Origin of the sequence: Allocatenococcus thiocycli, from assembly GCF_921292965.1 — a bacterium.
In the GTDB taxonomy this organism is placed as follows: domain Bacteria; phylum Pseudomonadota; class Gammaproteobacteria; order Enterobacterales; family Vibrionaceae; genus Vibrio; species Vibrio natriegens.
Genome location: NZ_CAKLCK010000002.1, coordinates 115,344 through 158,737 on the forward strand (window position 1 = coordinate 115,344; position 43,394 = coordinate 158,737).

Genomic DNA, 43,394 nt, shown 5'->3' on the forward strand with positions numbered 1-43,394 from the left:
CACCATCTCCACCACGGTGGAAAGGTATTCATCGCCTTTACGTTCAATCTTCAATAGTTGTTGTTCCGTTTCACCTACAGGAATAACCATCCTACCACCGTCTTTCAACTGCGCCAGAAGTGCTTGGGGAATGACTTCTGCTGCTGCGGTGACAATAATGGCATCAAATGGACCTTTCGTTTCCCAACCAAGCCACCCATCTCCATGTTTAGTAGAGATATTGTAGATATCAAGTTGCTTGAGGCGACGCTTGGCTTCCCACTGTAAAGACTTAATGCGTTCAACGGAGTACACACGCTCAACAAGTTGCGCTAAAACCGCAGTTTGATAACCAGAGCCAGTGCCAATTTCCAAAACGTTACTTGAAGGCTCAAGTTCTAATAACTCCGTCATACGTGCAACAATGTAAGGCTGAGAAATAGTTTGCCCCTGACCAATCGGTAACGCATTGTTGTCATAGGCTTGGTGCATCATTGCTTGAGAAACAAACCGTTCTCTCGGCAGGTGATGTATCGCATCCAGAACACGTTGATCTTTAATGCCACTGGCGACGAGATATTCAATCAACCGGTCAGCATGTGGGTTACTCATTACTTCTCTTCCTTCAACCAACTATCCATAGCACGCAGTGATTCATGAGCCGTAAGATCAACTTGCAACGGGGTAATAGAAACCCGACCGCGCTCAATCGCATAAAAGTCAGTCCCCTCACCGGCATCTTGCTCTTTTCCTGGAGGACCTAACCAGTAAATATCATGCCCTCGTGGATCTTTCTGCTTTATCATGTTCTCTGCGTGATGACGTGCACCTAAGCGGGTGACTTCAATTTGGCCCAGTTGTTCCAAAGGAAGATCAGGGACATTAACGTTCAACAAGCGGTTGGTTGGAATTGGCATAGCGAGATGTTGTTGTACGAGCTTACGAGCAATTTTTGCCGCAGACTCAAAATGGCGCTTTCCAACCAATGAAAATGCAACAGACTGAACACCGAGAAAGTGCCCTTCCATTGCGGCAGCGACAGTCCCGGAATACAGGACGTCATCACCTAAATTTGCCCCATGATTGATACCAGTCAGAACAAGGTCTGGCAGGTCATCTTTCATTAACTCATTTAAAGCAAAATGAACACAATCCGTCGGTGTTCCCTGAACAGAATATGTGTTTGGTGCAATCTGTGTCACTCGAAGCGGCTGCTCTAAGGTCAGCGAGTTTGAAGCACCAGAACGGTTTCGGTCTGGCGCAACAATTGTCACTTCGGCAATGTCTCTTAATTCATCTGCAAGCGCATGAATTCCCTGAGCATAAACACCGTCGTCATTGCTAATCAGAATTCGCAGTGACTTAGCGTTTGGTGAATCTTGTTCCATTAGTATTCTCTTTCTACTTTTACCTCGTTGACTAACTCACGAACAATGGATGTAGCGAACGAGCCAGCATCTAATGAGAAAGTCAGCGTAATATTGTTACCTTCAACGCTCCAAGCAAGATCTTGCGGCTTTAGTGCAACATTACGGCGATCATGACGCATGCGATTACCACGGATAAGCGCCATCAAGTCAGGCTCTTCATCTAGGAACGGTTGCTCTAATGCCAAAGCATCGGCTTGGGTCGGTAATGCATTATCACCAGCAAGTGCAGCAGTAATAGCCGCGTCTCCGTCGATAAACTGAGCTTGCATCGCCGCTATATTGCTCGCATCAACCGTCACGTTACCTGCGGAGGTTTGTGCAACATCACCCTCGACAAACTTGTCGAACATGCCCTGCTCTAAACGCGCAGAAACGATGCGGTTAAAAATCCAAGATCGCGCGGCTGACAGGTACATACTGCGCTTATTTTGATTTCGAGTACGTACGTTTTCACGCCCCCAACGACGGGCTTCTTCCAGATTATTCCCATCATTGCCAAAGCGCTGAGCACCAAAGTAGTTCGGCACGCCAACTTGTTTTATTTTTTCAAGACGACGCTCTACGTCCGCGATGTCTGTCACTTCAGACAAAGTGACGACAAATCCGTTTCCAACCAAATCACCCGGACGTAACTTTTTGTTGTGACGATCCGTTGCCAGAATTTCGATATTAGGGTACTGAGCTAAAAACGCGGAAAAGTCCGGTGTGTCACCTTTTGGTAAATGAACGCTCAACCATTGTTCTGTCACCGCATGGCGGTCTTTTAAGCCAGCCCAGCTCACATCCTTAGATTTAACACCACACGCTTTAGCTAACTCGTTAGCAACGAAGCTGGTGTTTTCACCCGTTTTACGAATACGCACCATCAAATGCTCCCCTTCGCCAGTAAAGGCAAAGCCGAGATCTTCGCTAACCTGAAAATGTTCTGGTTGCGCTTTGATTTTTGCTGACGCGACAGGCTTACCCGTTAGGTATGCCAATGAAGATAAAATGTCTGACATGATTTAATTCCACTGCTCTTGCAGCATTAGGGAACAAGTTGACTATTGTTGCTTAAACAAAAGAACAACAGCTTCTGTAGCGATGCCTTCTTTACGTCCTGTAAAACCTAGGCGTTCTGTCGTGGTTGCCTTAACGTTTATGTTACTGATATCAGTTTCAAGATCTTGAGCAATGACCGCGCACATTGCTTCTATGTGCGGTGCCATTTTAGGCGCTTGTGCCATGATGGTAATGTCTGCATTACCTAATCGATAACCTTGTTCTTTTACTCTGCGGTAGACATCTTTCAGTAACTCACGGCTATCAGCACCTTTCCACTTGTCATCAGTATCTGGAAAGTGACGGCCAATATCACCAGCCGCGATTGCACCAAGCAACGCATCGCTCAACGCATGTAAGGCCACATCGCCATCTGAATGTGCGATAAGCCCTTGTTCATAAGGAACAGCGACTCCGCCAATAATAACTGGGCCTTCACCACCAAATTTGTGTACATCAAAACCGTGACCAATTCGAATCATTTTCTATCCTTACTTATTCGCCGCGCTCACGGCTTAAATAAAACTCAGCTAATGCGAGATCTTCTGGTTGAGTAATTTTTATATTGCTCGCATTGCCCTGAACTAAAGCGGGCGCTTCGCCCTTCCACTCCAAAGCGGAGGCTTCATCAGTAATGGCGATGCCTTGTTGTAAAGCGTCGCTCAGAGCATTTTTTAAGGGCTGAGTTTTAAACATTTGTGGGGTTAATGCATGCCACAATGCTTCTCTGTCGACAGTATGATCAATGTTTTGTACTGAATTAGCACGTTTCATCGTATCTCTCACTGGTGAAGCAAGAATGCCGCCAGTAGGATGATCAATACAAACATCAATCAAACGGTCTATATCTGTTAACGTTACGCACGGTCTTGCTGCGTCGTGAACCAACACCCACTCACTGGCGAGTTGCGTACTCACATAGTTTAGCCCTGAAAGTACAGAATCGGCTCTTTCTTTACCTCCATCCACACGTATCACGTCGGGATGATTTGCGATAGATAACTCAGGGTAATAAGGATCACCTGCGGTAACCGCCACCACCACTTTAGCGATTTTAGAATGGGAGAGAAGCTTCTCGACCGTATGCTCTAACACCGTCTTTCCATCAATCAACAAATACTGTTTGGGGCGATCGGCTTTCATTCTGCTACCGACACCAGCTGCAGGTACAATAGCGATATGAGATGGGACAGTATCCAACATCTTACTGGTTTTCCTCACCAACAATTCGGTAGAAAGTTTCACCATCTCGGACTAAGCCAAGCTCATGGCGTGCTCTTTCCTCAATGGCATCAATACCTTGTCTTAGGTCATCAATTTCAGCAAACATTTCATTATTGCGAGCTTGTAGCTTGCTGTTTACTTGTTGCTGTACTTCGATTTCATCTTCTACTGCATAGTAATCAGACACCCCGTTCTTACCGAACCATAGAGTGTATTGAAGTAAGCCAAACAGTAACGTAAGGGCTATAACAAAGATTCGCATATCGTTGCTAACATTCTGTACCGGAAGGAATTAGATAAGATGATATATATAGCATAAATGCGGGATTGCCTCTAGGGCATAAAGGAAGACTCACAGACTCCTCACATGAAAGAGTGTAAAGAAAAGCTTTTGGAACCGTATTCACATAAAGATTCTTCAGGCAAAAAAATACCCCGCCTAAGCGAGGTATTTAAAAGAACTATAAAGTTAAGCTAATAATTAAGCTTGGCCTTTAACTTCTTTAAGACCGTTGAAAGGAGCGCGCTCACCTAGAGCTTCCTCGATACGGATAAGTTGGTTGTACTTAGCAACACGGTCAGAACGGCTCATAGAACCAGTTTTGATTTGACCTGCAGCTGTACCTACCGCTAGGTCAGCGATAGTTGCATCTTCAGTTTCGCCAGAACGGTGAGAGATTACTGCTGTGTAACCTGCGTCTTTAGCCATCTTGATTGCAGCTAGAGTCTCAGTTAGAGAACCGATTTGGTTGAACTTGATAAGGATAGAGTTAGCTACGCCTTTCTCGATACCTTCAGCAAGGATCTTAGTGTTAGTAACGAATAGGTCGTCACCTACTAGTTGAAGCTTGTCACCTAGTAGTTCAGTTTGGTGCTTGAAGCCAGTCCAATCAGACTCGTCTAGACCATCTTCGATAGAAACGATTGGGAATTGGTTCGCTAGCTCAGCTAGGTAGTGGTTGAACTCTTCAGAAGTGAAAGTTTTACCTTCGCCTTTCATGTTGTAGATGCCAGCTTCTTTGTCGAAGAACTCAGATGCTGCACAGTCCATAGCTAGAGTAACGTCTTTACCTAGTTCGTAACCAGCAGCTGCAACAGCTTCTGCGATAACTTCTAGAGCTTCAGCGTTAGACTTAAGGTTAGGAGCGAAACCACCTTCGTCACCAACTGCAGTGCTGTAGCCTTTAGACTTAAGAACTTTAGCTAGGTTGTGGAATACTTCTGCACCGATACGTAGACCTTCTTTAAGAGTTTTAGCGCCAACTGGTTGGATCATGAACTCTTGGATGTCAACGTTGTTGTCTGCGTGCTCACCACCGTTGATGATGTTCATCATTGGTAGAGGCATTGAGAATTGACCAGGAGTGCCGTTTAGCTCAGCAATGTGCTCGTATAGAGGCATGCCTTTAGCTGCTGCTGCAGCTTTAGCGTTTGCTAGAGAAACAGCTAGGATAGCGTTAGCACCGAATTTAGATTTGTTTTCAGTACCATCTAGTTCGATCATTACTGCGTCGATTGCAGCTTGATCTTTAGCATCTTTGCCAACTAGAGCTTCAGCGATTGCGCCGTTTACAGCTTCAACAGCTTTAAGAACACCTTTACCTAGGAAACGTGCTTTGTCACCGTCACGTAGCTCAAGAGCTTCGCGAGAACCAGTAGATGCACCAGATGGAGCTGCTGCCATACCTACGAAACCGCCTTCTAGGTGAACTTCAGCTTCTACTGTTGGATTACCACGTGAGTCGATGATTTCACGACCTAGAACTTTAACGATCTTAGACATTAATGTTTCCTCTCGTTTCAAATATAAATGTCAATTTTAAAGGGCGGCAGCACAACCTTCGCCGCCGCCCGTATCCCTTACTTACTTCTCGAACTCGCCGCGTGAGAATTGACCCGCGGCCTTAACGAAACCTGCAAACAATGGGTGACCATCGCGAGGCGTCGATGTGAATTCTGGGTGGAATTGAGCAGCAACAAACCATGGGTGCTCTGGGTTCTCAATCATTTCCACCAGCTTCTTGTCCGCAGACAGGCCAGACACTTTCAGGCCAGCTTTCTCGATTTGCGGACGAAGCACGTTGTTCACTTCGTAACGGTGGCGGTGACGCTCATGGATCGTCGCGCTACCGTATAGTTCGTAAGCTTTTGTTCCTTTCTGTAGGTGACAAAGCTGTGAACCAAGACGCATAGTACCGCCTAGGTCAGACTTTTCAGTACGCTCTTCAACGTTACCTGATTCGTCTACCCATTCTGTGATCAAACCTACCACAGGGTACTTCGTTTCTTTGTTAAATTCTGTTGAATGTGCACCTTCCATACCCGCAACGTTACGCGCGTATTCGATTAGGGCAACTTGCATACCAAGACAAATGCCTAGGTAAGGAACCTTGTTCTCACGTGCGTATTGAGCTGCACGGATTTTTCCTTCAACGCCACGATCGCCGAAACCACCAGGAACTAGGATTGCGTCAAGCCCTTCTAAAAGCTCAACACCACGGGTTTCAATATCTTGAGAGTCAACGTACTTGATTGTCACGTTTAGACGGTTCTTCAAGCCTGCGTGTTTAAGCGCTTCGTTTACAGATTTGTAAGCATCTGGTAGTTCGATGTATTTACCTACCATACCAATGGTCACTTCACCAGTTGGGTTTGCTTCTTCGTAAATAACCTGTTCCCACTCAGACAGGTCAGCTTCTGGAGCTGTAATACCAAAGCGTGAGCATACAAGGTCATCTAAACCTTGAGCTTTAATTAGTTGAGGGATCTTGTAGATTGAATCCACATCCTTCATTGAGATAACTGCTTTTTCTGGAACATTACAGAATAGAGCAATCTTCTTACGTTCGTTCGCTGGGATCATGCGATCGCTACGACAAACTAGAATATCTGGCTGGATACCGATAGATAGCAGCTCTTTTACAGAGTGCTGAGTCGGCTTAGTTTTCACTTCACCCGCTGCGGCTAGGTAAGGAACAAGCGTCAGGTGCATGAACATTGCGTTTTCACGGCCAACTTCGATCGCTAGCTGACGGATCGCTTCCATGAAAGGCAGTGATTCGATATCACCAACAGTACCGCCAACTTCAACGATAGCCACATCGTGACCTTCAGAGCCAGCGATCACGCGATCTTTAATTGCGTTAGTGATATGAGGGATAACCTGAATTGTTGCGCCTAGGTAGTCACCACGACGTTCTTTACGAAGTACGTCGGCATAAACACGACCTGCAGTGAAGTTGTTACGCTTGGTCATCTTGGTGCGGATGAAACGCTCGTAGTGACCAAGGTCAAGGTCAGTCTCTGCGCCATCTTCCGTGACGAACACTTCACCGTGTTGAGTCGGGCTCATTGTGCCTGGATCAACGTTGATGTAAGGGTCAAGCTTCATCATAGTCACTTTAAGACCACGAGCTTCTAGAATAGCCGCAAGAGATGCTGCTGCAATACCTTTACCTAGAGAGGATACAACCCCGCCAGTAACAAAAATGTAATTTGTCGTCATGTTTAACCTGAAATTGGTTGAATGAGGGAAATGGAGTGCTTCTGGACGGGAGATAAATATACCAGAAGCTCCTTACCGCCACAACGTGAAATCTATCACACTGCTATTTTTTATTTTTTGCTTCAAATCAAAGTGAGCAAAGAGAAGACGGGTGCATATTTATCTTCTGAGTCAAACTTGTCTCAAAACCGCTTCCTGTCGATTGACACCCACTCTATTCTTCTTTTTTGACTTCATCCCAGAATTTATCAAGCTCAGTCAAAGAGCAATCTTTTAATCCCCTGCCCGATTGAGCCACCTTCACTTCTACCTGCTTAAAGCGTCGCGCAAACTTTAAATTCGCCTTACTTAATGCCACTTCTGGATCTTTACCAAGATGACGAGCCAGGTTAACCGTAGCAAAAAGCAAATCGCCCAGTTCGAGTTCTACTTTCTCATCGTCTGGGTCAACTTGAATCGCTTCTTCCATTACCTCATCGATTTCTTCCTGAACCTTTTCCACAACAGGCCCAAGCGAGTCCCAATCAAATCCATATTTCGCGCATTTTTTCTGAATCTTTGTAGCACGAGAAAGTGCAGGCAAAGAGTTTGGTATTGAGTCTAGAATACTTTCTTCTTGTTTGCCTACTTGTGCTTTTTCTTTCGCTTTTTCTGCTTCCCAATTGGCATTGATATCAGCATCGGATTCAAACTCCACATCGGAAAACACATGAGGATGACGACGAGTTAATTTTTCATTTACGGTTTCGACCACGTCTGAAAAATCAAACAGATCCTGCTCTTTTGCCAATTGGCTGTAAAAAATCACCTGAAACAGCAAATCACCCAGCTCTTCTTTTAAATTTGGCCAGTCTCGATTTTGAATCGCATCCACAACTTCATAGGTTTCTTCTATAGTGTGCGGAACAATGGTGTCAAAGCTCTGCTTCAGGTCCCAAGGACACCCTCCCTCCGGATCACGCAACTGCGCCATGATCTGCTCTAACTGCTCAATTGGATGACTCATATGTTTTTCCTCAATACAAAGAGTCCCTTAAACAAACTCTTCCTATAAACAAAAAGGCGAGCAGCATAACCACTCACCTCTATATGATTTTATTGTTAACTCTCTAAATAGTTGACGTTGTAGCTAGGCGACAAACAAACGAGACGCCTGAGCATGGTTCACCATGTGATGGCGCGAGTGCGTGCCGTCAACAACGCTACAGCGACAACTATGACGAGAGTTTTAGCCGAGACGTTTTACGGACATTACATCTCTAATCTGCTCAACACGTTTAGAAACACGCGACAACGCCTCGATATTGGTCACTTCGAGATCAAAGTCCATGATGGCTAGCTGACGACGGTAATCGACACGGCTCTTCATGCTGGTGACTTTGATTTTCTCATTCGCAAATAGAGTGGTGATGTCTTTCAGCAAACCACCACGCTCCATCGCCTCAACTCGAACGGTGAGAATGTACGAACCGACAAAACCACTGCCCCAGACGGTATCAATAATACGTTCTGGAGCGTGATGTCTTAGCTCTTCGAGCTGTTCACAGTCGCTACGGTGTACGGAAATGCCACGACCTTGCGTAATGTAGCCACAGATATCATCACCCGGGATTGGCTGACAACAACGCGCAAGGTGCGTCATCAGGTTATCAACCCCTTCCACTACCACCGCATCTTTCTTCGGTCGGCTTTGTGCTGGCGCTTTGTGCTCGGCTTCTTGCAGCTTTTCTAGGGCTTGTTGGTCTTCTTCTTCCGCGGTCGGCTTGTTGACCAATGCATTGATGTGGTTGATGATCTGGTTGATACGTAAGTCACCACTTCCCACACCGACGTAAAGCTCATCTGGCGTATTGACGTTGAATCGCTTCAGCGCGTAACGCTCTGCATCTTTCATGGTCGCGCCAATTTTCACCAGCTCGTGCTCTAGGATTTCACGACCTGCCTCTAGGTTCTTCTCGCGACTTTGCTTGCGGAACCAAGCATTGATCTTGGCGCGAGCTCGACCTGAATGAACGAAACCTAGTGAAGGATTTAGCCAGTCACGTGATGGGTTTGGCTCTTTCGAGGTGATGATCTCTACCTGATCGCCCATATGCAATTTATGCGTGAATGGTACGATTCGGCCTCCAACTTTAGCGCCAATACAGCGGTGCCCCACTTCGGAGTGAATATGATAAGCGAAGTCCAATGGTGTCGCGCCCATAGGTAAGTCGACAACATCACCACGAGGCGTAAAGGCATAGACGCGATCATCGAAGACCTGACTTCGTAGCTCGTCCAGCATTTCACCAGAATCGGACATCTCTTCTTGCCAATCCAGAAGTTTACGCAGCCAGGTGATTTTTTCATCGTACCCGCTACGTGCGCTCGCGCCTTCTTTGTACTTCCAGTGCGCGGCAACACCGAGCTCCGATTCCTCATGCATCTGCTTGGTTCGGATCTGGATCTCGATGGTCTTCCCTTCAGGGCCAAGAATCACGGTATGGATGGACTGATACCCGTTTGGTTTCGGGTTCGCGACGTAGTCATCAAACTCACTTGGTAAGTGCTTATATTTGGTGTGCACAACACCTAACGCGGCATAACAATCTTGCAGTTTATCGGCGATAATGCGCACCGCTCTGACGTCAAATAACTCATCAAATGCCAGACTCTTCTTCTGCATTTTTCGCCAGATACTGTAAATGTGCTTTGGTCGACCACTCACTTCGGCATTAATGCCACAAGCTTTCATCTCTTCTGTGAGGTCTTCAACAAAGTCTTTGATGTACTGCTCACGAACAATACGACGCTCAGATAACTGCTTCGCGATTTGTTTGTAGGTTTCTGGCTGCTGGTAGCGGAATGCGTAATCTTCGATTTCCCACTTGAGCTGACCGATACCAAGACGGTTCGCTAATGGCGCATAAATGTTGGCACACTCTTTTGCCGCAGCACGACGGACTTCGTCAGGCGCTTTCTTAACTTCAATCAGGTTACAGATGCGTTCTGCCAGCTTGATAACAACGCAGCGGAAATCATCCACCATGGCAAGCAGCATGCGACGCACGTTATCTACCTGAGAGGACGCAGCGCCCCCTTCCATGGTGACATTAAGTTGACCGATGGCGGCCATCTCTTCAACGCCATCTATCAGCTTTATGATTTCTTTACTGTATTTTTCTTCCAGCAGTTCTCTCTTGAAAGCACCACTTGAAACCAATGGGAACAGTTGTGCTGCCACTAAGGTAGCTTTATCCATAGACAAGGTGATCAGAATCTCGATCATTTCTCGTCCACGCCACAGCAATAATTCCGCTTGCTCGTGATCTGCCAAAATATTTTGGCAATCTCTGTACACTTCAATTAAGCGGGATGCTGTGTTTTTCTCTTGCCCCAGGCTAGCCACCCAATGCTCGAGTTCAAACTGTTCGTTTTGATTTAAATGCGCGCTTCTTACCGCAACCATCTCATCGTCCTAATTATTATATTCGTGTGGTTTGACTAACACCGTCCAGATTAGTTCTTTCGCCAGCATAGAGTGCTGACTTTTTGACCCCACCACAAGTAAAGGGCCAACGCCCTATTGCTAGGACTTTTCAAACAAGGCCATGGATTCTAAATGGCTGGTATGCGGGAACATGTCGAGCATACCTAGTTTGGTTAATTTGTAGCCTTGTTCAATTAAGCTCTGACTGTCCCTTGCAAGGGTAGCAGGATTACAAGAAACATAAACCACGCGCTGAGCCCCAAGAGCGGAAACTTGATCGATGATCCCGCTCGCTCCGGCACGCGCTGGATCAAGCAGTACTTTATCAAACTTCTCTGCCGCCCAAACCTGACCGTCAAAGTCCTGCTCTAGGTTAGCGTGATAAAATTGTGCGTTGTTGATTTGGTTCAAGGATGCATTATTTGTCGCTTTTTCTACCATTTCAGCGACCCCCTCTATACCCACAACGTGTTTCGCCAACTTAGCGATTGGCAAGCTAAAGTTACCCAGCCCACAGAACAAATCTAACACTCGATCGCTGTCTTGCGGGTCTAACCACTGGATGGCCTGAGCCACCATTTTTTGGTTTACCGCTTGGTTGACCTGAATAAAGTTATTTGGCGTGAAAGGTACCTTCACACCATTTTCCTGATAAAACGGTATCTCGCCTGAAATTAAATCAAGCTGATCAGTTTGCGGCATCAGGTACAGCGTGGCGTTATGACGCTCAGCAAGCCTAACCAAAGCCTCAACTTCCGGTTCAGTCAGATTACTCATGTGGCGCAGCGTAATACAAGGTCCGTTATCGCCTAAGACCAGCTCAACATGACCAAGTTGATCGGGCTTTTTAAATTGTTTTAGCTCTGCGTAAATTTCCGGAAGCAAAACGTTCAGCTGTGGAGCCAACACTGGACAATCGGTCACCTGAGCAATCTGTTTACTTTGTTTTTTGCGAAAACCAAAGTGCAGTTGGCGCGTTTTTTTGTCCACAAACAAGCTCACGCGTGCTCGACGTCGATAGCCTAGCTGCTCGCCTAACACTGGCGCATCAAGTTCGATATCACTGCCTGCAAATTTTCGCATTAGCTGACGCAGTGTCTGCTGTTTGTGCGTCAATTGTTGGTCATATTCCAAGTGCTGTAAATCACAGCCACCACACTCATGGTAATGCGGACAGAATGGTTCAGCACGAGTGTCACTTGGCTGCAAAATTTTGATCAGCTTACCGCGGGCAAACTTACTTTTCTCTTCCACCAGCTGTGTCACCACTTCCTCACCTGGCAGCGCTCCATCAATAAATAGCGGCTTTTTCTTTAGGTAAGCGATACCCGCGCCATGATGATCCAAACGTTCAACGTGCACCTGCTGGTGACGAGTGTTGAGTTGGGTTTTCTTTTTCGGTTGAAAGATGCGTGCCATGCTCTGTGCCTGATTTGTGTCTAATTGCCCTACGGCTTCACTATTCTTGATTGCAGCCGTTGTGTGATTCGAGTGACTTGATTATGCTTACCGTTTATTCGGTGACGTCACTTCTTTACTCAAGGCATTATCGTGCGCTTGAGAAATAATGCGTTATTTTCCCATATCCAGACTCCGATGTAATTAGATAACATGACCAGATATGGCTTACGAGCACGTGTAATTACACTGACTCTCGCTCCCACTCTCATTATTGGCTTATTGCTGAGCGGCTTTTTCTCATTTAACCGCTATCAGGATCTTGAGAAACAAGTTATCACCACAGGTAATAGCATCATCGAACCGCTAGCGATTGCCAGTGAATCTCACCTACTGACAGAAAGCCGTGAAGCAGTCCGACGCCTTATCAGCTACGCTCACCGCAAAAATTCGAAACTGGTTCGAAGCATTGCCGTCTTCGATGCGCATCATGAACTGTTTGTAACCTCAAACTTCCACCCTAATTTCGAAGCGTTGATGTTTCCGAAAGATAAGCCTATCCCACCGTTGGGAAATTCGGAAATCTACGATAATTACCTGATTTTGCGTGTGCCTATCTTATCTGAAGGGCATTACCTGACGGATCTGTCTAATAAAAGCCAAGCGACCAAAGCCATCGGCTACATTGCTGTGGAGCTGGATCTCTCGTCTCTGCGTCTTCAGCAATATCAGGAAGTCTTCTCAGCCTTTTTGGTACTGATTTTAGGACTCGGTCTTGCCAGCGTGTTCGCCTCTCGTTTAATGCATGATGTGACTCAGCCGATCACACACATGAAAAACGTTGTAGACCGTATTCGACGCGGCCACTTAGACGTTCGTATCGAAGGGAAAATGCATGGTGAGCTTGATCAGCTAAAAAATGGTATCAACGCTATGGCCGTCTCACTTTCGGAATACCACGTCGAGATGCAACACAGTATCGATCAGGCTACCTCTGACCTGCGTGAAACCTTAGAACAGCTGGAAATCCAGAACGTTGAGTTAGACATCGCGAAGAAGCGTGCTCAAGAAGCCGCACGTGTGAAATCAGAGTTCCTGGCCAATATGTCACACGAACTGCGTACCCCGCTGAACGGCGTGATTGGCTTTACGCGTCAGATGCTCAAAACGCAACTTTCTAATAGTCAGACGGATTACCTGCAAACGATCGAAAAATCGGCAAACAACCTGCTGAATATTATTAACGATATCCTCGACTTTTCTAAATTGGAAGCGGGTAAGCTAGCTCTGGAAAACATCCCGTTTGATTTCCGTGAAAGTCTGGAAGAAGTCGTCAACCTTCAAGCGACCAGTGCGCATGAGAAAGGGCTGGAAATTACGCTCAAAGTCGATCCTAAAATTCCACCAGGCTTGGTTGGTGACCCTCTGCGTATTCAGCAAATTCTTACTAACCTGGTTGGTAACTCGATCAAGTTTACTGAACGCGGCAACATTGATATCAGTGTTGAAATGCGCTCCCAGTCTGGCGATTCGGTCGAATTGCAATTTATGGTTCGCGATACCGGTATCGGTATTTCAGAACGTCAACAAGCGCAGCTCTTCCAGGCATTCAGCCAAGCCGATGCTAGCATCTCACGCCGTTATGGTGGTACAGGTCTTGGTCTGGTCATTACCCAGAAACTGGTTAGCCAGATGGGGGGAGAAATTAGCCTGACCAGCCGCTTGCACCAAGGCTCCACGTTCTGGTTTACCCTGCGCCTCAACTCGACAGAAATGCCTATGAGCGATCTGATCGAGATTGAACTGCTTACTGGCAAACAGCTGTTACTGGTGGAACCAAACATGCAGGCAGCATCGGTAACGCAGCAGATCCTAAGTCAGGAAGGCATCTTAGTCACTTATCGCTCCTCGTTGCCTGAAGCAAATGAACACTACGATTACGTGTTACTCAATTTGGCTGCAAACCAGACTTACGATGAGCAATCGGTTGAAGCCTGGATAGAACAAGCGAAGCAAATGGCACCAAGCGTGATCATGGGGACGCCAAGTACTGAGCTTGCGCTGGCAGACCAGATTATGAAGGAACATCAAATCCAGTGTTTGACCAAGCCTTTGTCCCGCCGTCGATTACTACAAAGTCTGATCAGCGAACATGTTGAATCGCCTCAGCCACTGAAAGCGCCGATTAAGACGGTAGAAGAAGAACGTTTACCACTGCACGTTCTCGCTGTTGACGATAACCCCGCCAACCTGAAGCTTATATCGGCCTTGCTGAAAGAGCGTGTTGAAACGGTAACCGCATGCAGTAACGGTCAACAAGCCGTGAATCTGGCGACCGAGAAAAAGTACGACATGATATTCATGGACATCCAAATGCCACATATGGATGGGGTGACCGCCTGTAAACATATCAAGCAGATTGAGCTCAACAAAGATACGCCAGTCATTGCGGTAACCGCACATGCGATGGCAGGCGAGCGTGACCGTCTACTCGCAGCGGGTATGGATGATTACCTCACCAAACCAATAGAAGAGCATGTGCTGCAACAGGTTTTGGTTCACTGGAACCCAAATGCTTGCGCGGAAAGCTTCAGAAAAGTCACACCTTCGTATGTTGATGAACAAGAAGGTGAAGCTCTAAATGCAACAGAAAAGGCTCACCAAGATGTCATTATCGATTGGCAAGCCGCGTTGAAACAGAGTGCGAATAAAGAAGATTTGGCCAAAGATATGCTGCGCATGTTAATCGACTTTATCCCAGAAGTGGATGATGTGGTTGCTCAAGCCCTAGAAGAAGAAAACTTTGCCCGTGAAGAGCTCATTCATGTCATTCACAAGCTGCACGGCAGTAGCTCGTATTGCGGCGTGCCAAGGTTAAAATCATTGTGTGCGACGCTGGAGCAAGCACTTCGCTCAGGCGCTGAACTTGACGACATTGAGCCGGAAATGTTTGAGCTACAGGATGAAATGATTAAGGTCACGACCACGGCTAAGCTCTATCTAGAGCAGTAAATATCCCCTGACTAAAACGACAAAGCCAGAGCAGATGCTCTGGCTTTTTGCTATTTGGTTTATTTACAAGAAATTCAGACGATTCAGGACTCTAAAATCACGGTCGCAACAGCGTAGTGTCTCTCGTCAGAGATCGAAAGATGAACATGGTTCACCCCCAATTTTTGAGCTATTTGCTGTGCCGTACCAGACAAGGAAATTACCGGCTTCCCCAGATCATCGTTAGTCACGCAAAAGTCGTGAAAGGTCACCCCTTTTGCAATGCCGGTTCCCAGCGCTTTCGATGCCGCTTCTTTGGCTGCAAAACGTTTGGCAAGATAACGCCCTTTTTGCTTTAGCTGTGAAAACTTCAGAATCTCTTCTTCACAAAGAATGCGCTGAGCAAATGACTCGCCAGTGCGATCCAGCGCTTTTTCAATGCGCTCAATTTCCGCGATGTCGGTGCCTAAACCTAAAATAGCCATTCGTGTGCCTGATTACTTGCGAGCTTCGATCATCAAAGCTTTCATATCAGCAACCGCTTTCTCTAAGCCATCGAAGACAGCGCGGCCAATGATCGAGTGACCAATGTTCAGTTCGTAGATTTCTGGTAACGCTGCAATAGGGGCAACGTTATGGTAAGTCAAACCATGGCCCGCATTAACGATGATACCCAAATCGTCAGCATAGCTTGCGCCAGCTGCAATTTTTTTCAGTTCCGCTTGCTGCTCTTCCTCAGTTGTCGCATCAGCATAGTGACCAGTGTGAAGTTCAATATAAGGCGCGCCACATTGTTTTGCAGCATCAATCTGTTGACGGTCTGCATCGATAAACAGAGAAACTTTAATACCCGCTTCGGTTAGTTTCTCCGTTGCCGCCTTCACTTTAGCCAGTTGACCAACCACATCCAGGCCACCTTCTGTCGTTAGTTCTTCACGCTTCTCTGGCACTAAACAAACGAATTCAGGTTTGGTTTTCAGAGCAATCTCAACCATTTCATCGGTTACAGCCATCTCTAGGTTCATGCGCGTCTGGATAGTTTCACGCAGAATACGTACATCACGGTCCAAAATATGTCGGCGGTCTTCACGCAAGTGAATCGTGATACCATCAGCACCCGCTCGTTCTGCAATTTCAGCAGCATGAACAGGATCCGGATATTTTGTACCACGTGCATTACGTAAAGTAGCAATATGATCGATATTAACGCCTAAATAGATTGAGCTCATTTTCCATTACTCCGTGCTCTGGGTGTGTGAATAAACAATTCACGACTTTTTAAAGGTTTGCCGCCAAGATACGGCTTTAAGGCTATACGTGTAAAGCGTTTTGCCGCTTTTAACTGCTCTTTAGTGACAAAGCGCCGCTCACTGATTGCAATCAATTCATTACCTAAAAATGTCAGGTTGTCTCGCCTCACGGAAGCAATAAATCCCTTCTGCTCACGATAACGGTAAGTCATGTTCGCTTCGACAGGTTCACCTGTCCCTGCACAGTGCATAAAGTCGACGCCATACCCCATCGTAGAAAGCAAGGCCAGTTCAAATCGTCGCAGTGCTGGCTCAGGATTATCGCACTGAGCAAGTTCGGTTAATGCATGCAGATAATCGTGAAACAAGGCTGGCATTGGCACTTCTGCCATCAATACACGTCCAATCAATTCATTAACGTACATAGCAGAGTAAAGGTTAATACCTGTTAAGGGTAAGCCAAGGCTGATAGGTTCAGCCTGTCTTAAGGTTTTCATTGACCCTTTGCCTGACCATTTTAGTAACAGTGGAGTGAATGGCTGTAGCGCCCCTTTCAGGTTCGAACGTTTACTACGCGCGCCTTTGGCCATCAATGTGATGCGGCCATACTCCTGACTGAACACATCAAGTATCAAGCTCGATTCACTGTAAGGTCTTCGGTGCAAAACAAAGCAGCGTTGTAAGCCTTCAGAGGACTGGTTACTCATCTATATCGGTGTGCCTAATCGTCTAATTACTGAGTAATAAAAAATAAGGAGCCAAGCGGCTCCTTATTCTAATCGATGTTGGAGCGAAGTGGCTTCGCTTCAAGTTTATAGATCGTCGATGTAACCCAGTGAGCGCAGCGCACGTTCGTCGTCAGCCCAACCAGATTTCACTTTAACCCAAGTTTCGAGATAAACCTTACGACCAAACAGCTCTTCCATATCCAGGCGAGCTTCACGGCCGATGGTTTTGATCTTCTCGCCACCTTTACCGATCACCATTTTCTTCTGGCCGCTACGTTCAACCAGAATCAGTGCATTGATATGGAAGCCATCGGTTTCCGGGTTGTAGTCAAAACGTTCAATTTCCACCGTCACTGAGTAAGGAAGCTCCTCACCCGTGAAACGCATCAGTTTCTCACGAACAATTTCAGATGCCATAAAGCGCTGTGAACGGTCTGTCACGTACTCTTCTGGGAAGTGATGCGTCGCTACTGGTAAGTGGTCGCGTACATGTTTACGCAGTACATCGATGTTCTTGCCTTGCTTCGCTGAGATTGGCACAACGTCGACAAAGTCCATTTTCTTAGACATGTCCGCCATGTGCATCATCACTTCATTGCGATCTTGTACGTTGTCGACTTTGTTTACACACAGCACAACAGGGAAGTTCGATTTCTGCAACTTCGTCAGTACCATCTCGTCGTCTTTAGTCCAATGGGTACCATCGACTAAGAAGAACACCAAGTTCACATCACTCAACGAAGAGTTTGCCGCGCGGTTCATCAAACGGTTGATCGCACGCTTTTCTTCAATATGAAGTCCAGGTGTATCGACGTAAATCGCCTGATAATCACCGTCAGTGTCCACACCCATAATACGGTGGCGTGTAGTTTGCGGCTTGCGAGAGGTAATCGAAATCTTCTGACCCAAGATTTTGTTTAAAAGGGTCGATTTACCTACATTTGGACGACCAACAATGGCGATAAAGCCGCAGTGCTGGTTTTCTGGTGAACTCGTTTCACCATGTGATGCAAAGTATGCATCGATATCGAATTCGTTATCAGCCATTAGTTAATTGCTCAAGTGCTGTTTCCGCTGCCGCCTGTTCTGCCTTGCGGCGGCTGGTGCCTTTACCGATTACAGGTTTATCCACACCTGCGACTTCACACTCAACCGTAAATTCTTGGTTGTGCGCTTCACCTTTAATATTAGTCACTGTGTACACAGGCAGTGGTTTTCTTCTGCCTTGCAGGAACTCTTGGAGGCGAGTTTTTGGGTCTTTTTGTGATACACCAGGCTTAATGGCTTCAAGGCGAGACTTGTACCAGCTCAGTACAATGCCACGAACTGCTTCAATATCACTATCTAGGTAAATTGCACCAATAATGGCTTCCACCGCATCGGCTAGAATAGAGTCACGGCGAAAGCCACCACTCTTCAATTCACCTGGACCTAATTTTAAATAATCTCCTAGATCGAATTCACGACCCAGTTCCGCCAATGTGTGTCCGCGAACCAAAGTAGCACGCATACGGCTCATGTCACCTTCGTTCACTTTAGGGAAACGATGGTACAGATCATCAGCGATGACAAAACTTAAAATTGAATCGCCCAGAAACTCAAGACGTTCGTTATGCTTACTGTTGGCGCTGCGGTGAGTCAGCGCCAAGTTGATAAGCTCGGCATCTTTAAACTGGTAGCCGAGCTTACGCTCTAGTTTATCAATTGGAGAATTCATACTCTCTCGACATTAATGTTTATTTCTCTATATAGTTGGAGTGGCAACTAAGCGACTTCAAATATAACGAGAAGTTAGTGAATACCACCGATGCGGTTAAAACGCACACCAGTTGGAATCCATGAAGGTAGAACGCTATCTGCGCCACGCTCAAACTCGAAGCTGATCCAAATGGCAACAGCTTTGCCGACTAGGTTTGCTTCAGGAACAAAGCCCCAGTAACGGCTGTCTGCACTGTTGTCACGGTTATCACCCATCACAAAGTACTGACCTTGTGGTACAACCCATTCTGTTGTTCCGCTACGTGGGAAGTACTGCTCCACATGATTGCGAACAATTGGGTTAACCAAAATATTGTGCTCAACGTTACCCAGTTTTTCATCCAACTGGATCATCGGGATACCATTTGAGCTAAATTGACTCTCTTCGACATTACTCAGTTTAACTGGCTTACAGCTCGATTCACCTTTGCTTTGAATACAAATCTGCTTGTCGTTTGAGTAACGCACGATATCCCCTGGTAGACCAACCACACGCTTGATGTAATCAATGCTAGGGTGAGGAGGATATTTAAACACGACGATATCGCCACGTTCTGGCTTGCCTGTTTCTACCAGCTCAGTACGCCATACTGGATCTTTCAGACCGTAGGCATATTTTTCTACCAGGATGAAATCCCCAACCAGCAAAGTAGGCATCATTGAGCCAGACGGGATTTGAAACGGTTCATAGATAAAAGAACGTAATACGAGTACAAACGCGATCACAGGGAAAATAGAGACGCTGTTTTCAACCCACCAAGGCTGGCGTTCTACTTTTTGCAGGGTGACTGCATCTAAGCCGTTAGCTGTTTGCGCTTCGATCTCTGCGACTTTTGCCTGACGTTTCTTTGCAAACACCAGTTTTTCCAAAAGCCAAACTACACCAGTTACCAAGGTCACGATAACCAGAATCAGTGAGAATGTATTCGCCATTAAATTCCCTTATCTAAAAATGCGAAAGTGAAAGAGCGCTAACTCTTTCACTTAATTTAAGTTCTAACGTCTTATGACCAACAAGAATGGAACAAAGTTCAATTCTAGTCTTTGCCTACGTGAAGAATCGCCAGGAACGCTTCTTGAGGCAGTTCGACGTTACCGATCTGCTTCATACGCTTCTTACCTTCTTTCTGTTTCTTCAGAAGTTTCTTCTTACGGCTCACGTCACCACCGTAACATTTCGCGATAACGTTCTTACGTAGCTGTTTAACCGTCGAACGCGCGATGATGTGGTTACCGATCGCAGCCTGAATCGCGATATCAAACATCTGACGAGGGATGAACTCTTTCATTTTCTCAACCAACTGACGACCACGAGTCTGAGACTGATCTTTGTGTGTGATCATCGCTAGCGCGTCAACCGTGTCACCGTTCAGAAGTACGTCTACGCGAACCATGTTCGACGCTTCAAAGCGCTGGAAGTTGTAATCCAGAGAAGCATAACCGCGAGAAGTCGATTTCAGACGGTCGAAGAAGTCGAGAACCACTTCTGCCATTGGAATATCGTAAGTCACGGCTACTTGGTTACCGTGATAAACCATATCCACCTGAGCACCACGTTTTTCAACACACAGTGTGATAACGTTACCTAGGTATTCAGACGGCACTAGAATGTTACAACGCGCGATTGGCTCGCGGATTTCTTCGATGTCGTTTACCGCAGGCAGTTTCGCTGGGCTATCGACATACAGCAAATCACCATCGGTTTTCTCTACTTCGTAGACTACCGTAGGCGCTGTCGTAATTAGGTCTAGATCGTATTCACGCTCTAAACGTTCTTGGATAATTTCCATGTGCAGCATGCCAAGGAAACCACAACGGAAACCAAAGCCCAGAGCTGCAGAGTTTTCTGGCTCGTAGAATAGTGACGCATCATTCAGGCTTAATTTACCTAACGCATCACGGAAGTTTTCGTAATCATCCGATGATACAGGGAACAAACCAGCGTATACCTGAGGTTTTACTTTCTTAAAGCCTGGTAGTGGTTTGTCACTGCCGTTTTTCGCCAGTGTCAAAGTATCACCTACTGGCGCGCCAAGGATGTCTTTAATACCACAAACAACCCAGCCTACTTCGCCAGTATTTAGAACCTCAGTGTCCACTTGCTTAGGTGTGAAGATACCCAAACGGTCTACACCCCAAGATTGACCTGTGCTCATTACTTTGATCTTGTCGTTCTTCTTCAGTGAACCATTTTTGATTCGCACTAAAGAAACAACGCCAAGGTAGTTATCAAACCATGAGTCGATGATCAGAGCTTGTAGCGGTGCGTCTGGATCACCTTCTGGTGCTGGAATCGCTGATACGATGTTTTCTAGTACGTCTTCAACACCCAAGCCTGTTTTCGCAGAACAGCGGGTTGCTTCCATCGCATCGATACCAACGATTTCTTCAATTTCTTCTGCTACACGTTCTGGATCTGCAGCTGGAAGATCGATCTTGTTTAGGATTGGCACAACTTCCAGATCCATTTCGATCGCGGTGTAACAGTTCGCTAGCGTTTGCGCTTCTACACCCTGGCCAGCATCAACCACCAATAGCGCACCTTCACAAGCGGCTAGAGAGCGTGATACTTCGTATGCAAAGTCTACGTGTCCCGGAGTATCGATGAAGTTTAGCTGGTATGTTTCACCGTCTTTAGCGGTGTAGTTTAGCGTCACACTCTGAGATTTAATGGTGATACCACGCTCACGTTCAAGATCCATTGAATCCAGAACCTGTGCGGCCATTTCACGATCGCTCAATCCTCCACAAACTTGGATTAAACGGTCTGATAGGGTCGACTTACCATGGTCGATGTGGGCGATAATCGAAAAGTTACGAATGTGCTTCATAGATTTAGGCTGACTAACTCTTTACAAAATAGGGACAGTAAGAAAGCCATCATCTGATGGCATTTCAATCAAGTTGGCAGATTCTACCGAATTTCGTTAGCGGGCGCACGTAATTTAAAGTACATAAACCCAAGTGACTGAAAGGGGGCGGGGTCAGAGCTTACTGGATCGGCTCTCCAAGCACTCGAACTAACGTAACTTGGCGCTGCGATTCATCTTCAAGTGGCTTGGATACACGCTTCGCTAACCAAACGCCACCAGCAGCAAAAAGTGCTGAAGAGAGAATAATTACGCCTTCACCACCAAAGATGAGAGGAACAAACAATAGATGGCCGAAAAGTGCACCGAGTATCAGACCAAACAGTGGCAGCAGGTACACCGCCATCGCAGATTTAATTAAACTGGATTCAGGGAAACCAATTTCGACGACTTGTCCGACTTGCACGGATTTTTCTGTGCGCAAATGCCAGGAAAGGCTTTTATTACCAATGGCTTTCGTGACAACACCAGTGCCACAACTTTTTTGAGACGAGCAGCTGCTGCAACTGGTTTGCTGCTCGCAGCTCAGGTCAATTTCATATCGCTTACCGTGACGCTCAACCCCTGTCACAGTCGCTAGCGCAGTCATCATCGCACGTTACTCATGTTTACTGATTATTGGTTACTTTAAATGTAATAGATTGAGCTATACGTTGCGCGGTTGCAGGAGGAATATCGCCTACGACGGAGATTTCATAATCGCCATTTACGTAGCTGTGCAGCGTTCTGCGACCTTGGCGTACAAGCTGACCTTTCAATGAGTGCTCATCTTTACTCGCTACATAAACCGAGAAATTAAATAACCCATCGGAATACATTTGGCTTTCTACCATTTGATCACTGACCGCCATGCGGTAGCGATTGAGTTCATTAGCCTCAAAACCATCTGGTATCCAACCGACAACCCAGTCGCTGGTGCTTACCTCACCTTTAGGCATGGTAAGAACAGCAGGTAACTGAACATCTTCTAAGCCACTCATGAGCTCAGCGATTTTAGTATTCACTGTGTATGAAATCGTACGGTATTGCTCTAGTACTTCGCCATCGCGATCAACAAGATCAGCTCGCAGTGGAAGCTTGCTCTTTTCATCAACCCAAAGGATGTATGAATAGCGTAAGCCATCTTTCGGTACGATACGTAACACCTGAGTAGCAACACCGGCTTCACGAGCTCGACCAACCTGAACATAGTCATAATAGCGATTCAGTTCATCAATGTTGGTATTTAGCATTGGGATGGTCGGTGCAACCATTTTCCCAGATTCTATCGTGAAAGGCTCTGCACCTGTTTCGATGTAGCTGACTTCACGACCACGGAGAATGACTTCACGCACAGGGCCGCTGAGATAAATAAGGTGGGCGTATTGCTCTTCACCGTGAGTCGCGTGGCGGTACAGTAAAGGTTCAATACTGTTCTTTTTGATGAGGATATAAGAGAGCTCGTAGCTTAAATTCTTACTTGCCTCGCTCATTTGATGCAATAAAGCCTCCGCTGGTTTATCACCAGCAAAGGCTTGTGAAGACATCATACTGAACAGAGCGCAAGCGCTGATCAGGAATTTATTCATTCAACATCCGGAGTCAGAGTCGCATCTTGCTGAGATGCATCACTGTTAATTCTTAACTGTAATTCGTAGTCTCGCAGCATAGCATGAACACGCTTACGTTGCTCCTGCATATTTGCTTCACCCATAGAACGCTCTACGGATTCACGAGTTAAACTCACAGGTTCTGCACTACCCGCGATACCCGCGAATGGAACGGTTTGCAATACAGGCAACTGTTCAGCTTGAGGTACCGTAGAATCACTTCCACCGTACTGCTGTACACCTAAGATGACGACTAGCGATACACACGCAGCAACGGCAACTTGTCCAAATTGAGTCAACCAACTTGGTAGCTGACGTTTGGCTTTTTGCGGTTCTGGTTGCGACTCTTTAGGTGCATCCGTAATTGAAATTACGTTGGCACTATGTGAATCGACAGCACGATGCACTGGTTCATCTTCTAACGCTAACGCCACGCTTTCAGCAATATTCCACTCTGGTTTTGCTGGCGCTTCGCCTCGCATCACATCACCTATCAGGTGATAATTCTGCCAAGCTTTACGGCCCTCTTGATCTTGCCCTAATTCTTGAATTAAAGCCTTATCGATCAATTCTCCATCCATGAGAGCTGAAAGTTTTTCTTTGTCAGCCATTGTTTTCACCATAGTTATTACTTGTACTAGCGTTGTAAAAGAGGTTTGATTTTCTTTTCCACCGCTTCACGAGCACGGAAGATACGTGAGCGTACCGTTCCTACCGGGCAATCCATTACTTCAGCAATTTCCTCGTAGCTCAAGCCGTCAAGCTCTCGCAACGTCATTGCTGTTTTTAAATCTTCAGGTAAGGCTTCGATTGCACTGAACACTACCCGTTGCAATTCTTTGGACAACGTTAAGTTCTCAGGGTTCGAAATTTCTTTAAGTGCACTACCTGTTTCGTAAAATTCAGCATCTTCAGCATCAACATCTGTCGCTGGGGGTCTTCGACCTTGGGCCACAATGTGATTTTTCGCAGTATTCACTGCAATGCGATACAGCCACGTATAAAACGCACTTTCCCCTCGAAAACTGGGGATAGCTCGGTAAGCCTTGATAAACGCTTCTTGTGCTACATCTGGAACATCGCCAGGATTACTTACGTATCTGGAGATAAGATTACATACCTTGTTCTGATACTTCGTTACCAGCAGGTTGAATGCTTGCTTATCGCCATTCTGAACTCGCTCAATCAATACTTGATCGGTCAGCTGCTCGTTCATTCGAGCGGATACTCCTATTTGTTATGCCCCTACTCTTCTCAGATATGGGTACTATTTCTGCAAAACGTAGTATTGACACCACTGCTTACTTGAGCACTATTGTGACTGCAATGTGAATGAGAAAGTTCCGGGACTTCCCAAATTTTTATCATTGTTTTTTCACAGTGTGATGTCATGCGCCAAATCCCTACTCTTCTTAAACTTAAATCTAAGTTTGTCAGGCGAGCAAATTAGGGGGAAATGGGTATAATAATCGCCCTCTGTCCAAATTGTGCTGGGTAGAGCATGGAAAAGCAATGATATTGATAAACTATTACTTATCATTTGCATGGCTGTTGGCTGTCTGAATAACGCGTTGTTAAATAAAGCTCAAAAAATATTCGTATGTAATTTAAGGTCTCCGACCTGGGCATACTTAAAAAGAAGAGTGGCTCAAGTCACCAGAGTAACTGTAATTTAGATGAAACTCCCAACTTAGCCCTTAGTGACGGATGTCACGCTAATGGAAGTGCACATGGTGTGCAAATAATATACAAGATAACGTTGTTGTCTTAGCTTGGGATTATGAAAGTTATATGAACACAAATCGTGAACATGAATGTGATGTGTTAGTGGTAGGGAGTGGAGCCGCAGGTTTGTCGTTGGCTTTACGTGTCGCAAATCACTGTAAAGTAATGGTACTTAGTAAAGGGCCACGTAGCGAAGGGGCGACCTATTACGCTCAGGGTGGTATCGCAGCGGTGTTTGATGAGTCAGATACGATTGAATCACACGTTGAAGACACCCAAATCGCAGGCGATGGTATCTGTGATGAAGAGACTGTGAGATTTATCGCTGAGCATTCAAAAGAATGTGTACAGTGGCTCATTGATGGCGGTGTTCCATTCGATCGTGAAGAAGACGACTCCGACGAAGAACCTCGTTACCACCTAACCCGAGAAGGCGGACACAGTTGTCGCCGTATTCTGCACGCTGCGGATGCAACGGGTATGGCGATGCAAACTTCCCTGCAAGATAACGCACACAATCATCCAAACATTCATGTTCTTGAACGACACAATGCGCTTGACCTGATCACGGAAGATAAAATTGGTGGTGACAAAAATAAAGTCATCGGCGCTTATATCTGGAACCGTAACGAAGAGCATGTAGAAACCGTACGTGCAAAATTTGTGGTACTTGCGACAGGTGGCTCTTCAAAAGTGTACCAATACACATCCAACCCAGACGTTTCATCTGGTGATGGTATTGCCATGGCGTGGCGTGCTGGCTGCCGCGTAGCAAACTTGGAGTTCAACCAATTTCACCCAACCTGCTTGTACCACCCAGAAGCACGCAACTTCCTGCTTACAGAAGCACTGCGCGGTGAAGGCGCCTACTTACGCCGCCCTGATGGCTCTCGTTTCATGCCGGATTTTGATGAACGTAAAGAGTTAGCCCCGCGTGATGTTGTTGCTCGTGCGATCGACTTTGAAATGAAGCGTCTGGGTGCTGATTGCATGTATCTCGATATTAGCCATAAGCCAGCGGATTTCATTACCAAGCACTTCCCGACCATCTACTCTCGCTTGATGGATCTGGGTATTGATATGACCAAAGAGCCGATTCCGATTGTTCCGGCAGCCCACTACACCTGTGGTGGTGTCATCGTAGACAGAAACGGAAGTACCGATCTTAAAAACTTATATGCGATCGGTGAAGTGAGCTACACCGGCCTTCACGGTGCAAACCGCATGGCGTCTAACTCGCTGTTAGAGTGTGTGGTTTACGCATGGTCTGCGGCAAAAGACATTCTGAAACACCGCTCTGAAGTCGAGCTAGCTCCTCAAGTGCCTTGCTGGGACGAAAGCCAGGTAACTAACAGTGATGAAGAAGTCATTATCCAGCATAACTGGCACGAATTGCGTCTGTTTATGTGGGACTACATGGGCATTGTTCGTACGGATAAGCGTTTGGAACGTGCACTACGACGCATTCAGATGCTGCAGCAAGAAACGCACGAGTACTACAGTAATTTCCGCGTATCCAATAACTTGCTTGAGCTGCGAAACCTACTTCAAGTCGCTGAACTGATGGTACGTTGTGCGATGCAACGCAAAGAAAGTCGCGGCCTGCACTACACACTTGATTACCCAAACCAATTGGAAAACAGTGGACCGACGATTCTAACTCCGGCGAAGCAACTGTCTGATAAATAATTTTGGTGACAGAGCTTAATCCAACATATCAACAGGGAGCATCGGCTCCCTGTTTTATTTCCCACTGACGCAATACCAGGCTTAACTGACGGTACTGTGTATCGGCGCAACTATCACGCCATACTGTCACACTATCTCCTGATTGCAGTGTAATAGCGATCTTAAAAGGCAGAGTCGACAAATCGATCCGCTTAATCTGAGTCTGCTTTGATTCAGTTCTTACCGTACCGTTACAATGAAAAGACCAGATACCTTGGCTGGCAGGGGCAACCAAAAGTTGGTCAAAGTGCAGCTTCGCGATCATTAATAACAGATAAATAGATAATACAATTGGGGTATCGGAAAGGGTGACCGCCCAAGTCATAGAGAAAAGAAGAACAAAGCTAATAACTCGGGCAGCATTTGAGGAGGAAAGTGTGAGATTAACGAACTTTACTGAGGTTGTGGGCGACAATTTTATCAACCATTGAAGCGTGGCTCAGGTTCTCACTACGTCCATGTCCCATAATCCAGGTAAACAGATCAGGGTCATCACACTCAAGCAAAGAAACAAAGTCATGCTGTTCCTGCTCACTCAGCGCATCAAAGCACTCTTCAAAGAACGGCATAATCACCACATCCAGCTCAAGCATACCTCTGCGGCAAGCCCATTTAATACGCGCCTTTTCTTCAGGAGTGTACATTCATTATTCCTTCATAGATGTCTTGTTATAAGTGCGGAGTGTAACAAGGGATATGCTACGCAACTAGTGTACGGGTCACAATACGCGAACCAAACCCCTTGAGAGTACTTGCTTATAATGAAAGCTGACAAATAACGATTCTCGAATTAACATAGCTGAAAAACATCTTCAAAAGGCATTGTAATCATGGAATGGCAAACTCGCTTTTCAGCTCTACCCCTATCAACTCAAGATACTTTACCTGAGCTCTCTATCTCACTGTTGGATAACTTAGGCATGATCACCATGGTAGGTGATGACAAAAAATCATACTTACAAGGCCAGGTCACCTGCGATGTTGTCTCTTTAGAGAAAGACCAATCAACACTTGGGGCACATTGTGATGCCAAAGGCAAAGTGTGGAGTGTTTTCCGTTTATTCCATCACCAAGATGGCTACGGACTGATCCAACCGAAGTCAGCCCTTGAAATCGAATTAAAAGAAATTAAGAAATACGCTGTATTTTCCAAAGTTACGATCGAAGAATCCAACGACATTATTCTTGGCGTTGCTGGCTCTCAAGCCAATTCGTTTATCGATGGCATCAGCGAAGAGTCTGGTGATGTACGTGCGATTAACGGCGGCACTGCCGTCAAAGTGGCAGACAACCGCTGGCTGCTACTGTTGACCAGCGATGCGGCTCAATCGATGATTGAAAACAGTGACGCTACACTGACGACACATGAACTTTGGAACCGTTTTGAGATTGAAGTGGCACTACCATTTGTACCAGCAGCGGCGCAAAACGAGCACATTCCACAAGCACTCAACCTGCAAGCACTTGGTGGTATCAGCTTCACTAAAGGTTGTTACACTGGGCAAGAAACCGTGGCACGTGCCAAATACCGAGGTACGAATAAACGTGCGATGTACATCGTGAAAGGCGCAACAGCGACAAACCTCAATGATGAACCAGTCCAACTAGAACGTAGTGTTGGTGAGAACTGGCGATCAGTTGGTGCTCTACTGACTCATTACCAGTTTGCCGATAACCAAGCAATTGGCTTGATCGTCTTACCCAATAACTTAGATGACGACACGCGCCTGCGTTTAGTTTCTCAGCCAGAATGTGAATGGACCATCGCAGAACTGCCTTACAGCCTTGATGATGAGTAAACTCATTGAAACACCTTTAATGCAGTTTTTGGCAGAGCAAAACATCACGTTTCGCTTGCTACCGCATCAAAGACCTTCTACCACCATTGAAGATGCCGCGCAGCAGCGTGGCATTCGCCCTTCTCAAATGGTTAAAGCTATCCTGTTGAGAGATATGGGGAATCTTTATGCACTTGCCTGTGCTCCAGGAGACCGAAGTGTTGACCCAAAAAAGGTTCGCTCACTCCTTCAGTGCCGACGCATGACTTGTGTCGACCAAGCGGATGTTGAAAGCATTACCGGATACAAAATTGGCACCGTGACTCCGCTGTTACTTAAACGTCATATGCCAATCGTTTTTGACCCAAGCCTCTTAAACGAAGGGGAAGTCACGATCAGCAGTGGTGATCGAATGGCAGGCATCGCTTTATCAATCGATGACCTAGTCAAGCTATGTCAGCCTGTCGTCGCGGATATTTGTCGTTGATTTAGACCACGAGCGTAATCGATTACAACACCAGCTCCCAACACGTGACACAGATCACATCACGCGTAAATTGCTTGAGAATTTTTAATCATTTTTAAAACATAAATAGTCACTAAGAAAAAACTCGTATATGATGCTTGTGTTGGTTGAGTTTTCAACAGGACTTAGCCGACATAAAGTGAATCCGCTGATTTCGATAACAGTCTTTGTTAAGTCAGCAATCCACTTTTGTGTAATGCATCTGTGACTATTCGCCCGCTAAAGCGGGCTTTTTTTTGTATGAACTTTTTCTCAGCCTTCTTACTCTAAGAATAAGTAACAAGAGAAAATGGAATGAGCGTTAAAAAAGAAACATTTAGCAAACATTCAATTTCCTTCTATTCTTAATCCTGTAACAAAACTATTGCTTAATGCACCACGTACAAAAGAATAAAGAACGAATAACGTTTCTTAATAGGTGAATTTTGGGGTAATCCTCACGCAATTTGAGACATAAAGCCGTCAATTTGCCAAAGACAGCACAAATCTCTAAGTTGTTACATCTCACCTGCACTTAGTAGTATTGCTATCACAATAATTTCGCGTGAAAAACGTAGAATAACCTGAGCTAGGTAAGAAAAAAGGAAAGTAAATATGAGACTGTTTAAGCGCTATACACCAGGTATGATTGCTAAACATATAAGTCGTCTTTTTAAGGGAAGAATTTATATTTACGGGGTCGGTAAATTCGAGTTTGATAACGGAAAACTAATGCTGCCTGAGAAAGCGGAGCAACGTCACTTCAGAGCAGTAAAAGAGATCAACAAAGAAATAATGAAACTCCGATGCGCATATGCTTAGCTAACACTCACTGAATAAAAGGCTGAATGATTCAGCCTTTTTTTGTTCTCAGATAAACATCTATTGACGTGCTAACTCTGGCAGATCACCTTTCAACCCGAGCGCTCGTTTCATGATCTCATCTTTCGCCCCAGGTAATTGCCCAGCCAGGCTCAAACCAATACCACGTATCAGCTTCTTAGCCGGATTCTCACCAGAGAACAAGTCACGGAAACCTTGCATAGCAGCAATCATCTTAGCCGATTCCGCCTTACGCCAGCGCTCGTAACTGCGAAGGTTACGCTTACTACCAATATCCTGCCCTTGATTCCATAAAGCCAGAACTTCCTGAGCCAAACTTGCTGCATCCAGAAGCCCCAAGTTCACACCTTGGCCAGCAAGTGGATGAATGGTATGTGCAGCGTCACCCACTAATGCTACTCGCTCGACGACAAAGTCTCGTGCATAACGCATTTTAAGCGGAAATGCGGCGCGTGCGCCTACCACCTCACACAAGCCAAGACGTGCATCGAACTCACTGGTTAACGCTTTATTGAATTCATGTTCATCCATAGCAAGTAAATGCTCAGCTCTGTCTGGCTCTGTCGACCAAACAATGGAGCACATATTAGGTTGAGACATTGGTAATAGTGCCAGTGGGCCATGTGGAGTAAAAATCTGACGCGCGATATGGTTATGCGGTTCGGCAGTTTTTACATTTGCGACCAACGCGCTATGGCCATAATCCCAATGAGTAAGCGGAATGTCCATCTGACGACGCAACCAAGAGTTTGCACCATCCGCACCAACCACTAGTTTGGCCGTCATCGCTTGTCCATTATCCAGTGTTAGCCAGCTTTCTTGCTCACCAACGGCTAATGTAGCGCAACGGGCAGGCATAAACAGCGTCACGTTGTCTTGCTTCTCAACTTGCTCGAGCAGTGCCAGTTGAATCACTCTGTTTTCAACAATATGGCCCAGATCAGGCTGCGCCATGCTTTGGGCATCAAACTCTATTTTGGCAAAGCTGTCCTGTTCCCAAACTTCCATGCCATAGTATGGCGACGCTCTGCGCTGTTCAATGCCCTGCCAGGCTCCCAGCTTACGTAATATGGTTTCACTAGAGCGACTCAATGCAGACACGCGCACATCGGGCAGTTCATTCAGTTTATCGTCAGGTACGCTACCTTCAATGACAGCGATTCGCAGATCACTGTCTTTGAATGCGGCGGCAAGCGCCAACCCAACCATTCCTCCGCCGATGATGGCGATATCTACACTTTGCATCATTGCTTTTACTTACCTAGTTTTTAGCTAATTCGTTGCAACCGATCATCGTTTTACTAAGCCAAGAGTGTGGCGTAGAAGTGGCTGCTTAAAAATAGAAAGGTTATCCATCGCGGCTAAAGCGGCATTGCGCCCGATTCGCATCGCGGGTAAATCATTTGAAAAAACATGCACGAGCGAGCTTGTTAACCAGATGGTTTCGCTACGGTCTGCTTCACGACGCTGACTAAAACGCATCAAGCCTTGATAACGCCCAACATCTTCACTCTGCTTAATAACTTCTTCAGCCAGAGACACCACATCACGAATACCCAGATTGAAGCCTTGCCCGGCGATCGGGTGCAGTGTTTGAGCGGCATTACCCACAATTGCAAAACGGTGTGAAATATTCTGCTTACGATGGCGCAGCAATAGCGGGTAACTTGCACGTAGCCCTACTTTCTTAAGAGCACCTAAACGCCAGCCAAAATCATGCTGTAAGCGTGCAAGAAATGCACTCTCAGAGAGTGCCAATACGGATTCAGCTTCATCCGGGTGCAAACACCACACCAGCGACATACGGTTGTCACTCATCGGCAGCAAAGCAACGGGTCCGTTTTCAGTAAAACGTTCAAACGCACGCCCTTGATGCGGCTCCTGAGTTACGATGTTAGCAATTATAGCCACTTGCTCAAAGTCATGTTCAGACAACTCTAATCCGACTTGCTGGCAGCACTGTGAAACGGCACCATCGGCCGCGACTAAAAGCTTAGCTTCTAGCTTTTCCCCGCTGCTTAATTCAACCTGAGTATGATCTTGCTCTCGTTCAATATAGGTGACGGAGTCGGGACAGAAGAAATCTATCGAGGCACTGTTTGTAAGTAACTCTTGGTAAACACGTCCGACATCAGCAAGCTCAACCACATATCCCAGCGCTTCAACCCCAACCTCTTGCTTGGTGATATCGGTCATCCCTGCATGAGAACGGTCAGAAACATGGATATGTTCAATTGGCGTAGCAAAAGGCTCGATGACTGACCAAAGCTGTAAGTGGCGCAGTAGATTAACGGTTCCGTATGATAAGGCGATAGAGCGCGAGTCAAACCCTGGGTGGGAATCCGACTGAGCTTTAAATGGCTCGACGACAGCAATGCGCAGAGCCGCCTTGGATAAGTGTTCGATCGCCAGTGCCAACGTCGCACCAGCCATAGCACCACCAGCAATGACTACATCATATTGCCTCATGCTTACTTACCTCTGAACAATCTGTAATTAGTGGATCGTTGGTTTACTGTCACTGCTATCAGGTCGTGCACCAAACTCGGCATGGATAGTCAGAACACACGCTTTAACATGTTCGATAACTTGCTCAAGCAGCTGCGCTTGCTCGCCAAGATCGTCGTCTTCATCAATACCCAACTTGGCAATTTCTTCTAAATCGGCCAACGCTTCCTTTACATCGTCAGAAGCTTTGCCAATCGCAATGCCAGCCAAGCCTAAGCCAGAGATAAAGTGGTTAACAAAATCAGACAAACCGTCGGCTAAAGCAAACAAACCTTCTTCACCAGCTTCATCTGGCAGTAATAACGACAGCTCCATTGAAGAGCCGGTAAGCTCACTGACAGAAACTTTGAATACGCTCTGTGCGAATGCCAACGATGTAGCAGGCCAGCCCATGCCGTCGTTAGTGTAATCAAACAGGATTGGTTGCCAGGTTTGATCGTTAATCGCCAATCCACCACTTAGCATGCCGACAAGCAACCCGTGTAACTCTGCCGGGGTAACCGCCAGACTTGCAGATTTTAACTCAGCAGCAATAGATTGGTATTCAGGAAGGGTGATTTCACTCATAGCTTGGCTCATTATTGCATAAATTTGTTTCGATATATCCTACCATCAAGCCTAGTCGTCCGAAACGACTATCAAATTCATTTTGAACACCATTTGCTCAATTTGCCGAATTCCTGTGTGATCACGTCATCATTTCTCTTTCTGTGATGGGAAATGCTTGAATCTTAATAGCGGTTTTCCTATAGTTTCCTCCTCGGTAGTTGCATAGAGCAACACCTTAGATAGCGCGAATATAGAGTTTATTCATCATGAGCAATCAAGCGATCGACGTTCAAATACTAGGCAAAGTAACTCGAGTGAATTGTCCTGCGGGCCAAGAAGAGTCTCTCGTTGCAGCAGCAAAAGATCTCGATCGACGATTGAAAGAGATGAGCGAACGTACTAAGGTAACCAATGAAATTCAGCTGCTGACTTTTGCCGCGTTGAACATTTGTTATGAATTACAGACCAAGTCATACGAATCGAGCGGGCAACAGCAAGAAATTACTGAGCGAATGGAACAGCTCACTGCGTCTCTAGAGAACGCATTAAGTAAAGTTACGCAAGGACAGCAGTAAATACAAAATTTACCCTGGGGTGTGCGTCAGCAGGATGTAAGTCCCTGAGCCGATAAGCAATACCTAAGGGTTAGTATTTGGTAACTATTGAGCAAGCTTGGCATGTACCGAGAAGCCTACGGTTATCAGTGCTGATCCGCCTTGAACCAGCTGGTTCAAGGGCCACAATCCTCAACGGCACCCTGGGGTATTCCTCTATGTCAGAACTTTCTCGACAAGACTTTCGTAAATTGATCCGTGAAAAACGTAACGCTCTATGTAGTGACACACAGTTTCAAGCGGCGCTCGACCTAGTCAGGCAATTTTCCCAACTTCCTGAAATACAGCATTCTCAGCACATTGCTATTTATCTTTCTGCGGATGGTGAACTGGATACCAAGCCCCTTATCGAGTGGCTATGGCAACAAGGGAAATCAATATATCTACCAGTCATCCATCCTTTTTCAAAAGGTCAGTTACTGTTTCTTCAGTACCTGAGTGATGATCAACTCATCTACAACAAATATGGCATTCTTGAGCCCAAGCTCGATATTCGCCACCTTATACCTGTTCGTCAACTCGATCTTATCTGCACGCCTTTGGTAGGTTTCGACAGTATTGGCCACCGGTTAGGTATGGGCGGAGGATATTACGATCGCACCCTTTCACATTGGTTTGCCAGTGGTGAAGGCGCCACACCTGTAGGTATCGCTCATGACTGCCAGCATGTTGAACGCCTGCCAATTGAAAGCTGGGACATTCCACTGCCTAAGATCGTGACTCCAAGCCGAATCTGGCAATGGGAAAACTAACACTTACCCGCTATAATCACGCCGCAAATGTTAACGAACATCTATTCAGGAGATTGGCATGACTCAAGATGAAATGAAAAAAGCGGCTGGTTGGGCAGCATTAAAATATGTTGAAAAAGGCAGCATTGTCGGTGTAGGCACTGGCTCTACCGTGAATCACTTCATCGATGCACTAGGGACTATCAAAGACGATATCAAAGGTGCAGTCTCTAGCTCTGTAGCTTCGACTGAGCGTCTAAAAGAGCTTGGTATTGAAGTATTTGAGTGTAACGACGTAATTAAGCTAGATGTTTATGTTGATGGCGCGGATGAAATCAACCCAACGCGTGACATGATCAAAGGTGGTGGTGCCGCGTTAACACGTGAAAAAATCGTCGCAGCAATCTCAGAAAAGTTCGTGTGCATTGTGGACGATACAAAAGCAGTAGATGTTCTAGGTCAATTCCCATTACCTGTAGAAGTGATCCCAATGGCTCGCTCATACGTGGCACGTGAATTGGTTAAACTTGGTGGTGACCCTGCTTACCGCGAAGGCGTAGTGACAGATAACGGCAACGTGATTCTGGATGTACACAACATGCAGATCACTAACCCGAAAGAAATGGAAGATAAGATCAACAGCATCGCGGGTGTTGTCACTAATGGTCTTTTTGCTCATCGTGGTGCGGATGTGGTTATCACAGGCACGCCTGAAGGTGCAAAAATCGAAGAGTAAAAAACCTAGATAATTCACCTATCAGGTTCATTTTTCGGTTATTTCATTACATACGGTGCTGCAAAGCACCGTTTTTCATTCTTTCACCAAATAAAATTATTCCTTATTCCGTAATTTTCTTACCCAAAGCTATTTTTTTTTGTTACTTTATTGAACAGAAGACGCACAAGGAAACGTTTGTCCTCCTACAAAACTATTAATTATCCCCTTTTTAATGGTTTTGCCCAATGTGCGCCATATTAGCCCACCTTTCCATTTTAAGGACGAGAAAAAATGGCCAAAGTTTCGCTGGAAAAAGACAAGATTAAGATCCTCTTACTTGAGGGGCTTCACCCTTCTTCAGTTGAAGTTCTTCAAGCTGCTGGTTACACCAACATTGAATACCACAAAGGTTCACTTCCTGAAGAGGAACTGATTGAAGCGGTTAAAGATGTTCACTTCATCGGCATTCGCTCCCGCACTAATCTATCGGAAGAAGTGATCAATGCGGCAAACAAACTGGTTGCTATTGGCTGTTTTTGTATCGGTACTAACCAAGTCGATCTCGACGCGGCTGCAAAACGTGGCGTTCCTGTATTTAACGCACCTTTCTCAAACACTCGAAGCGTAGCCGAGCTGGTTCTTGGTCAGATTCTATTGCTTCTACGAGGCATTCCTGAAAAGAACGCACTTGCACATCGCGGCATTTGGAAAAAGAGCGCAGATAACTCTTACGAAGCTCGTGGTAAGCGTCTTGGTATTATCGGTTACGGCCACATCGGTACTCAGCTGGGTATTATCGCTGAAAACCTTGGTATGCGCGTTTACTACTACGACATCGAAAACAAGTTGTCTCTTGGTAATGCCACGCAAGTTCATACCATGAGCGAACTACTGAATAAATGTGATGTTATCTCACTTCATGTTCCAGAAACACCTGAAACGAAGAACATGATGGGTGAAGAAGAGTTTGCTCGCATGAAACCAGGCGCAATCTTTATCAACGCTGCTCGTGGTACCGTTGTTGATATTCCAGCTCTTTGCAGCACGTTAGAAGCAGGTCATCTGGCTGGTGCAGCTATTGATGTATTCCCTGTTGAACCAAAAACAAACGCAGACCCGTTCGAATCTCCACTGCAGAAGTTCGACAATGTTATTCTGACTCCACACGTCGGTGGTTCTACGCAAGAAGCGCAAGAAAACATCGGTGTAGAAGTGGCTGGCAAACTGGCGAAATACTCTGACAACGGTTCAACGCTTTCAAGCGTAAACTTCCCTGAAGTATCTCTACCTGAGCACGGTGGTGAAGTTTCTCGCTTGCTACACATCCACAAAAACCGCCCAGGTATCCTGACTCAGATAAACACTATCTTTGCTGAAGAAGGCATCAACATCGCCGCACAGTACCTGCAAACTGCAGCTGAAATCGGCTACGTGGTTATCGATGTGGAAACTGAACGTTCAGAAGAAGCACTTATCAAGCTGAAAAGTATCGAAGGCACGATTCGTTCTCGTATTCTTCACTAAGAAGCACAGAAACAACAAAGGCAGGGAATTTCCCTGCCTTTTTTATATCTGAAAATAGGATGCGCCTTATTTCAGCTTGTAGATAACCTCTACCTGATCTCGGATCACCATCGTAGAGTCCTGATAGCTATTGGCATTCTGCTTGCCCTCCATCGCCATGGAGCGCATTAAAACTGGCGTTGGGTAAGTGTTGTTGTAGTTGACCCGCCAGATATCCCCCAGAGTCTTATCAAAGCCAGAAGCTAAAGAGGCAGCACTTTCTCTGGCATCTTTGATCGCAGCCAAGCGAGCTTTCTGTTGATACTCAGCCTGATTACTCACCTTAAGCTGAATATTATCAACCTGGTTAATACCCGCTTGTATTGCCATATCAAGGTACTGATTAAGGTTGGCTAAATCCTTAACCGTCACGTTAATACTGCGAGAGGCGCGATAACCCACCAGCTCAGCCTTGCCCGATTTTGGATAATGGTATTGAGGAGCCAGGTACAGATTCGAACTGGTAATACTGTCTTTAGATAATCCTGCATCTGACAGTTTTTGCAAAAACTCATCGACAGTCGTATCCACCGACAGCTTCGCTTGCTCGGCAGTCATCGTCGTATCCACCACTTTAACCGAAAAAGTCGCCATATCTGGCGTAGCAATTACCTCGCCATAACCTGTTGTCGTTACGTGTGCAAATTCAGGTGTAGTAGCTAGGGCTGAAACACTGGTAAGGCTGAGCAAAGTAGCCAGCAAACACGAATACAGTTTCATTCGACAGATCCATCCATATATAAAAGACATGTCCCAGAGCAAAAATGCAGTAGCGAAAACCACTGAAGCCGTCTGGGGTAATACCCAAAAACTTAGAAAGCTTTGAGCATATAATGCTTGATAATAGGAACTTTCGACGATTATCCAACCACCCTCGCCCACTTCTAACACAACTTTGACTGTGTAACTTTGGTGTAATTTTTAACCAAATCAATACAAGAGGTACGCGTTAACATCATTGTTATTACATTCTACTGCGGTAAATGACGTTGGGCATAGCCGACGATTGCCTGCGAAATTTCTTGTAATACGCCGGTTTCCGATTGCCAGTGATGCCAGTAAATTCGATAGGTCATCAGGAATCCCGGAGTAATATCAATCAGCGAACCTTGCTCTAATTCATTCGAGATCTGTAAACGGGGAATCAGGCAATACGCAACACCCGCCATCGCCATTTTCAGAAACGCTTCAGAGCTGCTTATATTGTGATGAATCACGCTATCGGGGCGCACATTAAAATGCTTGGTCAGAAAGGCTTTATGTAGATCATCATATTGATCGTACGATACGGCTGGGGCTTTAGAGAGTGTTTTATTGTTTACGCCCTCAGAAAAATAACGTTGATAGAATTCAGGGCTAGCAACACAGACATAATCAATACGTCCTAAATAGTCCGCTCTACAGCCAGGAATGGCCTGAGATTCCAGACTGATGGCTCCTGCAACTTCGCCACTTCTTAGCTTTTCAATAGAGCGAGATTCACCATAAATAGCGAGTTTTAACTCAACTTGACGAGTTTTCATCACATCTTGCAATGCAGGTAACAACCACGTAGCCAAGCTGTCCGCATTGGTCGCCAACGACAACTGAACCGGGCGTGTAGTGGTGTCATTTTTTAGTTCGGGTAAGATTTCATGTTCCAGCATGCGAACCCGACGATACAACCCGAGCAGCTTCTTGCCTATTGGCGTCGGCTTAGGTGGCTGCTCTCGAATCAGTACTGGTTGAGCAAGAAATTTTTCTAACTGTTTAATTCTCTGAGAAATAGCAGATTGAGAAACATACAAACACTCAGCGGCTCGCTCAAAGCTTCCTTGATAGACGACGGCATCAAGCGCTTCTATCCACTTATAATCCAGCCCTCTCATGAAAATGTACCTCTTCATCCATCTTGATAAGTTTTACTAATAATATATTAAAATCATTAATTATACTTATTTCATCAAAGCCTTTATCTTGCTCATCTTCGTGAATTTAATTGATATTTTTTGAGGTGAACTGTGAGTTTTTGGGTTGTATTGCAAGGGTTTGGATTAGGGGCATCGATGATCATTCCTATTGGCGCGCAAAATGCGTATGTCTTGAATCAAGGCATAAAACGCAACCACCATCTCACCACAGCCACCATCTGTAGCATTCTGGATATGCTGTTTATTTCCCTAGGTATATTCGGTGGTGGTGCGGTTTTATCGAAAAATGAAATGCTTCTGACCGCTGTAACGCTAGGTGGTATTGCGTTCCTAAGTGTCTGTGGTTACCTATCAATGAGAAGTGCATTCAAGCCAGAAAATGAATCGGAAACCAAAGGGGAAGTAATAGCACGTGGTCGTCGCACCGTGATTTTAGGCGCACTTGCAGTTACGGTACTGAATCCACATTTGTACTTAGACACTGTCGTGATTCTTGGTTCTATTGGTGGCCAGTTTGAGGGACATGATCGCATCGCATTTGCACTGGGCACCATGATGGCTTCGTTTGTGTGGTTCTTTACCCTATCTCTGGGCGCGGCAAAACTGGGGCCGACTCTGTCTAAGCCTAAGGTGAAAAAAGGCATAGATATTGGTGTGGCATTGATGATGTTTGCTATCGCCTATGTTCTAGCGAGCGAGTTGCTAGCCAAATACTGGTGATAACTCTCGTTATGCAGAAACTTAATGTAGATAACCTTCTCTACTATGCATAAAAAATATGCATAAAAAAAGCGAGGCAAATTTGCCTCGCTCTCTAAATAGAAATTCGCTTTGATTACGCTTCTACTTTGTTCAGGTGAATATCCATTTGTGGGAATGGAATCTCGATGCCATTTGCATCCAAAGCTTCTTTGATGCCTTGCATTGAGTCAAAGTAAACGCCCCAGTAATCTGCCGTTTTAACCCAAGGGCGAACAACAAAGTTAACTGAAGAATCTGCTAGAGCCAATACACCGATTGTCATATCAGGATCTTTAAGGATGCGTGGATCTTTTTCTAGTGTTTCACGGATAACTTTCTTAGTTAATTTCAAATCCGCTTTATAAGAAACACCAATAACCAAATCAACACGGCGAGTCGCGTGACGAGAGTAGTTAGTGATTGCACCGCCAATAACTGAAGAGTTAGGAACTACAACCATTTTGTTATCAGGCGTTTTTAGAATCGTTTGGAAAATTTGAATTGCTTCAACACTACCAGCTACACCACCGATTTCTACATAATCGCCAGACTTAAATGGACGGAATGCAACGATAAGCACGCCTGCCGCAAAGTTTGATAGTGAGCCTTGCAGAGCAAGACCAACAGCAAGACCAGCCGCACCGATTACCGCAACTACAGAGGCAGTTTGAACACCTACACGACCAAGAGCGGCGATAAGAACGATAACGAATAGTAAGTAACGAACAAGACCGTGAATAAATTCAACGACAGCCTTATCCATGTTTTTCTTTTCAAGTACTTTAGCTACACTTCCAGCGACTGCTTTAACGATAATATTACCGATAAATAGAATAATCAGTGCTGAAATAATGTTTACACCATATTGAACAAGAAGGTCTGAGTTGTTTGAAAGCCAAGTCTCAGCTTTAGTCAGCCCATCTGTTAATGTGTTATCGATACCCACCGATTCACCTGCCATAATGCTTATCCTCAAATCAAGATATAAAACCAATTGCCGCTTATTTATGAACCTTATTTTTTATAGGTTCTTATCTGTAACAATATCACTATTATAAAACTGAACAGTGTCAGAATTTTGGCACGATATATCAACTTTGACGTTTTGCAAAGTCAGAATTTCGCAAAGAGAAGCAAAACAAGACGTTATCAGAGTTTTCCTATATCTGCCTGTTACAGGTTACGCAATGCTAACCCATTTCGCTACTTTTATTACCTAAATCCAAACATGCAGTATACAAAAAGCAACCTGTTGTATACCAATCATACACAACCAATGCTAGTAAATTATTCAATAACGATCGTAGTGTTTTAAAGAGGGGCGTAGTAAGACAGACAGCAGGCTGAAGACATAAAAAAACCCGCTCAATGAGCGGGTTTTTAACAACTTTAATTCAATCGAATTATAGTACGTCAACTGCGTTAAGGTCAGCAAATGCTTGCTCAAGACGAGTAACCATTGAAGCTTGACCAGCACGTAGCCATACGCGTGGATCGTAGTACTTCTTGTTTGGCGCGTCTTCGCCAGTTGGGTTACCGATTTGACCTTGTAGGTAATCGTGGTTTTCAGCTTCGTACTTACGGATACCATCCCAAGTTGCCCACTGTGTATCTGTATCGATGTTCATTTTGATAACACCGTAACCGATAGACTCTTGGATTTCTGCTTGAGAAGAACCAGAACCACCGTGGAATACGAAGTTTAGAGAGTTAGCTGGTAGGCCGAACTTCTCAGAAACGTACGCTTGAGAATCACGTAGGATAGTTGGAGTAAGAACAACGTTACCTGGCTTGTAAACGCCGTGTACGTTACCGAAAGATGCTGCGATAGTGAAACGGTGGCTAACTGCACTTAGTTTCTCGTATGCGTAAGCAACGTCTTCTGGAGAAGTGTAAAGCTCAGATGCGTCCATGTCAGAGTTATCTACGCCGTCTTCTTCACCACCAGTACAACCTAGTTCGATCTCTAGAGTCATGTTCATCTTAGCCATACGCTCTAGGTATTTAGCACAGATTTCGATGTTCTCTTCTAGAGACTCTTCAGAAAGGTCGATCATGTGAGAAGAGAATAGAGGCTTACCAGTTTGAGCGAAGTGCTCTTCACCAGCATCTAGTAGACCGTCGATCCAAGGTAGAAGTTTCTTAGCAGCGTGGTCAGTGTGTAGAATTACTGGAACACCGTAAGCTTCAGCTACAGCGTGAACGTATTTAGCACCAGCTACAGCACCAAGGATTTGAGCACCTTGACCTTCAAGTTTCACGCCTTTACCAGCGAAGAAAGCTGCGCCGCCGTTAGAGAACTGAACAACAACTGGAGCTTTAACTTTTGCTGCTGCTTCTAGTACTGCGTTTACAGAGTCAGTACCTACAACGTTTACAGCTGGAAGTGCGAAGTTGTTTTCTTTCGCTACTTCAAAAACTTTCTGAACGTCATCGCCAGAGATAACACCTGGTTTTACGAAGTCGAAGATCTTAGACATGGATTCAATCCTATTTATCTGTCGTTTTTAAACAAAACTTGTTAAGTTGAAAATCTTGCAAACGTTTGCTCACAACAGAGGCTATTCTAGCAGAGTTCCTCTCACGTTGCAGCAAACAACAAAGCGGGAGAATAACTCCCCCGCTTTGCTTTAATTACTTAGCGCGTGCTTCTAGCATTTCTACTGCAGGAAGAACTTTACCTTCTACAAACTCAAGGAAAGCGCCGCCACCAGTAGAGATGTAAGATACGTCAGCTTTGATACCGAACTTGTCGATAGCTGCTAGCGTGTCACCACCACCTGCAACAGAGAAGCCTTCAGAAGTTGCGATAGCTTCAGAGATACCTTTAGTACCAGCTTCGAAGTTCTTGAACTCGAATACACCTACTGGACCATTCCAAAGGATAGTTTTCGCATTTTTAAGAATCTCAGCTAGTGCCGCTGTTGAGTCAGGGCCAAGGTCGAAGATCATGTCGTCGTCTTGAACTTCAGAAACGTCTTTGATTTCAGCTTCTGCGTTTTCATCGAATGCTTTCGCACATGCAACGTCAGTTGCTACTGGAATTGCACACTCATCCATTAGCTTCTTAGCTGTGTCTACTAGGTCTGCTTCGTATAGAGACTTACCAACGTTGTGGCCCGCAGCTGCGATGAATGTGTTTGCGATACCGCCACCAACAACAAGCTGGTCAGCGATTTTAGATAGAGACTCAAGAACAGTCAGTTTAGTAGAAACTTTTGAACCACCTACGATAGCAACCATTGGACGAGCTGGGTTGTCCATTGCTTTGCCTAGTGCGTCTAGTTCGTTTGCTAGTAGAGGACCAGCACAAGCTACAGGAGCGTGCATACCAACGCCGTGAGTTGACGCTTGAGCTCGGTGAGCCGTACCGAATGCATCCATTACGAATACGTCACATAGTGCTGCGTACTTCTTAGATAGCTCTTCTTCGTTTTTCTTTTCGCCTTTGTTGAAGCGAACGTTTTCTAGAACAACAAGTTCACCCGCGTTTAGCTCTAGGCCATCTAGGTAGTCTTTTGCTAGCTTAACTTCGCAATCTAGTGCGTCGTTTAGGTAGTTAACAACAGGTTGTAGAGAGAACTCTTCAGCGTATTCACCTTCAGTTGGGCGACCTAGGTGAGAAGTAACCATTACTTTAGCGCCTGCTTCTAGGCAGTGCTTAATAGTTGGAAGAGATGCGATGATACGTGCATCAGAAGTTACTTTTCCGTCTTTTACTGGCACGTTTAGGTCAGCACGGATAAATACACGTTTACCTGCAAGATCCAGGTCAGTCATCTTGATTACAGACATGTTGTGTCCTCTCAAATATTTAAAAATTAAAGTTTTTGAAAACTCGGCAACCCTGCCAAGCCTGTTAATTCTTCAAACTGGTTATAGAATATGGAGACATTCAATATTTATTTCAAGGTTAAAAATAAATATTTTTCCACTGCTGCTTTACGGATTACTTCGCAGCTTGCATTGCTAAAGCGGTATCCAGCATCCGATTAGCAAAGCCCCATTCGTTATCGCACCATACGAGCATTTTTACTAGCTGCCCGTTACTCACTCTTGTTTGAGTTCCATCCACAATCGCACTATGGGGGTCGTGATTAAAATCGATGGAAACGAGTGGCGATTCAGTATAGTCAACAATGTCACGTAATGTACACTGAGATGCGTTAACAATGGTTTGATTTACGTCATTAACTTTCACATTTGTACTAATTGTGACACTTAAATCCATTGCAGTAACGTTAACTGT

42 protein-coding genes, 1 other RNA gene and 1 pseudogene (1 of these 44 only partly in view) are annotated in these 43,394 nt (G+C 45.6%); 11 read left to right on the plus strand and 33 right to left on the minus strand.

Features of this window, described 5'->3' with window-relative positions:
- The 11 genes from L9Q40_RS02325 to rlmD form a co-directional block, all read right to left on the minus strand.
- Positions 1-591, minus strand: the 5' portion of a protein-coding gene (locus L9Q40_RS02325) for a protein-L-isoaspartate(D-aspartate) O-methyltransferase (protein ID WP_014232979.1). It extends 36 nt beyond the left edge of the window; 591 of the gene's 627 nt are visible here — the first part of the coding sequence; it begins with the start codon at positions 589-591; the stop codon falls past the left edge of the window.
- Positions 591-1,337: a 5'/3'-nucleotidase SurE gene (gene surE / locus L9Q40_RS02330; RefSeq protein WP_024372917.1), complete on the minus strand. Its 747-nt coding sequence runs from the start codon at positions 1,335-1,337 to the stop codon at positions 591-593. Before surE ends, L9Q40_RS02325 begins: the two co-directional genes overlap by 1 nt.
- 29 nt (positions 1,338-1,366) lie before the next feature.
- The gene (gene truD, locus L9Q40_RS02335; protein WP_014232981.1) at positions 1,367-2,410 is read right to left on the minus strand and encodes a tRNA pseudouridine(13) synthase TruD; all 1,044 of its coding nucleotides are present in this window, start codon (positions 2,408-2,410) and stop codon (positions 1,367-1,369) included.
- A 42-nt stretch (positions 2,411-2,452) separates the two neighbouring features.
- Entirely contained in the window at positions 2,453-2,932 is a 480-nt protein-coding gene (gene ispF, locus L9Q40_RS02340) for a 2-C-methyl-D-erythritol 2,4-cyclodiphosphate synthase (protein ID WP_239948343.1), read from the minus strand.
- Positions 2,933-2,945: 13 nt separating this feature from the next.
- Entirely contained in the window at positions 2,946-3,653 is a 708-nt protein-coding gene (ispD, locus tag L9Q40_RS02345; protein ID WP_498791815.1) for a 2-C-methyl-D-erythritol 4-phosphate cytidylyltransferase, read from the minus strand.
- A 1-nt stretch (position 3,654) separates the two neighbouring features.
- Positions 3,655-3,936 carry a cell division protein FtsB gene (gene ftsB / locus L9Q40_RS02350; protein WP_014232984.1) on the minus strand — a complete coding sequence of 94 codons (282 nt, stop codon included), beginning with the start codon at positions 3,934-3,936 and terminating at the stop codon, positions 3,655-3,657.
- Positions 3,937-4,155: 219 nt separating this feature from the next.
- Entirely contained in the window at positions 4,156-5,457 is a 1,302-nt protein-coding gene (gene eno / locus L9Q40_RS02355; protein WP_014232985.1) for a phosphopyruvate hydratase, read from the minus strand.
- 81 nt (positions 5,458-5,538) lie between these two features.
- On the minus strand, positions 5,539-7,179 hold the full coding sequence (gene pyrG / locus L9Q40_RS02360; RefSeq protein ID WP_020333971.1) for a CTP synthase: 1,641 nt from the start codon (positions 7,177-7,179) through the stop codon (positions 5,539-5,541).
- Between the two features lie 214 nt (positions 7,180-7,393).
- Positions 7,394-8,185: a nucleoside triphosphate pyrophosphohydrolase gene (gene mazG / locus L9Q40_RS02365; protein WP_498791816.1), complete on the minus strand. Its 792-nt coding sequence runs from the start codon at positions 8,183-8,185 to the stop codon at positions 7,394-7,396.
- Between the two features lie 222 nt (positions 8,186-8,407).
- The gene (relA, locus tag L9Q40_RS02370; protein WP_014232988.1) at positions 8,408-10,627 is read right to left on the minus strand and encodes a GTP diphosphokinase; all 2,220 of its coding nucleotides are present in this window, start codon (positions 10,625-10,627) and stop codon (positions 8,408-8,410) included.
- 120 nt (positions 10,628-10,747) lie between these two features.
- Complete coding sequence (gene rlmD, locus L9Q40_RS02375) at positions 10,748-12,067, minus strand: 23S rRNA (uracil(1939)-C(5))-methyltransferase RlmD (protein ID WP_498791817.1); 1,320 nt, start codon at positions 12,065-12,067, stop codon at positions 10,748-10,750.
- 192 nt (positions 12,068-12,259) lie between these two features.
- Between rlmD and barA the strand changes: the two genes are divergently transcribed.
- The gene (gene barA, locus L9Q40_RS02380; RefSeq protein ID WP_498791818.1) at positions 12,260-15,058 is read left to right on the plus strand and encodes a two-component sensor histidine kinase BarA; all 2,799 of its coding nucleotides are present in this window, start codon (positions 12,260-12,262) and stop codon (positions 15,056-15,058) included.
- 83 nt (positions 15,059-15,141) lie between these two features.
- Here barA and acpS read toward each other — a convergent pair whose 3' ends face one another.
- From acpS to rpoE, 11 genes are all read right to left on the minus strand, one after another.
- A complete protein-coding gene (gene acpS / locus L9Q40_RS02385; protein ID WP_020333975.1) occupies positions 15,142-15,522 on the minus strand; it encodes a holo-ACP synthase in 381 nt (126 codons plus the stop codon).
- Positions 15,523-15,534: 12 nt separating this feature from the next.
- Positions 15,535-16,266: a pyridoxine 5'-phosphate synthase gene (gene pdxJ / locus L9Q40_RS02390; RefSeq protein ID WP_020333976.1), complete on the minus strand. Its 732-nt coding sequence runs from the start codon at positions 16,264-16,266 to the stop codon at positions 15,535-15,537.
- Positions 16,263-16,994, minus strand: a complete 732-nt coding sequence (recO, locus tag L9Q40_RS02395; protein WP_498791819.1) for a DNA repair protein RecO — start codon at positions 16,992-16,994, stop codon at positions 16,263-16,265. The genes pdxJ and recO overlap by 4 nt, the downstream gene beginning before the upstream one ends.
- Positions 16,995-17,099: 105 nt before the next feature.
- The gene (era, locus tag L9Q40_RS02400) at positions 17,100-18,062 is read right to left on the minus strand and encodes a GTPase Era (RefSeq protein ID WP_014232994.1); all 963 of its coding nucleotides are present in this window, start codon (positions 18,060-18,062) and stop codon (positions 17,100-17,102) included.
- A complete protein-coding gene (gene rnc / locus L9Q40_RS02405) occupies positions 18,055-18,732 on the minus strand; it encodes a ribonuclease III (protein ID WP_014232995.1) in 678 nt (225 codons plus the stop codon). Before rnc ends, era begins: the two co-directional genes overlap by 8 nt.
- Before the next feature lie 74 nt (positions 18,733-18,806).
- The gene (lepB, locus tag L9Q40_RS02410; RefSeq protein WP_014232996.1) at positions 18,807-19,706 is read right to left on the minus strand and encodes a signal peptidase I; all 900 of its coding nucleotides are present in this window, start codon (positions 19,704-19,706) and stop codon (positions 18,807-18,809) included.
- A 104-nt stretch (positions 19,707-19,810) separates the two neighbouring features.
- Positions 19,811-21,604 carry a translation elongation factor 4 gene (lepA, locus tag L9Q40_RS02415; RefSeq protein WP_014232997.1) on the minus strand — a complete coding sequence of 598 codons (1,794 nt, stop codon included), beginning with the start codon at positions 21,602-21,604 and terminating at the stop codon, positions 19,811-19,813.
- 160 nt (positions 21,605-21,764) lie between these two features.
- Entirely contained in the window at positions 21,765-22,235 is a 471-nt protein-coding gene (locus L9Q40_RS02420) for a SoxR reducing system RseC family protein (protein ID WP_498791820.1), read from the minus strand.
- A 16-nt stretch (positions 22,236-22,251) separates the two neighbouring features.
- A complete protein-coding gene (gene rseB, locus L9Q40_RS02425) occupies positions 22,252-23,211 on the minus strand; it encodes a sigma-E factor regulatory protein RseB (RefSeq protein WP_498791821.1) in 960 nt (319 codons plus the stop codon).
- The gene (locus tag L9Q40_RS02430) at positions 23,208-23,843 is read right to left on the minus strand and encodes an RseA family anti-sigma factor (protein WP_498791822.1); all 636 of its coding nucleotides are present in this window, start codon (positions 23,841-23,843) and stop codon (positions 23,208-23,210) included. The genes rseB and L9Q40_RS02430 overlap by 4 nt, the downstream gene beginning before the upstream one ends.
- A gap of 26 nt (positions 23,844-23,869) precedes the next feature.
- Positions 23,870-24,448 (minus strand): RNA polymerase sigma factor RpoE, encoded by a 579-nt coding sequence (gene rpoE, locus L9Q40_RS02435; RefSeq protein ID WP_014233001.1) that lies wholly within the window; start codon positions 24,446-24,448, stop codon positions 23,870-23,872.
- Positions 24,449-25,023: 575 nt separating this feature from the next.
- Between rpoE and nadB the strand changes: the two genes are divergently transcribed.
- Positions 25,024-26,646 (plus strand): L-aspartate oxidase, encoded by a 1,623-nt coding sequence (nadB, locus tag L9Q40_RS02440; RefSeq protein ID WP_263837462.1) that lies wholly within the window; start codon positions 25,024-25,026, stop codon positions 26,644-26,646.
- A gap of 28 nt (positions 26,647-26,674) precedes the next feature.
- Here the strand turns inward: nadB and L9Q40_RS02445 are convergent, their stop codons facing one another.
- Complete coding sequence (locus tag L9Q40_RS02445; protein WP_498791823.1) at positions 26,675-27,100, minus strand: protein YgfX; 426 nt, start codon at positions 27,098-27,100, stop codon at positions 26,675-26,677.
- A complete protein-coding gene (locus L9Q40_RS02450; RefSeq protein ID WP_014233003.1) occupies positions 27,069-27,329 on the minus strand; it encodes an FAD assembly factor SdhE in 261 nt (86 codons plus the stop codon). Before L9Q40_RS02450 ends, L9Q40_RS02445 begins: the two co-directional genes overlap by 32 nt.
- A 186-nt stretch (positions 27,330-27,515) precedes the next feature.
- On the opposite strand from L9Q40_RS02450, the gene ygfZ reads away from it, so the two are divergent.
- From ygfZ to L9Q40_RS02465, 3 genes are all read left to right on the plus strand, one after another.
- Positions 27,516-28,484 (plus strand): tRNA-modifying protein YgfZ, encoded by a 969-nt coding sequence (gene ygfZ, locus L9Q40_RS02455; protein ID WP_498791824.1) that lies wholly within the window; start codon positions 27,516-27,518, stop codon positions 28,482-28,484.
- Positions 28,477-28,950: an aminoacyl-tRNA deacylase gene (locus L9Q40_RS02460; RefSeq protein WP_239948459.1), complete on the plus strand. Its 474-nt coding sequence runs from the start codon at positions 28,477-28,479 to the stop codon at positions 28,948-28,950. Before ygfZ ends, L9Q40_RS02460 begins: the two co-directional genes overlap by 8 nt.
- Positions 28,951-29,583: 633 nt before the next feature.
- Positions 29,584-29,790 (plus strand): DUF1107 domain-containing protein, encoded by a 207-nt coding sequence (locus L9Q40_RS02465; protein ID WP_014233006.1) that lies wholly within the window; start codon positions 29,584-29,586, stop codon positions 29,788-29,790.
- Positions 29,791-29,850: 60 nt separating this feature from the next.
- Here L9Q40_RS02465 and L9Q40_RS02470 read toward each other — a convergent pair whose 3' ends face one another.
- Genes L9Q40_RS02470 through L9Q40_RS02480 form a run of 3 tightly spaced genes read right to left on the minus strand, consistent with a single transcriptional unit; the run spans position 29,851 to position 32,886 of the window.
- A complete protein-coding gene (locus L9Q40_RS02470) occupies positions 29,851-31,059 on the minus strand; it encodes an FAD-dependent 2-octaprenylphenol hydroxylase (RefSeq protein ID WP_118119381.1) in 1,209 nt (402 codons plus the stop codon).
- A gap of 42 nt (positions 31,060-31,101) precedes the next feature.
- Positions 31,102-32,280 carry a 2-octaprenyl-6-methoxyphenyl hydroxylase gene (ubiH, locus tag L9Q40_RS02475; RefSeq protein WP_422831017.1) on the minus strand — a complete coding sequence of 393 codons (1,179 nt, stop codon included), beginning with the start codon at positions 32,278-32,280 and terminating at the stop codon, positions 31,102-31,104.
- A gap of 27 nt (positions 32,281-32,307) precedes the next feature.
- Positions 32,308-32,886, minus strand: coding sequence for a YecA/YgfB family protein (locus L9Q40_RS02480; RefSeq protein WP_020333985.1), 579 nt, complete (start codon positions 32,884-32,886; stop codon positions 32,308-32,310).
- 248 nt (positions 32,887-33,134) lie between these two features.
- On the opposite strand from L9Q40_RS02480, the gene L9Q40_RS02485 reads away from it, so the two are divergent.
- The 5 genes from L9Q40_RS02485 (at position 33,135) to serA (ending at position 36,455) form a co-directional block, all read left to right on the plus strand.
- On the plus strand, positions 33,135-33,443 hold the full coding sequence (locus L9Q40_RS02485; RefSeq protein WP_020333986.1) for a cell division protein ZapA: 309 nt from the start codon (positions 33,135-33,137) through the stop codon (positions 33,441-33,443).
- Between the two features lie 8 nt (positions 33,444-33,451).
- A non-coding RNA gene (gene ssrS / locus L9Q40_RS02490) (6S RNA) lies at positions 33,452-33,636 on the plus strand.
- 4 nt (positions 33,637-33,640) lie between these two features.
- On the plus strand, positions 33,641-34,234 hold the full coding sequence (locus L9Q40_RS02495) for a 5-formyltetrahydrofolate cyclo-ligase (RefSeq protein WP_498791825.1): 594 nt from the start codon (positions 33,641-33,643) through the stop codon (positions 34,232-34,234).
- Between the two features lie 58 nt (positions 34,235-34,292).
- Positions 34,293-34,949, plus strand: coding sequence for a ribose-5-phosphate isomerase RpiA (rpiA, locus tag L9Q40_RS02500; RefSeq protein WP_014233012.1), 657 nt, complete (start codon positions 34,293-34,295; stop codon positions 34,947-34,949).
- Between the two features lie 273 nt (positions 34,950-35,222).
- A complete protein-coding gene (gene serA, locus L9Q40_RS02505) occupies positions 35,223-36,455 on the plus strand; it encodes a phosphoglycerate dehydrogenase (protein WP_014233013.1) in 1,233 nt (410 codons plus the stop codon).
- 66 nt (positions 36,456-36,521) lie between these two features.
- Here the strand turns inward: serA and L9Q40_RS02510 are convergent, their stop codons facing one another.
- Together L9Q40_RS02510 and L9Q40_RS02515 are read right to left on the minus strand one after the other, a co-directional pair.
- The gene (locus L9Q40_RS02510) at positions 36,522-37,214 is read right to left on the minus strand and encodes an oxidative stress defense protein (RefSeq protein ID WP_014233014.1); all 693 of its coding nucleotides are present in this window, start codon (positions 37,212-37,214) and stop codon (positions 36,522-36,524) included.
- A 251-nt stretch (positions 37,215-37,465) separates the two neighbouring features.
- Complete coding sequence (locus tag L9Q40_RS02515) at positions 37,466-38,362, minus strand: LysR family transcriptional regulator ArgP (RefSeq protein ID WP_498791826.1); 897 nt, start codon at positions 38,360-38,362, stop codon at positions 37,466-37,468.
- 132 nt (positions 38,363-38,494) lie between these two features.
- On the opposite strand from L9Q40_RS02515, the gene L9Q40_RS02520 reads away from it, so the two are divergent.
- Positions 38,495-39,124, plus strand: a complete 630-nt coding sequence (locus L9Q40_RS02520) for a LysE/ArgO family amino acid transporter (protein ID WP_498791827.1) — start codon at positions 38,495-38,497, stop codon at positions 39,122-39,124.
- 115 nt (positions 39,125-39,239) lie between these two features.
- On the opposite strand, the gene mscS is transcribed toward L9Q40_RS02520, so the two are convergent.
- From mscS to L9Q40_RS02540, 4 genes and pseudogenes are all read right to left on the minus strand, one after another.
- Entirely contained in the window at positions 39,240-40,106 is an 867-nt protein-coding gene (gene mscS / locus L9Q40_RS02525; protein ID WP_014233017.1) for a small-conductance mechanosensitive channel MscS, read from the minus strand.
- A gap of 442 nt (positions 40,107-40,548) precedes the next feature.
- On the minus strand, positions 40,549-41,625 hold the full coding sequence (fbaA, locus tag L9Q40_RS02530) for a class II fructose-bisphosphate aldolase (protein ID WP_014233018.1): 1,077 nt from the start codon (positions 41,623-41,625) through the stop codon (positions 40,549-40,551).
- A gap of 154 nt (positions 41,626-41,779) precedes the next feature.
- The gene (locus tag L9Q40_RS02535) at positions 41,780-42,940 is read right to left on the minus strand and encodes a phosphoglycerate kinase (RefSeq protein ID WP_014233019.1); all 1,161 of its coding nucleotides are present in this window, start codon (positions 42,938-42,940) and stop codon (positions 41,780-41,782) included.
- 154 nt (positions 42,941-43,094) lie between these two features.
- Positions 43,095-43,394: pseudogene (locus tag L9Q40_RS02540) on the minus strand (erythrose-4-phosphate dehydrogenase); the annotation flags it as partial.

Excerpts from the sequence above, each read along its gene's own strand:
- ygfZ (WP_498791824.1), top strand. The coding sequence starts at position 27,516 with ATGGAATGGCAAACTCGCTTTTCAGCTCTACCCCTATCAACTCAAGAT.
- acpS (WP_020333975.1), bottom strand. The coding sequence starts at position 15,522 with ATGGCTATTTTAGGTTTAGGCACCGACATCGCGGAAATTGAGCGCATT.
- rpoE (WP_014233001.1), bottom strand. The coding sequence starts at position 24,448 with ATGAACGAGCAGCTGACCGATCAAGTATTGATTGAGCGAGTTCAGAAT.
- era (WP_014232994.1), bottom strand. The coding sequence starts at position 18,062 with ATGGCTGATAACGAATTCGATATCGATGCATACTTTGCATCACATGGT.
- nadB (WP_263837462.1), top strand. The coding sequence starts at position 25,024 with ATGAACACAAATCGTGAACATGAATGTGATGTGTTAGTGGTAGGGAGT.
- rpiA (WP_014233012.1), top strand. The coding sequence starts at position 34,293 with ATGACTCAAGATGAAATGAAAAAAGCGGCTGGTTGGGCAGCATTAAAA.
- lepA (WP_014232997.1), bottom strand. The coding sequence starts at position 21,604 with ATGAAGCACATTCGTAACTTTTCGATTATCGCCCACATCGACCATGGT.
- rlmD (WP_498791817.1), bottom strand. The coding sequence starts at position 12,067 with ATGGCACGCATCTTTCAACCGAAAAAGAAAACCCAACTCAACACTCGT.
- mscS (WP_014233017.1), bottom strand. The coding sequence starts at position 40,106 with ATGGCAGGTGAATCGGTGGGTATCGATAACACATTAACAGATGGGCTG.
- relA (WP_014232988.1), bottom strand. The coding sequence starts at position 10,627 with ATGGTTGCGGTAAGAAGCGCGCATTTAAATCAAAACGAACAGTTTGAA.
- rnc (WP_014232995.1), bottom strand. The coding sequence starts at position 18,732 with ATGAATTCTCCAATTGATAAACTAGAGCGTAAGCTCGGCTACCAGTTT.
- eno (WP_014232985.1), bottom strand. The coding sequence starts at position 5,457 with ATGTCTAAGATCGTTAAAGTTCTAGGTCGTGAAATCATCGACTCACGT.
- ispF (WP_239948343.1), bottom strand. The coding sequence starts at position 2,932 with ATGATTCGAATTGGTCACGGTTTTGATGTACACAAATTTGGTGGTGAA.
- L9Q40_RS02510 (WP_014233014.1), bottom strand. The coding sequence starts at position 37,214 with ATGAAACTGTATTCGTGTTTGCTGGCTACTTTGCTCAGCCTTACCAGT.
- rseB (WP_498791821.1), bottom strand. The coding sequence starts at position 23,211 with ATGAATAAATTCCTGATCAGCGCTTGCGCTCTGTTCAGTATGATGTCT.
- L9Q40_RS02495 (WP_498791825.1), top strand. The coding sequence starts at position 33,641 with ATGTCAGAACTTTCTCGACAAGACTTTCGTAAATTGATCCGTGAAAAA.
- barA (WP_498791818.1), top strand. The coding sequence starts at position 12,260 with ATGACCAGATATGGCTTACGAGCACGTGTAATTACACTGACTCTCGCT.
- L9Q40_RS02515 (WP_498791826.1), bottom strand. The coding sequence starts at position 38,362 with ATGAGAGGGCTGGATTATAAGTGGATAGAAGCGCTTGATGCCGTCGTC.
- lepB (WP_014232996.1), bottom strand. The coding sequence starts at position 19,706 with ATGGCGAATACATTCTCACTGATTCTGGTTATCGTGACCTTGGTAACT.
- L9Q40_RS02470 (WP_118119381.1), bottom strand. The coding sequence starts at position 31,059 with ATGATGCAAAGTGTAGATATCGCCATCATCGGCGGAGGAATGGTTGGG.
- ubiH (WP_422831017.1), bottom strand. The coding sequence starts at position 32,280 with ATGAGGCAATATGATGTAGTCATTGCTGGTGGTGCTATGGCTGGTGCG.
- L9Q40_RS02535 (WP_014233019.1), bottom strand. The coding sequence starts at position 42,940 with ATGTCTGTAATCAAGATGACTGACCTGGATCTTGCAGGTAAACGTGTA.
- L9Q40_RS02485 (WP_020333986.1), top strand. The coding sequence starts at position 33,135 with ATGAGCAATCAAGCGATCGACGTTCAAATACTAGGCAAAGTAACTCGA.
- truD (WP_014232981.1), bottom strand. The coding sequence starts at position 2,410 with ATGTCAGACATTTTATCTTCATTGGCATACCTAACGGGTAAGCCTGTC.
- L9Q40_RS02460 (WP_239948459.1), top strand. The coding sequence starts at position 28,477 with ATGAGTAAACTCATTGAAACACCTTTAATGCAGTTTTTGGCAGAGCAA.
- recO (WP_498791819.1), bottom strand. The coding sequence starts at position 16,994 with ATGAGTAACCAGTCCTCTGAAGGCTTACAACGCTGCTTTGTTTTGCAC.
- L9Q40_RS02420 (WP_498791820.1), bottom strand. The coding sequence starts at position 22,235 with ATGATGACTGCGCTAGCGACTGTGACAGGGGTTGAGCGTCACGGTAAG.
- pyrG (WP_020333971.1), bottom strand. The coding sequence starts at position 7,179 with ATGACGACAAATTACATTTTTGTTACTGGCGGGGTTGTATCCTCTCTA.
- mazG (WP_498791816.1), bottom strand. The coding sequence starts at position 8,185 with ATGAGTCATCCAATTGAGCAGTTAGAGCAGATCATGGCGCAGTTGCGT.
- ispD (WP_498791815.1), bottom strand. The coding sequence starts at position 3,653 with ATGTTGGATACTGTCCCATCTCATATCGCTATTGTACCTGCAGCTGGT.
- fbaA (WP_014233018.1), bottom strand. The coding sequence starts at position 41,625 with ATGTCTAAGATCTTCGACTTCGTAAAACCAGGTGTTATCTCTGGCGAT.
- ftsB (WP_014232984.1), bottom strand. The coding sequence starts at position 3,936 with ATGCGAATCTTTGTTATAGCCCTTACGTTACTGTTTGGCTTACTTCAA.
- pdxJ (WP_020333976.1), bottom strand. The coding sequence starts at position 16,266 with ATGAGCTCAATCTATTTAGGCGTTAATATCGATCATATTGCTACTTTA.
- L9Q40_RS02465 (WP_014233006.1), top strand. The coding sequence starts at position 29,584 with ATGAGACTGTTTAAGCGCTATACACCAGGTATGATTGCTAAACATATA.
- serA (WP_014233013.1), top strand. The coding sequence starts at position 35,223 with ATGGCCAAAGTTTCGCTGGAAAAAGACAAGATTAAGATCCTCTTACTT.
- L9Q40_RS02450 (WP_014233003.1), bottom strand. The coding sequence starts at position 27,329 with ATGTACACTCCTGAAGAAAAGGCGCGTATTAAATGGGCTTGCCGCAGA.
- L9Q40_RS02430 (WP_498791822.1), bottom strand. The coding sequence starts at position 23,843 with ATGGCTGACAAAGAAAAACTTTCAGCTCTCATGGATGGAGAATTGATC.
- L9Q40_RS02480 (WP_020333985.1), bottom strand. The coding sequence starts at position 32,886 with ATGAGTGAAATCACCCTTCCTGAATACCAATCTATTGCTGCTGAGTTA.